A 55,569-nucleotide genomic window follows, 5' to 3' on the forward strand; every position below is an offset into this window, starting at 1 on the left:
TTCACCGCAGGAATCAACGACGCCGACGCATCAACCCGCGCGACCTCCTCAATCACAATGCACGCCGACACCGCATCCGCACCCTGCCCCGAAAACTCCTCCGGAACATGCACCGCATTGAAACCGGAGGCGTTGAGCGCGGTCAGGGCTTCCTCTGGGAAGCGGGAGTTCTCGTCGACCTCCGCCGCGTACGGCGCGATCTCCTTCTCCGCGAGCGAACGCACGGCAGCCCGCAGCTCCTCGTGCTCCTCAGCAAGCTGGTACAGCGGAAAACCTTCGCTCACGTCCTCGTGACCCTTCGTCTGCGGCTGCCGCACGGATCCGTGCGGGGTGACGCGCGCGAGTTTAGTTGGTGTTCCTACTGTTGGACGACCTATGGAGTGCGATTCCGGTCTCAGCGAGCTACGCGAGCCCGCGAACCACTCGTGCCGGTGGCCGTTGCCCCTGTATCGAAGCCACCATCTCCACGACCTGGCGCGTTCTGCGCACCTCGTGCACCCGGAAGACCCGCACCCCGTCGGCCGCGGCCAGTGCGGTCGCCGCGAGGGTGCCATCCACCCGTTCGTGCAGGTCGACGTCGAGCGTCTCACCGACGAAGTCCTTGTTCGACAGCGCCATGAGCACCGGCCAGCCGGTGGCGACCAGGCGATCGGTATGGCGCAGCAGTGCCAGCCCGTGCCAGGTGTTCTTGCCGAAGTCGTGGGTCGGGTCGAGCAGTACACCGTCGCGCGGGACGCCACGGGCCACCACCGACTCCGCCAGTTCGGTCGTCTCCCGCAGCACGGACTCGACAACGTCGGAATAGTGCACGCGGAACGGTCTGGTTCGCGGGACCGCACTACCGGTGTGCGAGCACACATAGCCAGCGCCGAACTCCGCCGCGGCGTCCGCCAGCCGGGGGTCGGCACCGGCCCAGGTGTCGTTGAGCAGGTCCGCACCCGCTCTGCAGGCCAGCCGCCCCACCTCGTACCGCCAGGTGTCGACACTGATGACCAGGCCGGGATGGCGGTCACGAATGGCGGCGACGAACGGAACGACCCTGCGCGTCTCCTCCTCTACGTCGACTTCCGCCCCTGGACCTGCCTTCACACCGCCGACATCCACGATGTCCGCACCATCGGCGACCGCCTGGTCGACGGCCACCATGGCCTTGTCGTCACTGAACGTCGCACCCCGGTCGTAGAAGGAGTCCGGCGTGCGGTTGATGATCGCCATCACCAGCGCGCGGTCCCTGCGCACGGTCTTGTCGCGGAACACCAGCTCGTTCGACACTGCCCACTCCCCTGGATCGCCCATCGGCCGCCGGGCTCGACCACCCGCACTCCACACTAGGACGGCCACGGGGAGGGGCTACTCGCGGAGGCCGACTCCGACCAGGGTGCCGAAGTCCACCGACTCGATCTCACGCTGCCCCAGCAGGTCGAGAAGCTCGGTGCGGACAGCCTCGACCTCGGCCTCCGTCAAACCCGACAGCGCACCTCGGAACCCACTGCCCAGGACCAGGTCCCACGCGAAACCGGAATCCAGCCGTACCCGTCGCTCGACCTCGGCGACCCGCACCTCGCCCGCACCTAGGTCACGCAGCCAGGCCTCGAGCCCGGGTTCGGTGTTTATCCGCTCGATCGGCCCCGGCGGCCCCTTCCGATCGGCGTGCTCGGGCCGGAACCGGCTGATCACCTCGTAGTAGGACCTGGCGAACTCCTCGATCGCCCCCTTCCGCCACACGGAAACGGCGAATCGGCCACCCTCGCGCAACATCGCGAACAGCCGCGCGCACTGCTCGTCCATCTCCGGCAGGAAGAACACCCCGAACGCGCTCTGCACCAGGTCGTACCCGGCTTCCGGCGCCTGCCACTGCGTCACGTCCGCCCGCACGAACCGGACGTTGTCGAGTCCCTGCCGAACCGCGGTCTCCCGCCCCTCCGCCAGCAAGCCCTCCGACAGGTCGACCGCGTCCACCCGGCCTTCCGCTCCTACCCGCGCACCGGTGGCGATCGCCGAAGCCCCCGCCCCGCAGCAGACGTCCAGCACTCGCTCGCCACGCTTCGGCCCGGCCTCGTCGACCATCGCCTCACTCAGCGGATTCCACACCAGCGGCGAGATTCTCGCGAACTCCGCACGGGCGGCGGTGAACACCGCGCCCAGCTCCTCTGCCCCCATAAGTCCTCCCTTTAGCCTAGGCCGCCACCCTAGATGAAAACCGTATTCACGTCGATGCGCTGGCACCCGAGTTTGCAGTTTCAGGGCGTGAGTTTGCAGATTCGGGGCCGGAGTTTGCAGATTCGGGGGCCGAGTTTGCAGATTCGGGCTCGCCTGCGGCACGCCAGGGAACGGGACCGCCGTGCCCAGGTTTTGTCGGACCCCGGCGATATCCTCGAGGGGTGACTGGTTCAGGGGGAAACGTGGCGGTGCCGGGCCTGTCCCGGCGAAGATCGATACTCGTCGCGCGGCTACAGTCGATCGAGCGGACACGGTCCAAAATGGAGGCCCGGCAACTGTCCGACATCGCCGAACTGGCCTCGACATCTCCGGGGGCAACTCGGGATGTCGCTCAAGAAGTCGCGCTGGCATTGTCGATCACGCCGCATGCGGCGGAGCGGATGGTGTCGCTCGCGGTGGCGTTGACGACCCGACTGCCGCACACCCTGGCGGCGATGCGGGCCGGGATGCTGGACGGGTACAAGGCGTCGAAGATCGCCGACGTCACCGGATCCCTGTCCGATGATCTGGCGCGGATCGCCGATGAGCGACTCTCGCAACGGTTGGCGGGCAAGGATCCGACGCAGTTACGTCGGGCGGCGCACCATGTTGTCGCCACCGTCGACCCCGACGGCTACGCCAAACGCGTCGCGCGGCGCCGGGAGGAACGCTCGCTGCAACTAGTGCAACAGGGTGAGGGCATGGCCACCCTGATCGCCGACCTGCCCGCCGAAATAGCCACCTCGATCTACACCCGTATCGACCGCGACGCCCGCAGGCTCCGCCACGCCGGAGCCACCGACACCCTCGACCAACTCCGCGCCGACCTCTTCGCCAAGCTGTGCCTGCGCGACGGCACCGGCACCGGGGCACCGCGGGCGGAGGTGTTCATCTACGTCGCCGCCACCACCCTCCTCGAACTGGACGACGAACCCGCCGACATGACCGGACACGGATTCATCCCGGCATGGCTCGCCCGCCAGATCGCCACCGGACCCAACACCACCTGGCGGCGCATCCTCACCGACCCCATCACCGGCCACCCCATCGACCTCGGCCGCACCCGCTACCGCCCCACCGCAGCCCTCGACGAATACGTGCGCATCCGCGACCGCGAATGCCGCGCACCCGGCTGCTACCGACCCTCACAGTCCTGCGAACTCGACCACAGCCTCGACTGGCACAAACACGGCACCACCACCGAACAACGCCTCATCAGCCTCTGCAAAACCCACCACCGCCTCAAAGACCGGCCCGGCTGGAACTACACCGTCAACCCCACCGACAACACCCTCACCATCACCACCCCCACCGGCCAACACCACACCACCCGACCACCCCGCCTCCACAAACCCCGCCGGCCGAGGCCCGACGTCAGCTGAACGGCAGTCCCACATAGTTCTCGGCCAGACTCGTCGCCGCAGCGGTGCTGCTTGCCGTGTACCGCAGTTGCGACAGTTGCAGCTGCCGCTGGAACTCGTCGGCGGCCGGGTCAAGGTGCAACATCGACGTCATGAACCAGGAAAAGTGCTCCGCGCGCCAGACCCTGCGCAGCGCGGTGTCCGAATAGGACTCCACCAGCTCGCTCCGCTTGTCCTTCAACAGCGCGGTGAACGCCTCGGCGAGCAACTTCACGTCGGCGATCGCCAGGTTCATCCCCTTCGCCCCGGTCGGCGGCACGATATGGGCGGCGTCGCCCGCCAGGAACAGCCGGCCGTGCCGCATCGGCGATGCGACGAAGCTGCGCATCGGAGTGACGCTCTTCTCCAGCAACGGTCCCTCGTTGACCCGTTCACCGCCGTCGATCGCCATGCGTGCGTGCAACTCCGCCCAGATCCGGTCGTCCGGCCACTCCGCGAGGTCGGTGTCCGGGTCGACCTGCAGATAGAGCCTGGTGATCTCCGGCGATCGCATGCTGTACAGCGTGAAACCCCGCTCGCTGCGGGTGTACACCAGCTCGTCGCGCACCGGCGCGGCCTTCGCCAGGATCCCGAGCCAGGCGAACGGGTACACGTGCTCGTGCCCGGTCAGCACAGTGCCCGGGATCGAGGGCCTGCTGATCCCGTGGAATCCGTCGCATCCGGCGATCACATCGCAGGTCAGCTCCCGCGCCACTCCGTCGGCATCGGTGTAGGTCACCCTCGGACGATCCGATTCCACGTCGTGCACCGCGGTGTCGCTGACGTCGAACCGCAGCTCGCCGCCGTCGCGCATCCTCGCCGCGATCAGGTCCTTCACCACCTCCTGCTGGCCGTACACCGTGATCGACCTGCCCAGCAGGTCGTCGAATCCGATGCGATGGTCGGCGCCGTCGAACCGAAGCGAGATGCCGTGGTGCACCAGGCCTTCGCGGTCCATCCGCTCCCCGAGGCCGGCCTCGCGCAGCAGCTCGGTGGTCGGATACTCCAGCACGCCGGCACGCACCCGCTTCTCCACGTACTCCCGGCTGCGCGTTTCCAGCACCACGGACTCGATTCCCCGCAGGTGCAGCAGGTGGGACAACAACAGCCCGGCAGGTCCGGCACCGATAATCGCGACCTGGGTACGCACGAGTGAACCTCCACGAAGACGTCTGCGGCTTGCTGCGCCTCATCCTGGAAGGCACACTCCCTACCGCGACACCCGACTTCCGCTCACCGGAAGACCCGTTGAGCCGACCACCCGGAGGTGGGCGAGCTGTCCCGCCCCGTACGAACTCCCCCGACCAGTGTCGGCGCCAGGCTGCTGGGCATCCTGGACGTCTTTTCCGCGGACACCCCGTTGCTCACCCTGTCCGACATCAGCAGGCGCACCGGCCTCGCGCTGACCACCACCCACCGGCTCGTCGGCGAGCTCACCGGCTGGGGCGCGCTCGAACGTGACGCCGAAGGCCGCTACCGGATCGGGCTGCGGCTCTGGGAGATCGGCTCGCTGGCCCCGCGCAGCGTGAACATCCGTGACAGTGCGCTGCCGTTCGTCGAGGACCTCTACTCCGCCACCCATCAGCACGCCCAGCTCGCGGTGCTCGACGGACACGAGGTGGTCTACCTCGAACGGATCTCCGGACGGGACGCGGTCAAGGTCAGCTCCCGCATCGGCGGCCGCCTGCCGCTGCACGCCACCGGCGTCGGGCTAGTGCTGCTGGCCCACGCCGACCCACTGTTGCAGGAGGAGGTGCTGCACGGGCCGCTCACCCGTTACAGCCCGAAGACCATCGCCGAGCCCGAACAACTACGCGTGACGCTGGCCGCCGTTCGCCGGGACGGCTTCGCGGTCAGTGACGGGCAGATCGAGCCGCACGTCCTGTCCGTCGCCGCCCCCGTGCACGGCGCGCACGACGAGGTGGTCGCCGCCGTTTCCGTCGTGGTTCCCGCCGATGGCGCCGAACCTCGGCTGCTCATTCCCGTCGTCCGCGCCGCGGCCAGAGGCATTTCACGGGGCCTCGGCGCACCGAGCGCGCGGCACCTGCCCCGGTCCGTGCGCCGTGAGCGGCACGCACCGGGCCAGGCGGCCGGCTAGATCAGGGCGTGTTCACCCCCAGCGTGTAAGCACCGGAACCGCTGTAGGCGTGCACCTGGTAGCGGTAGTAACCGGAGGTGCCGTTGTGGTTCACGGTCTCGTCCGGTCCCGGGCTGGTCGCGGTCCCGCTCGAACAACGCGCCGCCCAGCGCCCGTTCGATCCGGTGCAACTGCGCCGAGAGAGCGGGCTGGGCCAGACCGAGCCGACCGGCCGCCTTGGTGACGCTGCCGGTATCCGCGACCGCGCAGATCACCCTGAGGTGCCGCAGCTCGAGGTCCATGTGCCGAAGCTATGCCCGGACGGGCCTCAGTGGTACCTCCGAGTAGCCCGCTACTTCGGTTCCTTCCGGCCGGACCACCGCTGTTCGTATCCCGCCGCGACCGCGGGGACCACGGCTTGCAGGTACCGGATCAGGTGGTCCTGGGCGGTGACGATCCACGCCAGATCCTGGGTGCCCATATCCGCGACCGCGGCTTCCCAGGCCACCCTCGCACCGAGGTGGTACGCGGCGATCACCGCTTCGAGCGGGATGCCTTTCTCCTCCCGCAGGGCCGCCGACCCGCGGATCTCGGCAATCTCGGCCGCGTCCGGCAACCTGCCCTCGCGGAAGCCGCGCACGAAGAAGCGCAGGTTCTGCTCAGCCACCCTGCGGATGTCCGCTGCGGCGCCACCAGCCGTATCCGCTGAAAGCCTGCTGTAGAGCGGCAGTTCCGCCACCAGGCGGTCGGCGACCTCGCCTGCCATATCCGGCAGGCGTTCCAGCAGCGCCTCGTACAGGGCGGCATCGATCACCGCCGCAGTATGGCACCGGCCTGTTCAGGCCTGGGGCTGCAGCACCACCTTGATCGCGCCGTCCCGCTTTTGCTGGAACATCTCGTACCCGCGCGGGGCCTCTTCCAGCGGGAGCCGGTGGGTGGCCAGGTCCTCGACACCCAGCGGATCCTCCGAGCCGGTGAGCAGGGGCAGCACGTCATCGACCCAGTTTCGGACGTTCGCCTGGCCCATGCGCAACTGGATCTGCTTGTCAAACAGATCCATCATCGGCATCGGATCGAGCTTGCCGCCGTACACGCCACTCAACGAGATCGTCCCGCCCCTGCGGACCGAGTCGATCGCGTGGTACAGCACGCTCATCCGGTCGATGGCCGCGTGCTTGGTGACGGTTTCGGCGATCACGCCGGGCAGCAGGTTCACGAGCTGGTGCGCCAGCTTGCCAACCGGCGCTCCATGCGCCTCCATCCCGACGGCGTCGATCACCGAATCCGCGCCACGTCCCCCGGTCAGCTCCCGGATGGAACCGGCGATGTCCTTGTGTTCCCGGATGTCGAGGGTGACCGCGCCGTAGCGCTCGGCGAGGATGAGTCGTTCCGCGACGAGATCGACACCGATCACCGTGTCAACGCCCCGGTGCCGCGCCACCCGGCAGCACATCTGCCCGATCGGGCCGAGCCCGAACACCACGACACTGCCGCCCTTCGGAATGCCCGCGTACTCGACCGCCTGCCAGGCGGTCGGCACAACGTCCGAGAGATAGAGGAAACGCTCGTCCGGCGGCCCTTCTGGAACCTTGATCGGCCCGTACTGCGCCTGCGGCACCCGCAGGTACTCGGCCTGTCCGCCGGGCACCTGGCCGTAGAGCTTGGTGTAGCCGAACAAGGCCGCGCCCTTGCCCTGGTCGCGGACCTGGGTGGTCTCACACTGTGATTGAAGGCCGGAGTTGCACATGTAGCAGTGGCCGCAGGAGATGTTGAACGGCACCACCACGCGGTCGCCCGGTTTCAGGTCGCCCGCGTCCTTGCCGACCTCCTCCACGACACCCATCGGCTCGTGACCGAGGATGTCGCCCGTTTCGAGGAACGGGCCGAGCACGTCGTAGAGGTGCAGGTCGGATCCGCAGATCGCGGTGGACGTCACCTTGATGATCGCGTCGGTGGACTCCGAAATCCGCGGATCGTCGACGGTGTCGACCCGGACGTCTCGTTTGCCGTGCCAGGTGACGGCCCTCATCAGCTGCTCCCTTCGATGTGGTTCTCCCGTGCCCGGATACCCCGGCCGCGGCGGCCCAACCGGGTTTCCACCGGCGCCTACCGGGTATGCCGCCCGGCACGAGGCACAGGAGGTGACGATGCACCGCGAGAGTGATCAGCACAGTCCGCGCGAGGACGACGAGCTCAAGGCAGAGATGCAGGGGATGCTCCAGGGCAACCGGCCGAGCAGGGCGCAGGAGTGGCGGGATCCGGAACCGCCCGCGGACGACGACGCGGCGGTACCGCCGTTCGACGAGGCGCCGGAACGCGACACCCCGCAGTGAGGCAGCGGCCCGGCGACGACCGGCCGTGTCCGGCGCGGCGATTCGTGCCGCGTCACTTCGGTGTGTCCTGGGTACCAAGGGTGCATGTGCTACACATCGAGGTTGCGATGACCGGTGCCGAACTCGACGCCGCGGGAATCACCGAACCGCGACTGCGTCACTCCTACCTGCGGTGCCGGAGTCTGCACGCCAAGCACGGCCGCACCTACTTCCTCGCGACGCGGCTGCTCTACCCGGCGCAGCGGCCCGCGATACACGCGCTCTACGGTTTCGCCAGATGGGCCGACGACATCGTCGACGAACCGGATTCCGCCGGAGACCCCGAGCAGATCGCGGCCCGCCTCGATGAGGTGGGCCGCGCATTGTTCGACGGGCTCCGTCGCGGGGACAGCGACGATCCGGTACTCGCAGCGGTCGTGCACACCGCGCGCCGATACGACATCCCCGATCGGCTGTTCACCGCGTTCCTGCGATCGATGCGGATGGACCTCACCACCACCGGCTACCGCGATCGAGCCGCGTTGAACGAGTACGTGCACGGCTCGGCGGAGGTCATCGGCCTGCAGGTACTGCCCGTGCTCGGTACGGTGACGTCTCATGATGAGGCGAGAGGTCCAGCCGCCGCACTCGGTATGGCGTTCCAATTGACCAACTTCCTGCGCGATGTCGCCGAGGACCTCGACCGCGGCCGGGTATATCTGCCTGAGGACGAACTGGCCGCCTTCGGCGTCGACCGGGAGTTGCTGCGGTGGTGCAAACAGCGCGGGCGCACCGACCCGCGAGTGCGCAGGGCGCTGGCCGACCAGATCGCCACGACCCGCGCCGTCTATCGCAGGGCGCGCCCAGGTGTCGCGATGTTGCATCCGGTTTCCCGGCCGTGTGTGGCCACCGCGATGACGCTGTACTCGGAGATCCTGGACCTGATCGAGCAGAACCAGCACGATGTGTTCACCAGGCGCGCCAAGGTGGGCACGGCCAGGCGGCTGACCGTGGCGAGTGGCGCGCTCGCGCGAGCGGCGCTGGCCAGAGCCACCCGGCGCGCTCCCGTCGCAGGAATCGGAGGCCATGCGTGAACCAGGGGCAGATCGAGGAACAGGTGGTGCTGCTGGACGAGTCCGGTCAGCCGGCCGGCACGGCCCCCAAACGCACCGTGCACCACACCGACACCCCACTGCACCTGGCCTTCTCGTGTTACCTGTTCGACCAGGCAGGCCGCCTGCTCGTCACGCGGAGGGCGCTGACGAAACGGACCTGGCCCGGCGTCTGGACCAACTCCTGCTGCGGCCACCCCGGTCCCGGTGAGGCCGTCACGGACGCGGTGCGGCGCAGGGTGCACCAGGAACTCGGCGTCGAGGTGAGCGATGTCCGGTGTGTGCTGCCGGAGTTCCGCTACCGCGCGACGGCGGCCGACGGCACGGTGGAGAACGAGGTGTGCCCGGTGTACGTCGCGCGGGTGGCGGGCCCTCCCGCTCCCGCCGCCGAGGAGGTCGCTGAGTGGCGCTGGGTGTCCTGGCCCGCGTTCGCGGGGCTGGCCAGGGAGGCGCCATGGGTGATCAGCCCGTGGGCGGCCGAGCAGGCGGCCCAGTTGGACTCGCTCGACCTGACCGGCTCCGAGACATCCCCGCGGGGACCTGGACGCGGTTGAGATGGACCGGCTGCAGTACCTGCTCGTCATGGCCGCGTGTGTGCTGGTGACATTGCCACTGGAGATCGCGGGAGCCAGGGTCTACCGCAGGCCGATATGGCTGGCGAAGGCCATACTCCCGGCCGCCGCGGTGTTCCTGGTCTGGGACGCAATCGCGATCGCCGCCGAGGTGTGGGACTTCAACGCCAGGTACGTCACCGGGATCGTCCTGCCGTTCGGCATTCCGCTCGAGGAGCTGGTGTTCTTCCTCGTCGTCCCCCTCTGCGCACTACTGACCTACGAGACGGTGGACCGGATTCTCACCGAATCGCGCAAGCGTGGGCGGGAGCGTGAGCGGACATGATCGGCTACACGTTGCCCGCACTGGTCTCGGTGCCGGTCGTCGTCGCGATCGAGTTGGCGGTGCTGCGCACCGGACTGTTCCGCAGGCCCGCCTACTGGATCAGCTTGGCCATCGTGCTGGGTTTCCAGATACCGGTGGACGGCTGGCTCACCAAGCTCAGCGCCCCCATCGTCGTCTACGACCCCGCTCACAACAGCGGGCTGCGCTGGCCGTGGGACATCCCCGTCGAGGACTTCCTCTTCGGCTTCTCCCTGGTGACCCTGGTGCTCCTGCTGTGGGAGCGCCAACGGCAACGAGCACGAGAGGACGCGCAGGCGTGAAATCGACCGGACTCCCCCGCACCGCGGTACCCGGCGCCTTCGACGCGGCGGCGGCGGCCTACGACCGGTTGGTCGGCGCCAATCCTGGCTATCACGCGCACCTGCGCCTCTCCGCGCGCAGACTCCGCCTGCCGGACCAGGGCGCGGGTCTGCACCTGCTCGACGCAGGCTGTGGCACGGGCGCCTCCACGGCGGCCCTGCTCGCCGTGGCACCCCGGGCCAGGATCACCGCGATCGACGCGTCCGCCGAGATGCTCGCCGTGGCGCGGAGCAAGCCGTGGCCAGCCTCGGTCCGGTTCGTGCACACCAGGGTGGAGGACCTCGGCGACGCAGGCGTGTCCGGTCCGTTCGACGCGATCCTGGCCGCGTACCTGATCCGTAACCTGGCCGATCCGGACGCCCAGTTGCGGGAACTACGCGCCCTGCTTCGCCCGGGAGCCACCCTCGCCGTGCACGAGTACTCGGTGCGGGACTCCCTGGTCGCCATGGCGGTCTGGCACGCCGTCTGCTGGGGCGTGATCATTCCGGCCGGCCGGATGAGCACGGGCGACGCCACCCTCTACCGGCACCTGTGGCGCAGCGTCCTGGCGTTCGACGGGGTCCGCGACTTCGACCGAAGGCTGCACACGGCGGGATACACCGCCGTGCACACGGAGACGATGACCGGCTGGCAACGCGGGGTCGTCCACACGTTCCTGGCCACCGCGCCGTCGCCGGGGTGGTCGGCGTGACCGACCGCAAGCGGGTTCGGCACCTGGCTCCGGCAGGTCACGCCGACGCGGGCGCGCTCGACCGGCGGCCGGTCGTCGCCGTCGTCGGGGGCGGCATCGCCGGCCTCAGTGCCGCCACGGCGCTGGCCGAACGCGGGGTGCGGGTACGGCTGAGCGAACGGGAGCCCTATCTCGGGGGCCGGGTCGGCGGCTGGCGGGCAGAGCTGCCCGGTGGCGAGCCGGTCACCATGAGCCGCGGCTTCCACGCGTTCTTCCGGCAGTACTACAACCTGCGGTCACTGCTGCGTCGCACGGACCCAGATCTCCGGCGAATGGTGGCACTGGACGACTATCCGCTGCTGGACGCCGAGGGCAGGCGCGACACCTTCCGCGGGCTTCCGCGCAGACCGCCCTGGAACGCGTTGGCGTTCGCCCTGCGCAGTCCCACCTTCGATATGCGGGACCTGACCGGACTGGACGCGGGCGCGGCCCTGCCGCTCGCGTCGGTGCGCGTTCCCGAGACCTACCGTCTGCTCGACGGTATCGACGCCGAGTCCTTCCTGCGTCGCATCAACTTTCCCGAAGCGGCGCGGCATCTGGCGTTCGAGGTGTTCTCCCGCAGCTTCTTCGCGCCACCGGTCGAGATGTCCGCGGCAGAACTGGCCACGATGTTCCACATCTACTTCCTCGGCTCCAGTGAGGGCCTGATCTTCGATGTCCCAGCGGACACGTTCCCGGCGAGCCTGTGGTCGCCGCTGGGCGACCACCTCGGGGCACGCGGCGTGGACATCCGAACAGGGACAGCGGTGCGCATGGTCGAACCGCTTTCCGACGGCCGGTTCCGCGTACACGACGACCGCGCAGGGTCCGAAATGGACATTGTGGACGGCGTGGTGCTCGCGGCCGATGTGCCGGGCCTGCGCGACATCGTCGCGGCGTCCCCCCGGCTGGGCACGGCCGGATGGCGTGCCGCGGTTGCCGGACTCCGGTCGGCGCCGCCGTTCCTGGTACGCAGACTGTGGCTGGACAAGCCGGTGGCACGGGACCGGCCCGCGTTTCTCGGCACCGGTGGGCATCCGCCTCTGGACAACATCAGCGTGCTCGACCGATACGAGGCGGAGGCCGCGCGCTGGGCGGCCCGCACCGGTGGTTCCGTGGTCGAACTGCACGCCTACGCGGTCACCGGCGACCGCGAGGACGTGTCGGCGGGCCTGCTCCGCAGGCTGCACGAGATCTACCCGGAGACCGCGGGCGCGCGGATTCTCGGTGACCTCGGCGAGTGGCGGGCGGACTGCCCGATGTTCGGTGTCGGCGACTTCGCGACACGGCCGAAGGTGCGCACCCCACAGGACGGGTTGGTGCTGGCCGGCGACGGCATCCGCATCGACCTGCCGGTCGCGCTGATGGAACGGGCGGCGACCACCGGCTGGCATGCCGCGAACTGCCTGCTCGCCCGTTGGGGCCTCGCGGGCCACGAGCTGTACACGGTCCCGACCTCCGGCAGGCTGGCTCCACTGCGGCGGCTGGCGAACCGGCGGGGCTATCGTCCGCTGCTGCGCAGCAGGTAGCGGCGCTCGGCGTAGGCGAGGTCGTCCCGCCAGAGCCGGGTGGCGGTCCACCGCATCGCCGGTCGCAGCGCGGGTGCCACCGCGCGTGCGACGGCGAAGCCGGGCCGCTCGGATCCGGCCACGGTCGCTTCGATCACCGCGGTCCTCGGGCGGCCGTCTCCGCCTTGCCCGAGCGGGGTCGCATGGGTCTCCACGACGCTGCCCGCACCCTCGCCCTCGAGGATCCGCATCACCACGGTCCTCGGGCCGGGGCAGGTGAACTCCGCCCGCACGGGAACGCCGAGGCCCCTGCCCACCCGGAACGTCACGTCGACGAGGAACCGGTCCCCGTCCTCGGTGACGTGGATGTCCCTCGGCGCCTCGACGACCCGGAGCCGGGTGAAGGAGTAGGGGTGGAACCAGGCACCGTGCCAGGGATCGAGCCGGTTTGCGACGACATCCTCGGGCTCGCACACACCCACCACGGTGGCCACCGCGTCGAGCGCTCGTTCCGCGGCAGGCCGCCGGGACACCACCGGCGCGTCCGACGGCTCCTCCTTGCCGAGACCGTCGAGCCGAACCCAGGCCAGCACGCCGTCGTCGTGACTGGGCAGCGGTTTCCACCCGTAACCACCCTCGGGGCCCAGGGTGAGCCCGTGCCAGCGGCAGACCAGAGCGCCGCACTCGACCTTCGCCTGCGCCATCGGGGCACCGAGGTGCGGGCAGGCGCCGGGGCCCACGAAGAGCGCGCCGTCCAGATCCCGCCATGCCACCAGTTCGATGCCACCGACATGCACGCCGAACGGCCGATCCGCGCGGATTTCCCTGCTCGCGGCGAACACGAACCAGTTTCCCGAAGGCCGTGCGAGCGCGCGTTTCGTGGCGGCCTCGATCACCGCTGGACTGGCGTCCCGGTAGGTCGGCTCCTGTTCTGTCCAGCGCTGCGCCCGTAGCGGCTGCAACGGCCATCTCCGTGGCCAGTGCCGAAGAAGGGAGTCACGCGCGGTCACGACAATGGACCTTACCGAGCCCGGCCCGCGCACGCCCGGCGAGAAGCCGCGCCCGCGAGGAGAAGGCGCGGCGTGATGTTCCGGTTCACGCGGGCTTCAGTGGGTCGTGGCCGAGGGTCATCAGCCGGTGCCGCCAGTTGGTCTGCCCCGCGGTCGGCTCCAGGTCGTCGCGCCGCTGAGCGTGTATCCGGTCCACGACCTTGCGCATCACGCGAACGTCGTCGTCATCGAGGTCGACCCTGCGTTTACGCAGGATGGCGAGGACGTGCCTGCCCGTCGGTGTACCCGCCTGGTCGGGCAGGGTCTCCTCGTCCGGCTCGGCGGATCTGGTGCGCAACCAGTCCTCCAGCTCCCTCGAGGTCATGTTCACCACGCGGTGGAACTCGTCCCACAGTTCCTCGTCCACCGAGCTTTCGGCTGCCATGTGCTCACCTCCGAACGTGGCTCAGCCGTGAATCCACCGATCAGTGCCGCTTCCTGCGCGCACCCTTGACGGCGAGCAACGAGAGCCCGATCGCCGCACCCGCGACCGGCAGCGGGTACTGCCGGACCACCGCGGCCGCCTGCTGCGCCCTTGCCGCGACCGGTTGCGGGACCTTCTCCCGCAGCTGCTCGGCACTCCGGCCGGTCTGCTCCCGCACCCTGGCGGGTACGTCGGCCTTGTGGCTGAGCTGCTCGACGGTCTCACCGAGCTCCTGCCGGGTCAGGTCCCGATCGGCCCTGGCCTGCTCGGCACTCTCCGGAAACTGCGACGTCGACTTCTCGCTCATCGGCGCGTGCCCTCCTTCACGGTCTCGACGTCCCGCTCGAGTCCGCTCATCGCCTCACGAGGCACCGGCGGGGTCGCCCGCTTGAGCTGGGCGCGGCCCACCAGTGCCAGCATGCTCGCCGCCGCCAGCAGTGCCGCACCCACGATCAGCGCGGACGCCCACGCCGGGAGTACCAGCGCGAGTGCGAGCACGACACAGGCGACGAGCGTCGCGCCACCGAGGAACGCGATCACTCCGGCCGCACCGGCGAGGCCGGCTCCGAGTCCCGCGCGCTTGCCCTTGCTGCGCATCTCCTCGCTGGCAAGCCGCATTTCGTCCCGGATCAGCCTGCTCACCTGATCGGACATGTCGGTGACCAACTGGGCGACCGTGCGATCCGCTTCCTCGGAGACGCCCCGAACCTCGGTCGACCGATGATGACTGGCCAGGGCGTGCGCGGAACCGCCCCTCGGCTGCCGGCCGTCACCGTCGTGGCGCATGCCCTCGGTCGTGTGAGTCATCGTGACCTCCTTGCTTGTGGGTCCGCCTTCGGCCTACCCGCTACCTGGCGGGTCCAATCGCGCTGCGGGGCACGAGTGGCTCGTTCAGAGCCTGTCCTCCCTGCGCTCGATCCCCGGGCTCACCTGGGGGTCACGCCCCTCCTGGCCGGGGACCGGAGCCACCACGGGGTCGTGGACCAACGAGTCCCGTGTCTGGTCGTGGTACGGCGGCGCGGCAGCCGCGCTCCTGCGGGCGTTGACCGTCTCGATCTCCCGGTTCTCGCGGATACGGGTGAGAACGGCGATGGTGATGGCATGCGCGAGCGCCAGCACGAGCAGCATCACACCGAGTTTGGCGACGACCGTCTGCACCGAGTTGCCACCGAAGTCCACGACCGACAGCAGCGCCAGCACACCGAGCACCACGAGGTGGAACAGCACGGTGACCAGCCGGTTCATCGAGGAACTGGCTCCCTGATCGCCGTAGGCGTCGCCGAGGTACCTGCGACCACTGCGGTAGATGATGAAGCCGTCGACCGCCACCAGAATCACGCCCACCACCAGGAACGTCATGAGTGAGTCGGTGTCCACTGGAGTCTCCTTCCGCAAGATGCGTACCTGCCGGGAGTACCCGGCTGGTGACAGACGGAAACGGTGCATCCGGGTGCGGCATGAGTGCGCGGTGTGAGTGACGGAGCGCATCCTGTGGAACTACCGGGGCAGTGTGATTCGTTGGCCCAATGGGTAGTCCTGGCGAAGAACGGACCTCACCAGGACAAGAGACAACACACTGCTGTTGGGGAGATTCACATGCGAACACGTGACCAGCACGCCACCCCGATCGCGCCGGCCAGCGACGAGCCAGGCCCGGAACAGCGTCATCGCGCGGTGCGCGCGGTGGCGTCGGCCGCGATGGACGCGCAGGACTGCGCGGATCTGCTCGCCGCGCTCGGCCTTTCGCCCGAGGAGGGAACTCGCCAGGTTCCGGCCCAACGAGCGTCCACGGGCTGAGGCGGCCCCACTCGGTCGACGACCGTGGCCCCCCGGCTACGGCAGGGGCGCACCGACCGGATTGGGGAACGGAATCGCACCGGGAATCAGCCTGCGGGCTATCGGGTTCAGGAGATCGGCCAGCAGCGTCAGTGATGCGTCGCTGACGGCGGCGTACGGCGCGGCGGCCAACTCGTCGGTGCGCCGCTCGATGTGTTCACGAAGCGCCACCCCTTTCGCGGTCAGCTCACCTGGACTGCCGAGCAGATCCCGGGACGCCAGGCGCTCGGCCGCGGCCGCCCACTCGTGGTCGGTCCAGCCCCGGCTCGGCTCGATGATCGCCCTGCTGCCGTCCTCGGCGTCGCGCAGCACGTGCGCCTGGAGTCCGTCGAGCCCTTCGGCGGCGAGAATCGCCACATGACCGTCCCCTCGGTGCTCCCTCAGGACGGTCGCGCCGTGCCACAGCGCGGCCAGCGGGTCGCTCGGCCATGGCAACGCCGCGTTGGCGGCTCCCAGTGGCCGCCCCGCCCAGTCCAGCTCTTCGACGATCCTGCGCAACACCGCGACCGCGGCACCGAGCAGGGGCTCGTCCCGGACACCGGGAAGGTGCGCCTCGAGCGCGGCGACCGCTCCCGCTGATCGTGCGAGCAGTGCCTTGGCCGGACTCGCCATCCGCCAGACCCCGGGCAGTGAGCGGGCCAGGAACGTGGGCGCGAAGTTGTAGAAGATCGCGGTGACCGGCGCGAGTCCGACGGGGCCAAGGGGTGCGGCTCGCATCGCTACGTAACCGCGCCAGAAGCCGCGCAGTCCCACCTGTTCATGCGCGCTACGGGCCTGTGGGGTGAAGTAGGTGACGTCGTGCACCGTCTCCAGCAGAATCCACAAACGCCTGGCCGTCGCGGCGAGGCCGGGGGACGTGCGCCGATGACCGGGTGGGTGCTGGACGCGGTCACCGGTGTCTCCATCCGTATCCCGCGTGGCTCGTTCGATCGGCACGACACACCCGCTTCCCGACGGCCCGGCCAGGACGACCGTCCTAGCGGATAACTATCACTAGGACGGTCGTCCTAGTCAAGCGGTTAGAATCGCCTTCGTGACCGGGACCGCCACTCGCGACAAAATGATCATCACCGCCCTGCGGCTGTTTCGCACCGAGGGTTACCCGGCCACGTCCTGGCGGCGACTCGTCGAGGAGGCCGGTACGCCGTGGGGCTCGGCATACCACCATTTCCCTGGCGGTAAGGAGGAGCTGGGAGTGGCGGCGGTCGAGCTCGGTTCCGCCGTCGTACGCCGAACCGTGCGGCGGGCGTTCGAACGCGAGGAGTCCCCGGCCGAAGCCGTGCGCTGGTGGTTCGGCAAGGCAGGACAGGTACTGGTCAGGGACGAGTTCCGCAGTGGCTGTCCGCTCGCGACGATCACCCTGGAGATGACCGGGCGATCGGCTGAGCTCACCGCCGCCTGCGAACGGGCGTTCGCCGACTGGCACGCACTGCTGGCCTCCCTGCTCGGCGAAAGCGGATATGCGGACGACGTGGCGGCCGAGCTGGCATTGTCGATCATGAACAGCATCGAGGGCGCGCTGCTGTTGAGCCGCGTACGCCGCTCGACCCAGCCACTGGAACTCGCCGCCGAGCACGTGCGGCTCCTGCTCGATGCCTACGGAAAGGCGAACTGACCGGCGAACCTCAGTCGAGAGCTGCCAGGCCGAGAAAGGACGTGCACACGTCCTCGTCGCCGAGAATCTCGACCGCGGCCGGCCGCAACCGGCGCCAGAGCAGGAGCAGCAGGTCGGACGCGGTACCGCGAACCGCGACCGCCCCCTTCGCATGCGCCCTGTCGATCACCCACACACCCGCGTCGGCCCGGATCAGCCACTCCCCCGGACCGTCGGTGGCATGCAGGTGCACTCCACCGGACAGATCCTCGGGCGCCTGCGCGGGCAGGAAATGGTCGAGGAACTCGTCGATGCCGTCCACCGCGAGTTCCCGGTCGAGCGGCCGGGACCCACCGGTGGCGGACAGAATGTCCCAGCAGTGCACGGCCGTCTCCTGCGCCATGCGGCGCTGGACGAAACCAGCGTCCTGACGGGACGGCGCCCACGTCCACACCGGCTGTTCCGGGCTCAGCCGTTCCAGCGTCGCGGCCGTGTTCGCGACCCCGTAGTTGAACCAGTCGAGCAGCTCCTCGTCGGCGGGACGGTCGGGCTCGGTGTACTTCTCCGGCCCGGCAAGCGCGCCGGAGGCGATCTGCCGCCAGAAGAAATGCACCTCCCCGGTGTGCCAGACGAGGTCACCCACCGTCCACCCCGGGCAGGCCGGTACGTCCCGGTCGAGGGCTCCTCCTGCCGCGCCGGCCATCATCGCGCCGTCGCGCCGCAGTGCCGACGTGTATTCGCTGGCATACATGGGCGGAGCTTACCGGCCGCCGCGGGCCCGATCCGGGGTGGTGCGCACGGCGGCGTACCGCGCGCATGGCGCGGGAAGGGGTAGCCCACTAGCGTGACGAGACATGATCGGCTTGCCAGGAAACATCACGGCGTGTCTCTTCGATCTCGACGGGGTACTGACCTCCACGGCAGCCCTGCACCGTGAGGCGTGGAAACAAACGTTCGACGCGTTCCTCACCGATCGCGACGGCGCCGATTTCCGCGAGTTCACCGTGCAGGACTACGCCTCGTATGTGGACGGCAGGCCGCGCGCCGACGGCGTACGTGAATTCCTCGCCTCCCGTGGTATCGAACTCGAAGAGGGCACGCCGGAGGATTCGCCAGAGGCCAATACCGTGAACGGTGTCGGCAATCGCAAGAACACCCTGCTGATGCGGGTGATCTCCGAACGCGGGGTGGACGCCTTCCCCGGCTCCGTGCGCTACCTGCGCGCGGTCAGGACGGCGGGACTCGCCATCGGCGTGGTCACCTCTTCGGCCAACGGCGAGACGGTGCTGGAGCACGCGGGGCTGGCCGAGTTCGTCGACGCCCGCGTCGACGGGCTGACGATCCGCGAGGATGGCCTGCGCGGCAAACCCGCCCCTGACTCGTTTCTGGCAGGCGCGCGAGCGCTCGGGGTCGAGCCCGGGAACGCCGCCGTGTTCGAGGACGCGCTCGCCGGGGTACGAGCCGGAAAGGACGGTGCGTTCGGTTACGTCGTCGGGGTCAACCGGGCCGGCCAGGCCGATGCCCTGCGGGACGAGGGAGCCGACATCGTCGTGGACGACCTCGCCGAACTGCTGGAGGAGTGAGGATGAGCGACCGAAGGCGCAACTACGAGACCGCACCGTGGGAACTGCGCTGGCGCGGGCTCGACCTCAGCCAGTTGCACCGGACCGAATCGACCTTCGCGCTGTCCAACGGCCACATCGGACTGCGCGGCAGCCTCGATGAGGGGGAGCCGAGCGGCCTGCCGGGCAGCTATCTCAACGGATTCCACGAAAAGCACGAACTCCCGTACGCCGAGGCCGGGTACGGCTATCCCGAGGCGGGCGAGACGGTCGTCAACGTCACCGACGGAAAGATCATCCGGCTGCTCGTGCAGGATGAGCCACTGGACATGCGCTACGGCAGCGCCGAAGCGCACGAACGGGTGCTGGACTTCCGGTCGGGAACATTGCGCCGCACCACGGAATGGACCTCCCCGACCGGACGCCGTGTCCGGGTACACACCGAACGCCTGGTGTCGTTCACCCAGCGCGCGGTGGCGGCGATCCGCTACGAGGTCGAGCCACTCGACGACGATGTGCAACTCGTGGTGCAGTCGGATCTGCTGGCCAACGAACCGATCGAGTCCGAGGCAGGCGATCCCAGGGTCGCCGCCGCACTGGAGTCCCCGCTGGTGTCCGAGTTCTCCGCCGCGGAGGACCTGCGGGCGGTACTGGTCCACCACACCCGGTCGTCCGGGCTGAAAATGGCGGCCGCCATGGACCACGAGATCGAGGCGCCGGATGGCATGCGTACACAGATCTCCGTCGAGGCCGATCTCGCCAGGCTGACCGTCGCCGTGGACGTGCCGCTCGGCGAACGGCTGCGCCTGACGAAGTTCCTCGGCTACGGCTGGTCGGCGCAGCGTTCCGCGCCCGCGGTGCGCGCCCAGGTGGACGCCGCACTCGCCGGGGCCATGCAAACCGGCTGGGATGGACTACTCGAGGAGCAGCGTTCGTTCCTCGACCGGTTCTGGGCATCCGCCGACGTGGAGATCGACGGCGATCCGGAACTACAGCAGGCCGTCAGGTTCGCGCTGTTCCACATCCTGCAAGCCTCGGCACGGGGTGAGAGCCGGGCCATCCCGGGCAAGGGACTGACCGGTCCCGGCTATGACGGTCACGCGTTCTGGGACAGCGAGATGTTCGTCCTGCCTGTCCTGACCTACACCATGCCCGAGGCAGCGAGGGATGCGTTGCGCTGGCGGCATTCCACAATAGACGAAGCGCGGGACAGGGCTCGGCAACTGGGACTGCGCGGCACAGCGTTCCCGTGGCGCTCAATCAGCGGATCCGAGTGTTCGGCGTACTGGCCAGCGGGAACCGCTGCCTTTCACGTGAACGCCGCGGTCGCGGACGCCGTCGTGCGCTACGTGAACGCTACGGGCGACACGGACTTCGAACGGGAGATCGGCGCCGAGTTGCTGCTGGAAACCGCGCGGCTGTGGGAGTCCCTCGGCCACCATGACGCGCACGGCGGATTTCGCATCGACGGTGTCACCGGTCCCGACGAGTACTCGGCCATCTCCGACAACAATGTCTACACCAACCTGATGGCTCAGCGGAATCTACGCACGGCGAGCGCGACCTGCGAGCGATATCCGGAGGTCGCGGCCCAGTTCGACGTGACGGCCGAGGAAATCGGCCGCTGGCGGGCGGCCGCCGACGCGATGTGCATGCCGTATGACGACCTGCTCGGGGTGCATCCGCAGTCGGAATCCTTCACCAGTCACGCCGAATGGGACTTCGCCGGCACTCCGGCCGACCACTACCCGCTGATGCTGAACTATCCCTATTTCGACCTCTATCGCAAGCAGGTGATCAAGCAGGCCGACCTCGTTCTCGCCATGCACACCTGCGGAAACTCGTTCGACGCCGAGCAGAAGCGGCGAAACTTCGCCTACTACGAGGCACGGACTGTCCGTGACTCCTCCCTGTCCGCCGGTACGCAGGCGGTGCTGGCAGCCGAGGTCGGACATTCGGACCTGGCTTACGACTATCTAGCCGAAGCCGCGCTGACCGATCTGCACGATCTGCACGACAACGTGCGCAACGGCCTGCATATGGCGTCGCTCGCCGGCGCCTGGCTCGCGGCCGTCGCCGGATTCGGCGGTATGCGTGACCACGGGGGCGAACTCACGTTCGCCCCCCGGTTACCGAACGAACTGACCGGCATAACCTTCCGGATGTGTGTGCGGGACAGCCGGTTCTCCGTCCAGATCGGACGCTCCGAGGCCGTGTACCGGCTACTGTCCGGTCCACCGCTGAAACTGAGTCACTACGGGGCCCCGCTGATCCTCGACGGTGAGGACGCGGTGGCCACGATTCCCCCGCAGGATCAGCTTCCCAGGCCCGCGCAACCGCCGGGACTGGAACCGACGCGAAGGCAGGCAGGCGGTGTTCCGCACGACTGAGCCACCAGGAGCGGTCAGTCGGGCGGTTCCGGCACCGGTTCCTCGCCATCGTCGGTGTTCGTCACCCCACGAGTGCGCCCGCGCTTACCTGGCGGACCGATCTCGCCGGTGTTCGGCGGTCCGCCGGTGTTCGGCGGTCCGCCGACATCCTCGGTACCGCCGATGCCGGTGTCCCGCCCCGGAGCAGGAGGTATGTCCGAGCTGGGCACGGTGGGCACGACGTCCTCGCTGTCCTCGCGGCCATCGGCGTCCTGGCCGTCACGACGGCCTCGCTCGCTATGCGGGTACATGGCTCTCGCATACCCTCCTCAGCGCGAACTCACGCCGCCCAGCCACTCGTGGACGAGCTGAAATCCGCCTGCTCCATCAACGCCAGCAACAATCCGTGCGTTGTCGACCACGGGCAGATCGCGGCAGGACCGCCGAAAACGGTCAGCAGTGCCTCCGCCACTACGGCTCCCGCGACGGCCTGCTGCGCTCGGCTACGCGAGATTCCCGGCAGCTCGGCCCTGCGGTCGGGAGGCAACATCGCGAGCCGCGGAATCTGCCTGCGCAGCTCGTCCAGATGCAGGTCCCGCGCACTCATCGGAGCCTCGCGTTGCGGCCGCGCCCCCGCCAGCCGTGCCAGTTGCCGCAACACCTTTGAGCAGCCGACGGTGCGGTATCCCCGCAACAGTTTCTCGTCCTCACCGAGGGCGTCCCGCACTCGTTCGAGGGCGTACTCCCGCAGGGCAGCCAGCCGCTTCTCCGAAGGCCGCTCGGTGTCGAGCCAGGTCCTGGTCATCTCCCGTGCGCCGAGCTTCAGCGATCTGGCGAACGCGGCCCGTTCCCCGGTACCCGCGGCGAGTTCGACCGTCCCACCGCCGATGTCGAGCACCAACAGCGGGCCGGCCGCCGCGCCGTACCAACGGCGAGCGGCGAGATAGGACAGTTCCGCCTCGCGCGTCCCCGAGAAGGTGCGCAGTTGTGTCCCGGTCGCGGCGCGCACGGTGGCCAGCACCTCACGCGAGTTGCGGGCGTCGCGAATGGACGAAGTGGCGAACGAGAACACGTCACGCACATCGTGTGCTTCGGCGACCTTGTTCGCGTTCCGGACGCCGTCGACAACAGCACGGACACCCTCCGGGCCCAGCCTGCCCGAGGAGTCCAACGCCCGGTCGAGGCGCAGGCGCGTCTTGTGCGTCAGCGCGGGCTCCAAGGGAGTCCCGCCTCGTGGAACCACGACCAACCGAGCACTGAAGGCCCCCACGTCGAGGACACCCACCATCGACTCAGCCGCCTGATCCACACGCAGCACCGTGTCGCACCTCCATACCTAGTCATCCGGGAGATCAGGGTTCCCCGGGGCCGGGGCACCGAAACGCGAGCGCGCCGCCAGGGGCGGCGGCAAGAGGTAACATTCCGATAACCCAAATGGGTGAATATACCAAGTACCTTCGGATCGTCGTAACACTATGTCCCTTTTGCGGCGATCTGTAGGTATCGGCCATTCGTGGTTCCGAGTGCGAGCCGCAGGCCTGACCAGCACTGTTAGTAGGACGAGGGGGCTCAGGATGTCTGTTCCAGGTTCCGTTCCGCCAACCATCGACGACAGGTGGTGAATCGAGTGGGTGATAACCGACGCAGAGAGTTCCTCCGCCTCACAGCCGCTGCCGGTGCGGTGGTGGTGACGCTGGCCGGTGTCCTGGCGGGAGTCGGCCTCATCCTCGCCAACTCCGCGACCAAGGGCAACGCCTCGAGCGTCGCCGCCGGAGCGGCCCAGGCAACGGCGAAGCAGGCCGGCCAGCGATCCACAACGGTCACGGCAGGCCAGACGCCGGACGCCGTGGACGCACTGGACCCCTCGGCGCCGCGCTCGCTCTCGATCCCGGCCATCGGACTCGGCCTGGACAGCGTCATCGAACTCGGACAGACCTCCTACGGCGCGATGGAGGTGCCCGGTAACGCCGGAACCGTCGGCTGGTTCACCCAGAGCAAAACGCCCGGCGAGCGTGGGGTCTGCGTACTCGCCGGACACATCCGATTCGCCCATGAACGAGGCGCGTTCTACCAACTGGCCGAACTCTCGCCGGGCGACATCGTGAACGTGACACGACAGGACGGCAGCTCGGCCGAGTTCACGGTGTACCGGGTCGAGAGCCATCCCGATGCCACCGGTGGACAGGCACGAGCGGCAGGCACCGCGGCGACCGGCGACACTCCGGAACTACGGCTCGTGACCGGCGGCGCGAGATTCGACTCGCTGCCCGGCGAACACGTCAACGAGCTGATCGTGTTCGCCAGGCTGACCGGCACCACCTGACCTTCGGCCAATCCCGCACCCACTCGTTATCAGCCCTGTCCGGCCACCCAGCTGGTCACTACACCGTCCAATACGGACAACGGCAGATTTCCCCCGCCGAGGACGACGTCGTGGAACCCGCGGATGTCGAACCGATCGCCGAGCGCCACCTCCGCTTCCGCGCGCATCCGCTGGATCTCCAGCCTGCCCACCATGTACGACAGCGCCTGCCCCGGGTTCGCCGCGTATCTGTCCACTTCGGCCTCGATCTCCACAGCCGCCATCGGTGCGTTGGCGGTGAGGTAGTCGACCGCCTGCTGCCTGCTCCAGCCGAGTGCGTGCAGTCCCGTGTCCACCACCAGGCGCGCCGCCCGCATCGAATCCTGGGTCAGCATGCCGAACCTGGCGATGTCGTCGCTGTACAGGCCCATCTCGTCGGCGAGCCGTTCCGAGTAGAGCCCCCAGCCCTCGATGTAGGAGTTGACGTCGGCGATTCTGCGTAGCAACGGCAGTTCCGTCAGTTCCAGCGCCGTACTGAGCTGGAAGTGGTGCCCTGGCACGGCTTCATGGAAGGCGATGGCCTCACTGGTGTGCCGGAAGCGCTCGTGCGCCTGATAGGTGTTGGCGAAGTACGTACCGGGCCGGGAACCGTCGAGCGCGGGCGGGAAGTAGTAGGCGATGGTGCCATCGTCGGCCTCGGTCTCCGGTACCGGGCGAACCTCGCAGGACTGGGCCGGGATCGTCGAAAACCACTCTGGCGCCAGAACTTCGGCCCTGGTGATCGCCGCCCGGGCCGCATCCAGCAGTTCGTCGCCGTCCCGCCACCGCAGGGCGGGGTCCGTGCGAAGGCGCGCGAAGATCTCGTTCAGATCCGTTGTGCCGAACTCCCGGCCACCGATCTCCCGGTACTCCCTGCCGAGTCGCTCGATCAGCTCCAGCCCAGTGTCGTGCAGGTCCTGGGCAGAGCGCTCGGTGGTGGTGTGGGCGCGGATCAGGGCCGCGTACTTGGCTTCGCCATCCGGAAGCCAGCACAGCCCCGGCCGTTCGGCGGATTGCGCGTTCGGCCTGAGTTCGCCGGCCAGGAAGTCGCGGTACCGCCGGAACGCGGGCCGGACCACCTCGTCGAGCAGCCGATCCCGCTCGGCGGCGAAGCCGGGGACCTCGATTTCGGGTTCCAGCCGGAGCGGATCACCCTCGGGGTCGCCGAGGTACCGATCCATGTAAGCGATCCCGGCATCGACGAGGAAGTCCGCGGGCAACAAGCCCTTCCCCGCGGCCGACCGCTGGCGTTCGATCACCGCGTCGGTGTACTCGCCGACGGCGGACAGCCTGGCGAGGAAACCTTTCACCCGCTCCTCATCGCTGAGCGTCACCACCGGAAGCTCGATCAGCAGCTGTTGCACAGGAGCGGACAGACCGTCACTCACCGCGAACTCCACCAGGCCCGCGTCGATCAGGTCGACCGCGGCGCGGGCCTGCTGAATCACGACGTCACGCGTCACCGACCGCTCATGGTCACCAGTCGTCATGTCGATGTTCGCGGCCCGGGAGGCGAGGTCGAGATACGCCGCCCGGTACCGGGCGGCGCCGACGGCGGTATGGTCCGCGAGCCGTCCGTGATCACCCGGAAGCCCGAGTAACGAAGGAATCAGCGGATTCGCGGCGAACTGTACGTCCAGGAACTCGTCCGCCAGCCGGTCGACCTCGTTCACTCGCTCACACCTTTCGTTCGGTCATTCGCTTGCTCTCGGACCACCGTCCGACCACGCGGGACAACACCGGCAGGGGCAGTTTCCCCTGAGCCGAGTACGACGTCGTGAAAACCCCTGATGTCGAAACCTCTGCCCATGACGAGTTCGTCGACCAGCGCGACCAGCAGGCGGGCGTCGGACATCGGATCCCCCAGTAGTCGATGGTCCCGGCTATCCGAGACTAGATCCACAACCCCGCCGGGGTCACCTACCTCCGGCCGCACTTTCCCGGGAAAGTGCGACTACGCCGGCGGCGCACCCGCGGCGCACCGCACCTCGCCCGCGGCGCGCCCGCACCGCACCTCGCCCGCGGCGACCCACCTTTCTGGTGCGGCTACGCTCGGGCTGTGCCTGTGACTGATCCTGCCGACGCCCGCCTGCTGGCCGCGCTGGCCGACGTCGGCAAGGTCGCCGTGCACGAGCTGGCGGCAAGGGTCGGGATGGATCCGCGCGAGGTCGCGTACCGGCTCGTCAATCTGTCGGCGAGCGGGCTGCCGCTACTGGTCGGTGTCGAGAGCGATCCCCAGGGGCTGCGTGCGGCGCTGGCCGGCGCGCCCGTGCCCGGCCCGCAGGGCGGTCAGCAACCACCCCACGCGCATCAGCCGCAGCCACCCCATGGCGGCGGGTCAGGACCATACCCGGCACAAGGTACTCCCAGCGGTCAGTACCAGATCGCCCCTGCGTACGGCGCGCCGAGCGGCGGATACCGGCCGCCTGCCCCGCCGCAGCCTCCCGCCGCGCATCCACCGGCCGTGGCTCCCCCGAGCCGTCCCATCGCCACCGCGCCTGCCCCACCGCCACCGCCGGACCCCGTGCTGAACACCTGGGGCCCGCCGCAGACCGCGTCCTGGGCCCGCGGGGACCAGCCGCCCGCACCGGCCGCGCCTCCCACTCCCGCCACCGGCAGGCCGGGCGATGTGCTGGAGACCCAGGGCCTCGATGGCGAACGGCTCGCGGTCCAGTTGCTCGAGGTGCAGGATCCAGCGGACTACCTCTTCGAAGCCGCGGGCTACCGGCTTCGACAGGGTGAACGTGCCATCGTCGTGCACACCGAGATCACCAACCGTGGCGACGTCGCGTTCGCCTCGTTGCCGGACAACTACCTGGAACTGCTCAGCGCCGAGGGCGGGACGATCACCAAGGCGCCGGTGTCGTTGTCGTCGCGCCCGCCACATCGCATCGGTGTACGCCCCGGCGAGACGACCGGCGGCCACACGGTCTACGTGCTGCCCGAAGCGACCCGTGTGACAGCGGTGCGCTGGAGCCCGCGTCCGGAGCCCGACGAGCGCAGCCGCCTGTGGTCGGTCGAGGGCTGACTCCGAGTACCGCCGGACCCGCGACGGTCAGTTCTCGGAGCGCAACGTCTCCAGCGCCTCCGCGAGATCGGCCGGATACTCACTGGTGAACTCCACCCGCCGCCCGTCGGCCGGGTGGGCGAACGCCAGCGAGCGCGCGTGCAGCCACTGCCTGGCCAGCCGGAGCTTGCTGGCCAGCGCCGGGTCGGCGCCGTAGGTCAGGTCACCGACACACGGATGCCGCAACGCGGAGAAATGCACCCTGATCTGGTGAGTCCGGCCCGTCTCCAGTTTGACCTGCACGAGCGAAGCCGCCCGGAATGCCTCCATCACCTCGTAGTGGGTGATGCTCGCCCTGCCTCCCGCGACCACCGCGAACTTGTAGTCGTGCCGCGGATGCCGGTCGATGGGTGCGTCGATGGTGCCCCTCGTGGGATCAGGGTGACCCTGCACCAGAGCGTGGTAGCCCTTGTCCACGGTGCGTTCCTTGAACGCCCGCTTCAGCACCGTGTAGGCGTGCTCGCTTTTGGCCACGACCATGACACCGGTGGTACCGGCGTCCAGCCGGTGCACGACTCCCTGCCGCTCGGCCGCACCCGAGGTGGAGATACGCAGTCCGCTGGCCGCGAGGCCACCGATCACCGTCGGCCCGGTCCAGCCTGGGCTGGGATGAACGGCCACCCCCACCGGCTTGTCGACCACCACGATGTCGTCATCGGTGTGCAGAATTCGCAGACCGTCCACCGGCTCGGCGACGACCTCGATCTCCCGCTGCGGCTCGGGCAGAGTGACCTCCAGCAGCCCGCCCGCGGAGAGCCGGTCCGACTTGCCGGCCGCCTGCCCGTCCAGCAGTACCGCTCCGGATTCGGCGAGGTCGGCGACCGCGGTACGGGAGAGGCCGAGCAGTTTCGCCAGCCCGGCGTCGACGCGCATCCCGTCCAGCCCGTCGGGCACCGGCAACATCCGCGAGCTCATGAGTCGTCCTCTGTGGCGTCGCGTTCGGCCGTTGTTTTCCCCTGCCGGGCCGGCTTCCGCGTCGACGTGCCGTCGTAGTCCTTGCCGAACAAGGACAACAGCACGATCAGTACGGCGCCCACGCAGATCGCCGAGTCCGCGACGTTGAAGATCGGCCAGACGTCGCCGTTCGGGGCGAACACGGAGACGAAGTCCACGACATGGCCCTGCAATGGCCCGGGAGCGCGGAAGATCCGATCGGCGAGGTTACCCAGCGCACCCGCCAGCACCAACCCGAGGCCGATGGCCCAGCCCACCGAACGCAGCCTCCTGGCGAGCCAGATGATCGCGATGACGACGGCTATCGCGGCGAGCGCCAGCAGCCAGGTCATGCCGGTCGCCATCGAGAACGCGGCGCCCGGGTTGCGGATCAGCTGGAAGTACACCAGGCCGCCGAGCACCTCCACCGGCTCCCGCCCTTCGAGCGTGGCGGTCGCGATGATCTTGGTGACGAGGTCGAACGCGAAGGCGATGGCCGCGACGACCGCGACCACCGCGAGGCGGCGCTTGGGCAGCGGTTCGCCCGCTGAGGGTTCGTGCCCGGACTGCTCCGGATCGGTCTCGGCTCTCGGCTCGGGCTCGGTGCTCACCTGCCCATTGTCCACTCCCGTGGTCAAGAGGCCGCAGCGGCGGGCCGCGCAGGCCGCTGCGGGGCCGCGAGCAAGCCGCGGAACACCATCGCTGGATCCCGAATTCAGACCCCGCTCACGCGGGGCGTGGCTCTAGCCGCGGGGGATGTCCTCGCCCCAGCCCTCCAGGAAATCGGGTAGAGCGCGGGGATCGGGAGTCGGCGCCCAGCGCCCGTCCTGGCGTGCGTAGTCCCATCGCGCACCACGGGCGACGACCTGGCGCAGTGCGAGCACCAACCGGTCCACGTGTTCGGCGGTGGTACCGAGGCCGATACTCACGCGCACCGCCTGAGCCGCGTCGGCCCCGGTGCGATCGATCAGCCTGCGGGTGGCGACGTGTGCGCAGAACGCGCCGTCCCGGACCCCGATTCCGTACTCGGCGGACAGTACGGCCGCCAGCCAGCCGGAGTCGATCCCCGCCAGCACGAAACTGACGGTGCCGACCGCCTGCGGGTCGGCGTCACCGTCGAACAGCCGCAGCTCGGCGAGGCCGGGTACGGCGGCCAGCCCGCCGCGGAGCCGGTCCAGCAGAGCGGATTCGTGAGCGAACACCTCGTCCCGGTGCCGCCGCAACTCGGCGCAGGCCACGCCGAGGGCGTACACCCCGACCGTGTTGGGAGATCCGCCCTCGTGGCGCTCGGGCCCGGTGTTCCACACGGCGTTCGCCCTGGTCCCGTCGCTGGTCACGAGTTTGCTGGCGCCGCCGCCCGCGAGGTAGGGCGGAGCGGCGCGCAGCCAGTCCGTCCTGCCGACGAGGGCGCCCGCACCGAAGGGCGCGTAGAGCTTGTGCCCGGACAGCGCGACGTAGTCCACGTCCAGTTCCCGGATCGAGACCTTGCGATGTGGGGCCAGCTGGGCCGCGTCGACAGCGATCCGGGCCCCGTGGCGGCGTGCGACCGCGGCGAGTTCGGCGACGGGGAACAGCTCGCCGGTGACGTTGGAGGCACCGGTGACGACCAGCAGCCGGGGCCCTGTCGGGCAGCCCGCGAGCGCGGCGTCCACTGCGGCCACCGCCGCTGCCCGGCTGCGCGGGGTCTCGATGTGCTTGACGTACGGGCCGCGCCACGGCAGCAGTGCGGCATGGTGCTCGGTGTCGAACTGGACCACGGCGGTATCGCGGGGCAGGCAACGAGCCAGGAGGTTCAGCGCGTCGGTGGTGTTCCGGGTGAAGATCACCGTGTCGCCGGAACGGGCGTCGACGAACTGGCGAAGCACGTTCCTCGTGCGTTCGTAGATCTTCGTGGACACCTGGGACGCGAAGCCCGCACCCCGGTGGACACTTGCATACCAGGGCAGGAACTCCTCCACGGCATCGCGGACCCGCTCGAGGCAGGGTGCGCTGGCCGCGTGGTCGAGGTTGGCGTAGGTCGTGGACTCGCCGCTCACCAACGGGACTCGCAGGGCAGAGCCGGTCACGGCGGGCGCGGCGGCCGGCGCGGTCGTGCGGGTGCTGGGACGATCGAGTGCCAGGGTCATGGCGTCTCCTCGGGTCAACCGGACCCGGCGAGGGCCCGCGCTTGCCCGCCACACCTCGTGACAGGCCAGGTCCTCACCCGGGGCACCCCACCGCGGAAGGAGGGTTGCCGGCCAGCAAGCCGGGGCTTGACGCTGGCACTCGTGACCTGCCGAAGACGTTAGCCGAGGTGGCACTGCCGCCGCTGACACTTCCACGTACTGAGACGACTCCCTCGCGACCTGCCGCTTCCCGCGTCAGCCGTCGTAGCGGATCCATCCCCGCACGCGTCGACCCCTCGCACTTTCCCGGGAAAGTGCGAGGGGGTGCTACTTGCCGGACTCGCCCCGCCAGCGGGCGAGCCTGCCCGCCCGGTCCACGGCTCGCAGCCGCCGTTCGGCCACGGACCTCGCCTCCTCCGTGGTCACCACCAGCAACTGGTCAAGACGTTGCAGTCGGCTGTCGGGCCCGGGGGTGAAGCTCTTCCCGTCCCGCACGATCAGGCTGACCGTGGCGCCCACCGGCAGTCGCAGTTCACGCAGGTAAACGCCATGCAGCTGGGAACCGTTCTGGATGCGTACCTGCAGGAGCACGGCGGACAGCTCGTCCAACGGCGCCGAGTCCACCTGGATCTCGCGTGGTTCACTCTCCCCGGAGAGGCCGAGCAGCCGCGCGACCGGACTCAGCGTGGCACCCTGCAGCAAGGTCAGCACGACCACCACGACGAACACCGCGTCCACCAGGCGCTGCGCCCCCGGCAGGCCCTCGGCCAGCGGAATCGTGGCGAGCACGATCGGCACCGCACCCCGAAGCCCCGCCCAGGACAGGAACAACTGCTCCCGCCAGGGCACTTTGAACGGCAGGGTGGACAGCAGCACCGCGATCGGCCTGGCGAGCAGCAACACCACCGCACCGGCCACAAGCCCGGGCACGATGGCCTGCAACAGGCGCTCGGGGGAGGCGAAAAGGCCGAGAAGTACGAACAGCCCGATCTGCGCCAGCCAACCGACCCCCTCGGCGAAGGACAGCGTGTCCGACCGGTGCGGCAGCCGCGAGTTGCCGAGGACCACCCCGGCCACGTAGGTGGCGAGCAGCCCGGACGCGCCGATGAGCTGGCCCGAGGAATACGCGACCACACACATGGCCACCGTCGCCAGCGGATAGAGCCCGGTCGCGGGCAAGGCCGCCTGCCGTAGCGCGCGGGCGCCGACCCAGCCGAACACAAGTCCCGTCAGCGCGCCTGCGACGAGCTGGTACACGACCAGAAGTGGCAGCGTCCAATCGACGGTGACGCCGGTCGCGATGACCACAACGGCGATATAGGCCGGAGCGTCGTTGAGTCCCGACTCGAGTTCCACCGCTCCGGCGAGGCGTTTGCTGACGCCCACCCCACGCAGGACCGAGAACACAGCGGCGGCATCGGTGGAGGCCAGCACCCCACCCCAGAGCAGCGCCGTCCGCCAGTCCAGACCGAGCAGATAGTGCAATGCGACACCGGTGATGGCGATGCTCAACCCGACGGCCACTGTGGACAAAGCGATTCCCGGCCCCAGCGCGGGTCTCACCATGGACCAACGGGTCGTCAGTCCACCTTCGATCAGGATCATCACCAGGGCCGCGAGGCCGAGTGCCTGGGTGAGGGTCGCGTCCTCGAACTCGATACCGAGGCCGCTCTCCCCCAGCAATACCCCGATCCCGAGGTAGAGCAGCAGTGACGGAAGTCCTAATCGGATCGACACCCGGACGGCGAGGACCGCGAGCAGGATCACGCCTGCGCCCGCGCCCAGAATTACCGGGAGATCGTCCATCGTGCCTCCCGTCCCCGCTGCCCTTGAGCTACCAGGATAGAGACTCGATCTTCCGCGCCGTGCCCGGCGGTGCGTCCACCACCTCGATGAGCTTGTCCCGGCCGCGTTCTCCTTGCACCACAACGAGATCCCGCACACGAACCGACAACGCCTTCGCGAGTGTCTTGCGCAACGCCTCGTTCGCCCTGCCGCCGACCGCGGGTGCCTGCACACTCACGACGAGGGCGGGCCCGAACACCCCGTCCCACCGGCCGCCGACGACATCCCGCTTCGCGCCCGGTTTGACGCGCACGGCGAATCGGAAGGTGTGATCCACGCTACTCACGCTATCCGGTGTGCACGGAAACGCATTGGCCGCATGCGGAAGCACTGCGCTAACGTCGCCACATGGGTCGCGTACTGTCGGTCAATCTTGGCAAAGCCGAGCCGGCTAAGGACGCGCGTACCGGCGTGACCGGTATCGGCAAGCGTCCGGTAACCGGGCCTGTCGAAGTTCGCTCCCCCGGTCCGAGGGGCACCGGTGGCAGTGGACTGAGCGGTGACGACGTATGCGATCTCCGCCATCACGGCGGTGACGATCAGGCTGTCTACGCGTACGCCGAGGAAGACCTGGCGGACTGGTCGGCGGAGCTCGGCAGGCGATTGGGATATGGATCGTTCGGCGAGAACCTCACCACGTCGGGACTCGACCTCACGGCCGCGCCCGTTGGGCAGCGCTGGCAGGTCGGGGAGCGACTGCTGCTGGAGGTCTCGAGTCCGCGTGTGCCGTGCCGGACCTTCGCGGGCGTGCTCGATGTACCCGGTTGGGTCAGGAAGTTCACCGCACGTGCCCGCCCTGGCGCCTACCTGCGAGTCCTCACTCCCGGCCCGGTCGGCGCCGGCGACCCGATCACGGTGGTGCACACCCCCGGACACGACATCACCATCGGGCTGACGTTCCGGGCCATCACCACCGAAAGGGAACTGTTGCCCCGGCTCCTCCCCGCGGATGCGCTGCCCGCGGACATCCTCCGCAGGGCGAGGAGAGCTGCTACAGCCCGTCCAGAAACCGCCCACTGACCGCGACCGCGGGATCGGATGTGCCGGCCCCCGGGGTAAGGACGGCGAACGCCACGTCCTCGCGGTAGCCGGCGAACCAGCCGTGGGCCTGACTACCGTCGCTGAACTGAGCGGTGCCGGTCTTGCCGAGCACGGTCCCGCGCCCGCTCAGCGCGGTGGCGGTGCCGTCGGTGACGACCTCCCGCATCATGCCCCGCACCGGAGCTAGAACGGTCTCGGACGGGGCTTCGTACCCGCTGTTGACCGTCGTTTCCAGGTCCCGCCACAGCTCGGGCGTCACGGCCTCGCCACCTGCCACCGTCGCCACCATCACCGCGAGCCCGAACGGGCTGGCCTGCAGCTCGCCCTGGCCGATGCCCTCCTCCAGCCGGAGTACCGGGTCCTCGGCCGGATCGGCACGCCCCAGTTCGGTGCTGATCCCCGGGATGTCGAAGTCGGCGTTGAGCCCGAGCTGCCCGGCCGCGCGGGAGAGCCCGTCCGCGGGCAGTTTCGCGGCCAGCGCGCCGAAGGTGGTGTTGCAGGACTTCGCGAACGCGGTGTGCAGGGGTACGCGGCCGAGTGCGAACTCGCCGTCATTCGGGATCGTCCTCGTACCGATGGTCGCGGTGCCGGGGCAGTCCAGCACGGTGTCTGCGGAGACGTCCCCCTCGTTCAGCGCCGCGACAGCGGTGGCGATCTTGAACGTCGATCCCGGCGGGTAGAGGCCGGTGAGAGCGTTGGGCTGTGCACCCGCCTCGGCGTTCTGCGCGACCGCGAGGATGTCGCCGCTGCCTGGTTCGAGCGCGACCAGCATGGTGGGCAGCTCCACGCTGTCGACCGCGCGCTGTGCCGCCGTGCGCGCGGCCAGGCTCACCGTGGCGGTCAGCGGCTTCGCGTCCTGCTCCGATCCGCCGCCTGCCAGCCGCTCGAGCTCGGTGTCGTCGGCACCGACCTTGGTGACCGACCACTGCCCACTACCGGACTGCTCCTCGGCCGTCCTCGCCATCGCTGGAGTGAGCACATCCGCGGTCACCCCCTCCGCGGGGACGACCGCGTCGTCGCGCCAGGTCAGCAGGGTCTCACCGGTGCGGTCCAGCACGGCGGGAGTGCCGTCGCGGGTACGCAGCCGCAGGCTCTCCCCTTCGCCGAGGCTCGGGTGGATCAACGACGGATCCCAGTGGACCCGCCAGCCGTCGTCGGTCCGCACCAGCCCGATCGGCGTCTCGTACGTCCACTCCCGATCCGTTCCGAGCGTCCATTTCACCGAAACGTTGCCGGTTGCCTCCTGCCCGTCGGGTTCCGTGGTCACCGACCCCAGATAGGTGACAACATCGTCCGCCTCGAGGTCGCCATGGACGGCCAGGATCGTGGCTTTGGCGGCCGTGGGGTCGTCGGTCAGGGCCGCGGCGCTCCCGGGCCGCGCGCCGCTGAACGCCAGCAGGTAGTCGCGGGCCACCGCGGCTGCCTCCGGGCCGTCCGACGCCTGACCGTCGTTCTCGCGGTCCGCGGATCCTGATCCACTCCACAGCACCACGACACCGGTGGCGACGACGGCAACCATCGCCGTCGCCGCCCCGATCAGTACCCCTCGTTTGGTGCGGTCGCGCAAGAACACTCCCCCGGATCGCATAGCCAGCGACCTCAGAGTGTCAACCTGTCACCGTTTCGAGTGACAACATGCGAAAAGGCGACCGTGCCGGAACGGTTTCGTGACCTCAGCGCCTGGCGACGGCCACCGTGACCTTCACGCCCTCGCCGACCGTGCCGGCCGAACCGTCGGGGGCCGGGGCGTATCCGACCTCCTGCGCCAGGGTCTCCCCCGCGATGAACTCCTCGTGCGTCCGCGCCGCCACGACGACCTCCTCGGGTGCGTCGACGGTCAGGGTGATGCGATCGGCGACGTCGAGGCCCGCGTCCCGCCGGGCCTGCTGCACGACCCGGACCAGGTCACGCGCCATACCTTCGGCGGCGAGTTCGGGGGTCACCTCGGTGTCCAGCAGCACCAGGCCGGACCCACCCGGCAGTTCCGCCGCCGCCCCGGAGTCCTTGGCGACCAGCTTGCGCTCGTACTCGCCCTCGGCAAGCTCGATCCCGGCCGCCACCACGGCACCGGTGGACGTGGTGCTCCAGTCTCCCGCCTTGACCGCCTTGATCACCTTCTGCACGTCCTTGCCGAGGCGCGGGCCCGCCGCGCGGGCGTTCACCGCCACCTCGAACCCACCGTGCGCGGCGACGTCGGTGGTGAGCTCGACCGACTTCACGTTGACCTCGTCGCGGATGATGTCGGTGAACTCCCGCAGTGACTCCATGCCGTCGGCAGCGACCAGCAGCCGCGACAGCGGCAGGCGGACCCGCAGTTTGTTCGCCTTGCGCAGCGAGAGTGCCGAAGAGCAGACCTGACGAACCCGGTCCATGGCCGTCACCAGTGCGGCGTCGGCGAGCAGTTCGCCCGTGCCGGGCCAGTCGCACAGGTGCACCGAACGACCACCGGTGAGACCACGCCAGACCGCCTCCGTGGTCAACGGCAGCAGCGGGGCCAGCACACGGCAGGTCACCTCGAGCACCGTGTGCAGGGTGTCGATCGCGTCCCGATCACCAGCCCAGAACCGGTCACGGGAGCGCCGTACGTACCAGTTGGTGAGGACCTCCAGGAAATCCCGCGCCATTGCGCAGGCACCCGCGACGTCATAGGTGTCCAGCGCATACTCGACGTCGGTGACCAGCTGGTGGGTCTTGGCCAGGATGTAGCGGTCGAGCACGTGCGGTGAATCGGTTCGCGACCTGCCCTCCGTGCCTTCGGCGTTGGCGTAGAGCGCGAGGAAGTAGTACGAGTTCCACAGCGGCAGCACCGCCTGGCGGACGGCGTCCCTGATGCCCTTCTCGGTGACGACCAGATTCCCGCCGCGCAGGATCGGGCTCGCCATCAGATACCAGCGCATGGCGTCCGAGCCGTCGCGGTCGAACACCTCGTTGACGTCCGGATAGTTGCGCAGTGATTTGGACATCTTCTGCCCGTCGGAGCCGAGCACGATGCCGTGGGACACGCAGTTGCGGAACGCGGGACGATCGAACAGCGCCGTGGCGAGCACGTGCAGGGTGTAGAACCACCCTCGGGTCTGCCCGATGTACTCGACGATGAAATCGCCGGGGTAGTGGTGCTCGAACCAGTCGGCGTTCTCGAACGGGTAGTGCACCTGGGCGTAGGGCATCGAACCGGAGTCGAACCAGACGTCGAGCACCTCCGGCACCCGCCGCATGGTCGACTCCCCGGTCGGATCGTCCGGGTTCGGCCTGGTCAGCTCGTCGATGAACGGCCGGTGCAGATCGTCCGGCCGGACACCGAAGTCCCGCTCCAGCTCGTCCAGGGAACCGTAGACGTCAGTGCGGGGGTAGGCCGGATCGTCGGAGATCCACACCGGGATCGGGGTGCCCCAGTAGCGGTTGCGCGAGATCGACCAATCACGGGCGTTCTCCAGCCACTTGCCGAACTGCCCGTCCTTGACGTGTTCCGGGTACCAGGTGATCTGCTGGTTCAGCTCGACCATCCGGTCCTTGAACTCCGTGACGGCGACGAACCACGACGAGACCGCCCGGTAGATCAGCGGGTTGCGGCAGCGCCAGCAGTGCGGGTACGGGTGCTCGTAGGTCTCGTGCCGCAACAGCACCGCACCCTGTTGCCCGGCGGATCCGGTGCCGTTCTTCAGATCCTTGATGATGTTCGGATTCGCGTCGAACACCTGCTGCCCGGCGTAGTCCGGAACCTCCGCGGTGAACCGGCCCTGCGCGTCCACCGGAGTGACCGGCTCGATGCCCGCGGCATCGGTGACGACCTTGTCCTCCTCACCGTAGGCGGGGGCGATGTGCACGATCCCCGTGCCGTCCTCGGTGGTGACGTAGTCCGCGGCCAGTACCCGGTGTGCGTTCTCCCGGCCGACGAAGTACGGGAACGGTGGCTCGTACCTGGTGCCGAGCAGATCATTACCGGTGTAGCGGGCCACGACCGGAGGTTCCTCCCCCAGTTCCTTGGCATAGGCGCCCACCCGGGCCTCCGCGAGCAGGAAACGCTTGCCATCGGACTCGACCACCACGTAGTCGACCTCGGGATGAACCGCCGTCGCGAGGTTGGACGGGACGGTCCATGGGGTGGTCGTCCAGATCAGCAGATAGGCCCCGTCCAGCTCCGAGTCGTTGCCCGCTACGCGATAGCCGATGGTGACCGCGGGATCCTGCCTGCTCTGGTAGACGTCGTCGTCCATCCGCAGCTCATGGTTGGACAGCGGTGTCTCGTCGCGCCAGCAGTAGGGCAGCACCCGGTAGCCCTCGTAGACGAGTCCGGAGTCCCACAGCTGCTTGAACGCCCAGATGACCGACTCCATGTAGCTGGCGTCGAGCGTCTTGTAGTCGTTGTCGAAGTCAACCCAGCGCGCCTGCCGGGTCACGTACTCCTGCCATTCGTTCGTGTAGCGCAGCACCGAATCGCGGCAGGCGTCGTTGAAGACCGCGACACCCATCTCGTCGATCTCGGACTTCTCGGTGATCCCCAGCTGCCGCATGGCCTCCAGCTCGGCGGGCAGGCCGTGGGTGTCCCAGCCGAAGCGACGCTCGACGCGCTTGCCCTTCATGGTCTGGTAGCGCGGCACGATGTCCTTGACGTACCCGGTGAGCAGGTGGCCGTAGTGCGGCAGGCCGTTGGCGAAAGGCGGGCCGTCATAGAACACATATTCGCCCTCCCGTCGCCCACCACCCCCCTCAACCGAGCTTCGCGCCGACTCATTCGAGCCGTTCTCGCCTGCCGAACGGGCTTCGACGCTGGCGGTGAAGGTCCGGTCGGACTCCCAGTAGGCCAGCACATCCCGCTCCAGAGCCGGGAACGACGGCTGGGCGGGGACCTGGCCTGCGGGCTGATCGCCGACGTGGGCCTTGGGGTACATCGGGCGCTCCTCGCGGTTCGTCTCGTACGGACTCACCGGCTCACACCGGCGATCCACACGGGGACGACAACGTCGCCATCGGGCGATCGTTCCGCGGTACCACCCCGTTTGCCCCGCATAAGCCGGTCGATGACCGGCGCCGTAGGGCCACTCGTTCGGCGGCTGTCACGGGCCACTCCCGTCCGGTTCTACTGAGGCGAACGTGCCGCCCGTTCTTCCGGAGGCTCCCCGGTGATGGCCGGATCAAAGCCCTGCGTGACCAGGGTAACCCAGGGTGGCATAGGCGTCCGGATTGGCCCCGGACGCCGCCTCAGCGATCCGCGCGGGACTTGCCCCTGCGACGGTGTGCCGCGGCGAGACTGGCGTCCGGACCGCATCGCGCGCAGGGGGTGAAACCGAGCTCGCGTGCCTCGGCGACCTCGATCGGGATCGTGTCCCGGTCGGCGAGCCAGCCGCAGTCGGCGAGATGGTAGCGCGGGTACTCGTCGACCACTACGACCTCGGCGTCGAGTTCGGAGACGATCAGCAGGTCCGCCGCGTCGGTCTCCTCCTCGCCAGGAGTGGCCTCGGTCCGCGCCCTCGGCTCGGCCGCGGCGGTCTCCTCGACGGCATCGTCGACGACGACCGGGCGGTCGTCGTCCAACTCACCGGCCGCCGGCAGCATCGCGGTCGACGTGGCGTCTTTGGTGCCCGCCTCAACCGGCTCGGTGCCCGGAGTCACCTCGGCGTCGTCCGCGACGGTATCGGCTGTATCGGCGGCATCGACGTCCGATTCCGCACGGCCGGCGTCCTCGGCAGCGTCGGCCTTGGCAGCGTCGGTCTTGGCATCGTCGGCCTTGGCGGTCTTCTCGTCCTTGTCCTGCTCCGCGACGGCCTGCTCCGCGGTCGAGGGCTCCTCAGTCGCGGAGTGCGCGGCGGAACGCCTGCGCATCCAGTCGACGAACAGAACGATGCCCGCGAACACGGAAAGACCGATGGAGATCCAGGCCCACAGCGAATTGGCGGTGATGAGCGCGGTGACCACACCGGCTAGGGCGGCCAGCACCAGGATCAGGACGATGTAGAGCACGCTGAATTACATCACGCGGCCGGGGGCGACGCAGAGGTGGGCAAGCCGCACCAACAGTGCGCCAGTAGCCGGATCTTGCCGGGCCGGAAACCCGGGCACAGCGACGGTTCCGTCCGCTCCGGAGAGCGAACGGAACCGTCGAGCTGGCAACCATCGCCGGGCGAGAGCGTGTCTGACGTCCGATGGGGATGGGAGAGACACGCGCAGGCTGGCTGGACTGACCGGACGGGGGCGGTGTTCTAGCCTGCCTCGGCCCGTGGACCGAAGGAGTAACCCTGACCGCTGTTGCCGCCACTACCGCCGTTACCGGACTGACCGGATCCCGCGGAAGCGGAGGAAGGAGCAGCCGACCCCCGGTCGTCGAGTTCCCTGAGCTGTGACTCGAGGAACCCGCGCAGACGAGTGCGGTACTCCCGCTCGATCGTGCGCAGCTCCTCGATCTTCTTGCCCAGCGCGCTCTTCTCGCTGTTCATGTTGTTCATGGTTTCGGTGTACTTGCGCTGTGCCTCACGCTCGAGCGTGGTGGCCTTGTCGCGCGCCTGACGCTCCAGGGTCTCTGCCCTGGTCCGTGCGTCGTTCAGCATGGTCTCCGCCCGTGTACGGGCCTCGTTGACCATGGAGTCCGACTTCGACCGCGCGTCGGAGAGCAACTGCTCCGACTTCGTGCGTGCCTCGGCAAGCATGCCGTCGGACTCGGTCTTGGCCTCGGCCGTCAGCCGGTCGGCCATCTCCTGTGCGAGCCCCAGCACCTTCGCGGCCTGAACGTTGGGCTCACCATTGTCGCCCATCAGACCGGTGTGGGACTGGGTCTGCTCCATCGCCGACGTGGGCGGTGGCACAGGTGCAAGCCTGCGGGGCGGCTCCTCACGCACAGGCGCGGCCTGTGGTGGAGCCGAGCCTGCTCCTGCCTTCGCGGTCTCCAGCTCGCCACGGGTTGATTCCAACTCCGCATCTAGCTGTTCGACCTGCTGGCGCAGCTCGTTATTGTCCTCAATCAACCGCGCAAGCTCGGTCTCCACCAAGTCGAGGAACGCATCCACCTCGTCCTCGTTGTAGCCCCGCTTGCCGATTGGAGGCTTGCTGAACGCGACATTATGCACGTCAGCAGGGGTCAACGACATCAGATCACCTCACGCACTCCATGGCCTGCCGGACATCCCGGGTCCCCGTTACCCGGGATACGCCAGTTGCATCAGTATGAACACAACCAACAGCAGCACCATAATCGATAAGTCCAGCCCGACGCCGCCAATCCGCACCATCGGAATGATCCGCCGGACCAGACGGACCGGTGGGTCCGTCATTGTGTAGATGCTCTCCAGTGTTACCGCAACCCCTCCAGCGGGTCGCCACTCGCGTGCGAACGCCCGCACCAGCTCGACGACGATTCGCGCCGTGAGCAGGAGCCAGAAGACGAACAGCACGTAGTAGAAGACAATCCGGACCGCATCCACGCCGTTCACTCTGCCACATGCCCCCGTCAGAAGGGGCGGTCGGAGTGGCGAAGGAAGAGACCGCCCTCGGCGATCCGCCTGCGGTCCTCGGCCGTGACGTCCACATCCGGCGGTGAGAGCAAGAACACCTTGTTGGTGACCTTGTCCATGGAGCCGCGCAGCGCGAAGGCGAGTCCCGCCGCGAAATCGACGAGCCGCTTCGCGTCGGCGTTCTCCATCTCGGTCAGGTTCATGATCACCGGGATGCCGTCCCTGTAGGCCTCCCCGATGCCTCTGGCCTCGGCATAGCTCGTCGGGTGCAGGGTCGTGATCCGGCTGAGTGGGTCACGGGCGGGCGCTCTGGTCTGCTCCGGCACCGGGCGCAGCCGGGCCACCGGTTCGGGCCTGCGGTCCACCGCCAGCGCGCCCTGCACCGCGGGCTCGGCGGGTGCGACACCACGGGTTCGCCCGTACGGTGCGGGCGGCATGTCGTCGAACTCGTCCATCGTGTGATAACGCCCACGGGAACGGGGGCGTGTGGCCGGCTCCTCGAAGGCGTCGAACTCGTCGTCATCGGCGTAGCCACGGCGGTAGTCGTCGTCGGTGTGATAGCCGTCGTAGCCGTCATCGTCGGCCGGCACCATGCCGAAGTAAGCCTTCAGCTTCTGCAGTGCGCTCATGCCTCTCCCTCGTTCTCGCCTCACTCGCCGACGGGGCTGCAGAGCGCCAGGTGCCGACGCTCGGTGCCGTCCCGGCAAACCGACGGCGCACCTCGCGCCGCGGTCCCCGTCAAACCCTTCGACGAAGCAACACGGCACTTGGTGCCCTGCAAGAACGCCCACCCTGACGCTAAGTCACACGAACACACGCCGCCGGGTGAACGACTCAAGGCGAGGCTAAACCGCGACCGCCGAGCAATGCGGTTCCGACACGCACACACGTCGACCCTCGCGCGATGGCGGCCTCTAGGTCCCCACTCATGCCCGCGGACAGCTCAGTGGCCTCCTGGTGGTCCCGCCGCAGCCGCTCAGCGGCGACGGCGAGGCGGTCGAAGGCCGCTCTCGGATCGACCCCCAGCGGTGCGACGGCCATCAGTCCGCGAAGCCGCAGCTCACCCGTTCGGGCGACACCCTCGGCGAGCTCGTCCAGTCCCTCGATCGGACATCCGCCGCGTTCCGGGTCCTCGTCCAGACTCGCCTGCAGCAACACGTCCAGCGGCTGCTGGCGCTCGCCCGCCTCCCGCGCGTTCGCAGCCGCCCTGCCGAGTGCCTCGGCGAGCCGGATCGAGTCGACCGACTGGACCTCCGCCGCCCACCGCACCACCGACCGGGCCTTGTTCCGTTGCAGCCTGCCGACCATGTGCCAGCGGACGTCCGCCGCAGGCCGGAGCCCGGTCACCGCATGCGCCTTGCCCGCGGCTTCCTGGTCGCGATTCTCCGCGAGTTCGGTCACACCGAGGTCGGTGAGCAGGGCCGCGTCGTCGGCGGGGAAGGTCTTGGTGACCGCCAGCAGCCGCACGTCCTCGCTCGCCCTGCCTGCCGCCACGCACGCGCGGCCGATGCGATCCCTGACTTCCGCGAGCGACTCCGCGAGTTCGGTTCTGCGTTCCGCGAGATCCATACCCAACGCCTACTCGACCCAGGTGACGGCGGCGATCCGGCCGGTCCGGTTCTGCCTGCGGTAGCTGAACAGCGTCCGGTCCTCCGCCGTGCAGCGCGGGTCGATCCCGATCTTGCCGACACCGGCGTCCGCGAGCTGGCGCCACAGTCCGGCGCGCAGGTCGACAGCGGAGGAGCCCGATCGGCTGCGGCAGGCGCTGCCGGGCAGATGCGCCTCGACGTCGTCGGCCATCGCCTTCGGCACCTCGTAGCAGTCGCCACAGATCGCCGGACCGAGCAGCGCTTCCACTCGATACAACTCGGCGCCCACGGTCCGCATCGCCTCGAGCGCGGCGGGAACGACACCGATTCGCGCACCGACCCGTCCGGCGTGCACCGCGGCGACGACCCCTGCCTCCGGGTCCCCGAGCAGGAGTGGCACGCAGTCGGCGACCAGTACCGCGACGGCGAGGCCGGGATCGGCGGAGACCAGTGCGTCAGTCGCCTCGGCCACGGTGCCCGGCGCCCATCCCTCGCCACCGGCGATCGTGACGGTACGACCGTGTACCTGCTCCATCCACGCCACCCGGTCCTCGGTGAGCCCGAGTTCGGTGGCGAGCCTGCGGCGGTTGGCGGCGACGTCGCCGGGGTCATCGCCGACGTGGTCGCCGAGATTGAAGCTGTCGAAGGGCGGGCGCGACACGCCACCCTCCCTGGTCGTGATCACACGACGAATCCGCAACGCTCGCCTCCCAGCGGGCTAACTACGTCTGCAAGTACCACCAAGCTTGATCAACCCGGCGCGCAACTACTACCAAGCACCTGCACCGTACCGAGTACGCCGTCGACTACCGGCACCAGCTCGGTAGCAGTTAGCGACAGAGTTGATCTTGCTTGGGGGTACTTGCAGACGCTCCTACCGGCGCATGAAGGGAGGGACGTCGACGTCGTCGTCGGAGGGGTCCTCGGTGACCGGGACCGCGCGCCCGGGCAAGCTGCCCTGGCCGCCGACCGGACCGCCCGAGCGCGGAGCCGGGTAGCCACGGTTGCCCGCGCCTGGCTGCGGCAACGAACCGGAGTGCGAGCCGGTGCCCGACTGCCCCATCGAAGGCTGGGGACGCTGTGTCCCGCCCGCCGACTGGTAACCGTTTCCGCCGCTGACCGGCTGCTGGCTGCCGTTGCCCTGCTGCTGACCGCCCTGTCCCATGGGCCCCGCTCCCGCGGGCCCCGTCGCTCCCGATGAGCCGTTGGATCCACCCGGCTGTCCCGAATCGGCGGAGACCGTGGAACCACCGCCGGACCCGAACGCCGCCGGATCGAGCTTCTTGTGCGTGGGCGCGCCCGCGTCGAAACCAGCCGCGATGACCGTTACCCGCACCTCGTCGCCGAGGGAGTCGTCGATGATCGTGCCGAAGATGATGTTGGCCTCAGGGTGGGCCGACTCCTGCACCAGCGAGGCCGCCTCGTTTATCTCGAACAGCCCGAGATCGGACCCGCCCGCGATGGACAGCAGCGCGCCGTGCGCCCCGTCCATCGACGCCTCGAGCAGCGGTGAGTTGATCGCCTTCTCGGCGGCCTGCACTGCCCGGCCCTCGCCTCTGGCCGAGCCGATGCCCATGAGGGCGCTGCCCGCGCCGGACATCACGCTCTTCACATCGGCGAAGTCCAGGTTGATCAGACCGGGGGTCGTGATCAGATCGGTGATTCCCTGCACACCGGAGAGCAGGACCTCGTCTGCCGAGCGGAAGGCGTCCATCAGGCTCACCCCGATGTCACCGAGCTGCAGCAGCCGGTCGTTCGGAATCACGATCAGCGTGTCGCACTCGTTGCGCAGCTGCTGGATCCCGTCCTCGGCCTGCTTGCCGCGGCGCTTGCCCTCGAAGGAGAACGGCCTGGTGACCACGCCGATGGTCAGCGCGCCCAGCTTGCGGGCGATCTGTGCGACCACGGGGGCACCACCGGTTCCGGTACCGCCACCCTCGCCGGCGGTCACGAAGACCATGTCGGCGCCCTTGATGACCTCTTCGATCTCCTCGCGGTGGTCCTCAGCCGCGCGCTGCCCCACCTCGGGAGCGGCGCCGGCGCCGAGGCCACGGGTCAGTTCCCGGCCGATGTCCAGCTTCACATCGGCATCGGACATCAGCAGGGCCTGGGCATCGGTGTTCACCGCGATGAACTCGACACCCTTCAGGCCGACCTCGATCATCCGGTTCACGGCGTTCACGCCGCCGCCGCCGATACCGACGACCTTGATCACCGCGAGGTAGTTGTGCGGGGGCGTCATCGGATTCGCCTTCCTGATCGTGGTTGTTCGTACTGCCCGTTGGACCGTGACCCGATCAGCGATCTATGCCCTCGGCAAAACTCTCAACCTCTACTCAAGGCTTAGAGTTATGTCAACTACCAACGTTGATGCAGGACGGTAGGCATCCGCGAGGCCCGAATCCAGCAGCCACGCCGCGTGTCACTGAACATGTTTTGCCACAAGGTGTTTCACAGGTCCGTCCTCAGCGGACCCGATCAGGCGGACAGCGGAACCATGATGATCGGCGAGGAGGAGGGGCTTCCGTTCGGCGAGCCACCCTCCGGCTCCACCGTCACCGCGATCATCGAGGTGTTCCGCAGATCCGTGTCCAGCACGACGGGAGCGGCGGTTCCCTCACTGAGCAACCCCGCGGAATGCGGTGTGCCCGAGCGATCCATCCGCCACAGTTCGTAGTCGCCGGCGTCCCCCTGATCGGGGAGATCAGAGGCCATGAACATCACCCGGTCCTGCGACTGCGAGGCCAGCACGAGCCCGCTCCCGCCGATCGAAGAACTGTCCTGGGCGAAGCGCAGATCGGGCGCGGCCATGAGGTCGGCGACCGGCCCGTACCGCTCCCGTGCCTGTTCCAGCTGCTGCTGAGCGGCCGTGAGCTCGTTCTGCTTGCTCATCGTGATCCCCGCGAACACCCCGGCGAGCGCGAGCCCGACCACGGCTGCCGCGGCCGCGGCGGCCATCATCCAGCGTGGCGCTCCCGCGCTGCGGCGGGAACGTTCACCCGGGTCCTCCCCGGACCGGGGCGGCTGCTGCCGAGTGGCCCGCACCTGCGCGAGCACGCGTTCCTTCAGTTCCGGCGGCGGGTCCTCGGCCACCGCGAGCCCCAGCTTGGCCGCGGTCGCCCGCAGTTCACGGACCTCCTGGCTGCAGGACTCGCATTCCTGCAGGTGCCGCTGGAACCGGGCCCGCTCGTGTTCGCTGAGCGCGTTCACGGCGAAAGCACCCGCAAGCGTGTGCATGTCGGGCGAGGTCATGCGGTCACCCCCAAACAGTCTCGAAGCCGGATCAGGCCATCACGTAGACGGGTTTTGATCGTTCCTTGCGGGGTCGACAGCACCTCGGCGACCTCGCGATAGGTATATCCCTGGTAGTAGGCGAGCATGACGGACTCGCGCTGGAGTTCGGTCAGGTTCGACAGACATCGGCGCACCTGCTGGCGCTCCAGCCGCCCGCTCACCGCCTCGGCCACCTCGTCGAACGGTCTGCCCCGGCCAGCCTCGAAGGTGGCTTTCTGTTCCCGGTCGGTACTCGCCCTTGCCGAGCGCACCCGGTCAACGGCCCGCCGGTGCGCGAGGGTCATGGCCCAGTTCATCGCGCTGCCACGTTCCGGGGAGTAGCGAGTCGCCGTGCGCCAGAGTTCGACCAGGACCTCCTGGGTGACCTCCTCGGACTGCGCGACGTCGCGCACCACCCTGCGCACGAGGCCCATGATCGGTCCGGCCAGCAGGTCGTAGAGCTGCTCGAAGGCGCGTTCGTCGCCCTTGCCCACGGCGACGAGCAGCTCGTCCGCCGTCGGCGGCGTTGGCGAACCGTCCGGCACGGCCGAGATGGGCGTGGGACCGGTCGCCTTCGGCTGCTTCGCCGAGTCATCCATGAAGTTCTCCTGCCTTCGAGATGCTCTGCGGCCTCGGCGCCCCACGAAGCCAGAGGCCGATCCCGTACCGGCGGATCAGCACGGCGACGCGCTGCGGAACAAACGGCCTGGCCAGCAGCATACGGACCACCCACCGAGTGCTGGCGGGGCGGCGGATACCACGCACGGTGGCCGCCAGCGCGGTATCCGCCGCCCCTGTTCGCAGCACCACCGTGGCAGTGAGCCGCGAGTCCGGTTCCGGCAGGTGCATCCGATAGCTCCCGTCCATGCTCTGGAACGGGGAGACGTAGAACTCCTTGTCCACGCTCGCCCTCCCCTCGGCATCGGGGTAGAGCAGGTAGGCATGCCTGCCGCGATAGGTGTTGTGCACCTCGGCGACCACACACTCCAGTTCACCGTCCGGCCGATGGCACCAGAAGACCGTGATCGGGTTGAACACGTAGCCGAGTACCCGCGCGCTGGCGAGCATCAGGACCCGGCCGCCGCGCAGGTCCACCCCACGGGTGGCCAGCCAGGCATCCAGCTTGGCCCGGATGCCGCCCGGTTCGTCCGGGTCGAAGTGGTCCCTGCCGTCGAACCGTGCGAACGGACGCAGCCAGGACGGCAGCGCGGACGGCACATCCAGGTCCACCAGCCAGAGGTACATGCGGTTCGCGAAGGACATCGGCGGATCGATCCGGCGCACGTGCGCGACGGTCGAGTCGTACAGACAGGCGGCCGCGGTCACCAGCGCACCCCAAGCGAACTCGCCGCGCGGACACCGGCCGCGCAGCCGTCCTCGTGGAATCCCCAGCCGTGGTACGCACCCGCGTAGGCCAGAACCCCGTCGTTGAGTCCGGGCAGCCCGCTCTGCGCCGCGACCGACTCCGGGGTGTACACGGGGTGCTCGTACACGGCGTGGGCCAGCACCGAAGCCGCGGGAGGTGGCTTCGGCGGGTTCAGCGTGACCACGTGATCGCGGGGTTCGGTCAGGCCCATCAGCCGGTTCATGTCGTAGCTGACCTGCACGGCACCGTCGTCGCCACCGCATCCGGAGGCGGTGTAGTTCCACGCCGCCCTGGCACCAGCCGTGCCGGGCAGCAGGCTGGAGTCGGTGTGCAGGTAGGCCTCGTTGCGGGAGTACCGGAAAGCGCCGAGCAGTTCGGATTCGGCACGGGTTGGGGCCTCGAGCAGTCGTAGCGCCTGGTCCGGATGTGTGGCGATGACAGCGTGGTCGACCTCGTGCACGGTGTCGGCGTCGTCGCGGATCCGCACACCGCGCCCCTGGCGCTCCAGCGACCGGACCGGAGTCGACAGGTGTACGGCCGTGAGCTGCTTGGCGGCCCGCTCGACGTACTCCCGCGAACCTCCGGCGACGGTCCGCCACTGTGGCGAGCCGGAGACGGCGAGCATGCCGTGGTTGTTCAGGAACTCGAAGAGGTACCGGGCGGGGTAGCGGCCCGTGTCGGCGCGGTCGGCAGACCACACGGTGGAGACCACGGGCAGCATGAAGTGGTCGGTGAAGTACCGGGAGTACCTGCCCGCGGTCAGGAAGTCCGCGATGGTGAGATCGTCACCGCCACTGCCCGCGAGCACCCTGCGCGCGTGGCTGTGAAACCGCTTGATCTCACCGAGCATCCGGAGATATCGGGGATTGCGCAGGTTGCGGCGCTGCGCGAACAGCCCGCCGAACCCCCTCGCCCCGGCGAACTCGAGTCCGCAGCCCGCGCAACTGATGCTCATCGACATCTCGGTGTTGTTCGTACGCACGCCCAGTTCCCCGAACAGCCGCAGCAGATTCGGGTAGGTCCGCTCGTTGTGCACGATGAAACCCGAGTCCACGCCGATCGTGCCGCCGGTGGCACTGGGTACGTCATGGGTGTGCGCGTGGCCGCCGAGGCGGTCGTCGGCCTCGAACAGGATGACGTCATACTTGCGCTGCAGGAGGTAGGCAGCGGTCAGCCCGGCGACGCCGCTTCCGACGACACCGACACGGTCTCGAGTGGTCTGCACGAAGGTGATTCGACGCAGAGGCGACCGCGGATTGGATCGGACAGCAGGAGTACCGCCGGTGACCGCCAATCCGCGCGCGCTCACGCGTCGAATCACGACCATGCGGATGACTCACGCACACAGGATCAGCGGTTTTGTCGAGGAACTGCTGGGCACCGCTCTGCCGATCGGGATACGGACGTGGGACGGGGCGCGGGTGGGCCCCGACGACGGGCCGACCGTGGTGCTGCGCTCCCGGCGCGCGCTGCGCTGGCTGCTCTACTCCCCCGGTGAGCTGGGGCTGGCCAGGGCCTACGTATCCGGGGACCTCGATGTGGAGGGCGATCTCACCGAGGGATTCCGGCGAATGTGGGCGCTGGGCCGCGCACGAGGCGGTGGTGTCCGGATCGGTGCGGGTGAACTCGGCAGGGCTGTCGCGCTCGCGACGCGATTGGGCGCGGTCGGACCGCCGCCACGGCCACCCGTAGAGGAGGCGCGGCTGCGGGGCAGACTGCACAGCGTTCGCAGGGATTCCTCCGCCATCGCACACCACTACGACCTCGGCAACGCGTTCTACCAGCTGTTGCTGGACGAGTCGATGGCTTACTCGAGCGGGTACTGGACGTCCGACGAACCGGATTACCGCCTGGAACACGCTCAGTGGGACAAGCTGGAACTGATCTGCCGCAAGCTGGACCTGCGGCCCGGCATGCGCCTGCTCGACGTCGGCTGCGGCTGGGGGTCACTGCTCGTGCACGCCGCGAAACATCACGGGGTGCGGGCCGTCGGTGTCACCCTCTCGGCGGAGCAGGCCCAGCACGTCCGTGCCCGGGTGAGCGCACTGGACCTGGACGATCGCGTCGAGGTGCGCAGACAGGACTACCGGGAACTGCGTGACGAGCCGTTCGACGCCGTCGCCTCGGTGGAGATGGGTGAACACGTCGGGGAAGAGAACTATCCGACCTACGCCGCCACCCTGCTGCGCATGCTGCGCCCGGGCGGGCGGTTGCTGCTGCAGCAGATGTCCCGTGGTGCCGTCGCTCCTGGCGGCGGTGCGTTCATCGAGCGCTACATCGCGCCGGACATGACGATGCGGCCGCTGTCGCGCACCGTGCAGCACTTGGAACGGGCGGGATTCGAGGTCCGCGACGTGCACGCCCTGCGGGAGCACTATGTGCACACCGTGCGGGCCTGGGCCGACACGCTGGAACGGCACTGGGACGACGCGGTGGCACTGATCGGTGAGCGGGCCGCGCGCGTCTGGCGGCTCTACCTCGTCGGGGGCGCGCTCGCGTTCGAGGAGAACAGGATGGGTGTCGATCAGTTCCTCGCGGTGCGCCCCGACGCCGACGGGCGCAGCGGCTTTCCCTTGGCGAGGCAGTGGTGATGAGCGACCGGCGCCGAGACCGAGCCGGGTACGGCACCGAGCGAAGTGCAGCCCGCCGGCGAATGAGGCAAAAGTGCTGAGCGACCCGCACCAAGACCAAACCGGGTACGGCACCGAGCGAAGTGCAGCCCGCCGGCGAATGAGGCAAAAGTGCTGAGCGACCCGCACCAAGACCAAACCGGGTACGGCACCGAGCGAAGTGCAGCCCGCCGGCGAATGAGGCAGGAGTAATGAACTGGTCCGGTTTCGCGGTGCTGGCCGCCGTCGCGGCGGCGGTCGCGCTCACCGCCGTGGTGTTCACCTTTGCCGTCGCCAGGTCGCGGCAGCGCTACGACACGATCGACACGTTGTGGGGTTTGGGTTTCGCCCTGATCGCGGTGGTCGGCTTCGCGCTCACCTCCGGTGGCGGCGCGGCCCGCTACCTGGTGACGGTTCTGACGGTCGTCTGGGGCCTGCGTCTCGCCATCCACCTGCATCGGCGCAACAGGGGCAAGCCGGAGGACCCGAGGTATGCCGCGATGGTGCGGCGCGGCGGGGCGAATCCCGCGCTGCGGATCTTCCTGCGGGTGTACCTGACGCAGGCAGTGGTGCTCTGGTTCGTATCCCTGCCCGTTCTCGCGGCACAACTCGGCGGCGCGGGGTCCGGGCTCGCACCGCTGGTGTGGCTGGGGGTGGCGGTGTGGACCGTCGGGTTCGCCTTCGAGGTGATCGGGGACGAGCAACTACGCCGGTTCACGGCGGATCCCGCCAATGCCGGGAAGGTGCTCGACTCCGGCCTGTGGCGGTACACGCGGCATCCCAACTACTTCGGCGATGCCTGTGTGTGGTGGGGGTTGTACCTGCTCGCCTGCACCAGCTGGCTGGGCGCGGCCACCGTGCTCTCCCCTGTCGTCATGACACTCCTGCTCGCTCGCGGTACGGGAAAACCGCTGCTGGAGAAGGGAATGCGACTGACCCGGCCCGGCTATGCCTACTACGTGGAACGCACCAGCGGGTTCTTCCCGCTGCCGCCGCGTAAACCGCCCACTCGCTCGGCGGGACACCGGTAGGCGGGGACAACGGATCCGGGCCCCGGAGTCGGCAGTTCAGCGCCCTTGCAGCGCGCTGACGTTGTCGCCGAAGGTCCAGTTCCTCGAACCGTCCCAGTTGATGGACCAGGTCATCAGACCTTTCAGCGCGTTACCGTAGGTGTTCCACGACTGCGCGACCAGGTCTGTCGACATGTAGCCACCGCCAGCCCCCTGCTGGGCTGGCAGACCGGGAACCTGCTTGTCGTAGGGAACCCTGATCGTGGTGCCCTGAATGACCAGTCCGGAGTTCAGGCAGTCCGTCTGTGCGGTGAACCCCCTGACCGTTCCCGCCTGGTACGAATCGCCGGAACAGCCGTACATGCTGCCGTTGTAGTACTGCATATTGAGCCACCACAGCCGTCCGTTGTCGGCGTACTTCTTGATGATCGGCAGGTAGGCGCCCCAGATCGAACCGTAGGTCACGCTGCCGCCGGTGACGTACGCCGTTTCCGGTGCCATGGTAAGGCCGAAGCCCGCAGGCATCCGGGCCAGCACACCGTCGATGATGTGCACCAGGTTCGCCTGGGAGGTCGACAACTGATTGATGTTTCCGGTGCCCGTAAGGCCGGTTTCGATATCGATGTCGATACCGTCGAAGTTGTATTTCCGCAGAATCGGCACAACCGTTTCGATGAACCGGTCGGCGACGACCCGCGAACCGAGGTCGATACCGGCCGTCGCCCCACCGATCGACATCAGGATGGTGAGGCCGGACGCCTTGGCCGCGCACATCTCGGCAGGCGTTGGCACCTTGACGGTCCGGTCCAACCCGTCCTCCCACAGCACCGTGCCGTCCGAACGAATGACCGGGAACGCCGCGTTGATCACGTTGTACCCGTGCTCGCGGATCCGTTCGTCGGTGATCGGAATCCAGCCGAGCGGCGGATGCACACCGTTTGCCGCACCGTCCCAATTCTCCCAGTACCCGTGCAGGACTTTCCCTGCGGGTTTCGGCTTTCCCGGGCAGGCATCGGTAGCCGCGGGCGCGGCACCATACTCATCAGCGGCACCGTTCTGAGCCACCAAAAGGGATGCGGCGAGCGCGATCGTGAGGCCGGCACCGAGCAGACGAAACTTCCTGACTGTCACTGCGACCTCCTTGTCAACGACACGTATGTGCTTTATGGCAAAGTTTCCTATTCAGGGCAAGACACTGGCCGCGAATGACGACTAAAGTAGCGGCGACGGAGCCGGAGGCGGCGGTTCAGCCGAGAAGTTGCCACATGGCATACAAATGAATCCGTTTGGCAAATTACGACAGTTGGACCACGACCTGCGATGGTTGTGATCTTTCCCTCGCTTCTGCTTTTCTGTTCTCTGCACTCCTCTCACGCACGATCTCCACGAGCATTCCGCAGGTTCACCTCCGGAATGTTCGTCACCCGCTCAATCTGCGGGCGAACGGAGTTTTTCGCGGCCGATGAGTAATGTCCTCCGCAGCTCATTTCGGCCGTACAACTGGCCGGCCATAAGACTGAAGTATTGGAAGGTGCTCCATGCTGCCCATTATTGCTGCCGCGGGAATAGCCGTCGCCGCGACCGTTTCGCCGGCATCTGCTCCTGCCCTCGACCCACCTCCTGACGACAAAATCGTCATCGACGTGCAAACGGTCAATGGTTCCGGTTGTCCCCGTGGTTCGGCTGCCGTCGCCGTCGCACCGGACAACACCGCCTTCACCGTGACTTACAGCGAATACCTCGCTCAGGTGGGTCCGGAGGCAGCCCCGACGGATTTCCGCAAGAACTGTCAGCTCAACCTGCTTGTCCATGTGCCACATGGCTTCACCTACGCCATCGCACAGGCCGACTACCGCGGTTTCGCGCACCTGGCTCGGGGCGCGAACGGCTTGCAGCAAGCCAGTTACTACATCCAGGGCACGTCCCCGACGAGCCGTATCGGCCATTCGTTCGACGGGCCGTACAGCGACAACTGGCAGACCACGGACAGGAAGGAGATCTCGGAACTCGTGTTCGCACCGTGCGGTGAGGACCGCAGTCTCAACGTCAACACGGAGCTCCGGGTCAGTGCCGGATCCTCTGACTCGCGCTCGACCAGTTTCATGACCATGGACTCGACCGACGGGGGCGTGAACACCAAGTACCACTTCGCCTGGAAGAAGTGCACGTCCTGAGGCCACCCGGCCCAGCACCGCACAACGGCCACTCGCCGTACGGAAAGACCGGCCGCCCCGTGAACACCTATCGAGTCAGGAGATTCTGATGCTCGCACTGTTAGCGGCTACCGCTTTGGCCCTGTCGTCAGCTACCTCACCCGCGGCAGGCACGGCACAAGGTCACTTCGACAACCCGCCGCTCGACGAGATCGTGATCGACGTGGTCACCGTCAACGGATCCGGCTGTCCACTCGGGACCGCGGCCACCGCGGTTTCACCGGACAACAAGGCTTTCACGGTGACCTACAGCGAGTACCTGGCCCAGGTCGGGCCCGACGCGAAACCGACCGACTTCCGGAAGAATTGCCAGCTCGCGCTGGTTGTGCACGTTCCACAGGGGTTCACCTACGCCATCGCGCAGGCCGACTACCGCGGCTTCGCGCACCTGGAACAAGGCGCTACCGGTATGGAGAAGGCCAGCTACTACTTCCAGGGAATGTCGCAGACAACGCCGATAACCCATTCCTACAGTGGCCCGATAAGCGACAACTGGCAGGCCACCGACACGGTGGATGTCGCCCAACTGGTCTACAAGCCCTGCGGGGAGGAGCGCAACTTCAACATCAACACGGAACTCCGGGTCAGTGCCGGGTCCTCGGACACGACGAAGACAACGAGTTTCATGACGATGGACTCGACCGACGGCAGCATCAACACGACCTACCACTTCGCCTGGAAGAAGTGCCCCCAGGACTGATTCCCGTTCCCGGAGCCCGGCGGCACACCGCCGGGCTCCGCCCGCGCGCACGAAAGCCGCTCAGGACACCGTCGGCAGCTCGGGGCTGGAAACGTCGAAGGTGGTCCCCTCCCTGGTCAGCAGTACCGCGAGCACCTTCGCCTTACGATCGGTCTGGTCGGCGTCGCCCCAGCGGACGGTCTTTCCGTCGGCCAGCGTCAGCTCGACACTGCCGCGAGTCTCAGCGGTCGCCGAAACCACCCGGTCCCGCAGGTCCTCGGGAATCGAGACGAGAACCGCCGTCACCGCCGTCGTCACCGGGTCCTCCGGAGCGACGCGCGGAAGTTTCAGCTCCGGCAGCCCGGACGGCTTCTCCGGGATCTCCTTGTACACCACACCGCTGCCGTCGACGAGATGCAATGTCTCGCCGGTGTCGTAGTACCCGACCGGGGTGCGTTCGCTGACCTCGATCTTCACCGTGCTCGGCCACGAACGGGACACATCCACTGTGGCGATCACCGGCAGTGTCTCCACCCGCTCCCGGATGCGGTCGGTGTCCAAGACGAACATCGACTCTCGATCCGGCACATCAGCCGTTTCGAGCACCTTCTCGGTGGACACCGCGGCGTTGCCGAGCACCTCGACCGAGCGCACACCGAGCATCGACGTGAAGAACAGCAGGTACACCAGGGCCGCGACCGTGATCACGGTGAGCAGCGCTACCCAGCGCCTGCGCAGCGCCTTGCGCCGACTCGGCCGGGTGCCGGTCCTGGCCCGCGCACTCTGTGGCCTGCGACCTCGCGCCGTTCTGTTGGCTCGCTCCTGCGGGGTGCCACGCGGCCGGTCGGCCGAGGTTCGCCGGCGAGCGGACCGCTCACCGACCGATACACCGGCAGCGCGTTCGGAGCCACGTGACCGAGAGCGGCGATCACGCGGCACGTGTGCCTCATTCGCCGGCGGGGCCGCGGAGCGCTCGGAGCCGTGCCCCGATGACCGGCGGCGCCGGTCGCGCTGTGACTTTGCCTCATTCGCCGGCAGGGCTGCAGAGCGCTCGGAGCCGTGCCCCGGTGACCGGCGGCGCCGGTCGCGCTCGCCCCTACTCACCCCGTGAGTCTCCTTCACCCCGCCGGTCCAGCTCGGTGATGATCTCCGGGCCGAGCTGGGTTACGTCGCCCGCACCCATCGTCACCAGCAGATCGCCCGGTCGTACCAGCTCCGCCGCCAGTTGCACGGCACGATCGAAGGCCGGCTCGTAGTGCACGGTGGCACCGGAGATCTGGTCGGCGACGAGCGCTCCGGACACCCCCGGCTCCGGTTCCTCCCGCGCACCGTAGACGTCGAGCACGATCACCTCGTCGGCCAGCCCGAGCGCGTCGGCGAACTCCCGGGAGAAAGTCTTGGTCCGCGAGTAGAGGTGCGGCTGGAACACCACCACCACACGGCCCTTGCCGGCCGAGTGCCGCACGGCGCGCAGCTGCGCCGCGACCTCCGTGGGGTGATGTGCGTAGTCGTCGTACACCCGGACGTCGCTGGCCCGCCCCTTGAACTCGAAGCGCCGCCGGACCCCGCCGAACGCCGCAAGCCCCTCGGCGAGGCACACCGCGGGCGCACCCAGTTCCAGTCCCGCCAGCAGTGCGGCCACCGCGTTGAGAGCCATATGCTCGCCGGGTACCGCCACCCCCACCTCGAGCTTCTCGCCCCGCAGCAGGACCTGTACGGTGCCGCCGTCCTCGGTCGGTGAGTACTCCAGCACCTTGGCGTCGTCGTCACCCGACGCGGTGCGGCCGTAACGGAGTACGCGGACCCCTTCGGCCTCCGCTCGCGCGGCCAGCTCCGCGGCGGGAGCGTCGTCGGCACACACGATCAGGACGCCACCCGGCGCGATCCGGCGCGCGAACTCGGTGAAGACGGCGACGTAGGCCTCGATCGTGCCGTGATGGTCCAGATGATCGGGCTCGACGTTGGTCACCACGGCCACCGAAGGCGAGTAGGCCAGGAAGGAGCCATCGCTCTCGTCGGCTTCCGCCACGAAGAGCCCGCCCTCACCGTGGTGGGCGTTGGCGCCGGACTCGTTCAGGTCCCCGCCGATCGCGAACGAAGGGTCGAGCCTGCAGTGCTGCAACGCCACCGTGAGCATCGAAGTCGTGGAAGTCTTGCCGTGGGTACCCGCGATACAGGCGACCCGGTGGCCCTCCATCAGTCCGGCGAGCGCCTCGGCCCGGTGCAGCACCGGTATCCCGCGCTTGCGGGCAGCGGCCAGCTCCGGATTTGTCTCCTTGATCGCGGTGGAGACCACGACCGAGGAAGGGGGGTCTTCGAGCAGGTCGAGGTTGTCCGCATGCTGACCGATGGCGATCTCGGCGCCCTGCGCGCGCAGGGTGAGAAACGCCCTGGTGTCCTTCGCGTCGGAGCCGGACACCCGCGCACCCCTGGCCAGCAGGATCCGCGCGATTCCGCTCATCCCGGCCCCGCCGATCCCGATCAGATGCGCACGATGCAGCACCTCGGGCAGTTCGGCGACACCCGATGTCACGCCACCGTCTTCGTCACGCACCAGCTGCCTCCAGCACCATCCTGGCCAAGACCTCGTCGGCCTCGCGATGTCCCATTCCCACCGCCGCCGCGCTCATCTGCTTCAGTCGATCGGC

59 protein-coding genes, 1 pseudogene and 1 riboswitch (1 of these 61 only partly in view) are annotated in these 55,569 nt (G+C 68.6%); of the genes and pseudogenes, 20 read left to right on the top strand and 40 right to left on the bottom strand.

What is annotated here, in order from left to right:
- From D0C15_RS07060 to D0C15_RS07070, 3 genes are all read right to left on the bottom strand, one after another.
- On the bottom strand, window positions 1–266 hold a 266-nt coding region (locus D0C15_RS07060), incomplete at its 3' end, for an acyl-CoA dehydrogenase family protein (protein ID WP_211323115.1).
- A gap of 136 nt (window positions 267–402) precedes the next feature.
- Window positions 403–1,215: a dihydropteroate synthase gene (folP, locus tag D0C15_RS07065; RefSeq protein WP_245975630.1), complete on the bottom strand. Its 813-nt coding sequence runs from the start codon at window positions 1,213–1,215 to the stop codon at window positions 403–405.
- A gap of 135 nt (window positions 1,216–1,350) precedes the next feature.
- Window positions 1,351–2,160, bottom strand: a complete 810-nt coding sequence (locus D0C15_RS07070; protein WP_162829931.1) for a class I SAM-dependent methyltransferase — start codon at window positions 2,158–2,160, stop codon at window positions 1,351–1,353.
- 221 nt (window positions 2,161–2,381) lie between these two features.
- Between D0C15_RS07070 and D0C15_RS07075 the strand changes: the two genes are divergently transcribed.
- Entirely contained in the window at window positions 2,382–3,581 is a 1,200-nt protein-coding gene (locus D0C15_RS07075; RefSeq protein ID WP_245975616.1) for an HNH endonuclease signature motif containing protein, read from the top strand.
- Here D0C15_RS07075 and D0C15_RS07080 read toward each other — a convergent pair.
- Window positions 3,574–4,749, bottom strand: a complete 1,176-nt coding sequence (locus D0C15_RS07080) for a 4-hydroxybenzoate 3-monooxygenase (protein WP_116041862.1) — start codon at window positions 4,747–4,749, stop codon at window positions 3,574–3,576. The two genes, D0C15_RS07075 and D0C15_RS07080, sit on opposite strands and share 8 nt — an antisense overlap.
- Window positions 4,750–4,875: 126 nt before the next feature.
- On the opposite strand from D0C15_RS07080, the gene D0C15_RS07085 reads away from it, so the two are divergent.
- The gene (locus tag D0C15_RS07085) at window positions 4,876–5,697 is read left to right on the top strand and encodes an IclR family transcriptional regulator (RefSeq protein WP_116042314.1); all 822 of its coding nucleotides are present in this window, start codon (window positions 4,876–4,878) and stop codon (window positions 5,695–5,697) included.
- A 122-nt stretch (window positions 5,698–5,819) separates the two neighbouring features.
- Here the strand turns inward: D0C15_RS07085 and D0C15_RS07090 are convergent.
- The 3 genes and pseudogenes from D0C15_RS07090 to D0C15_RS07100 form a co-directional block, all read right to left on the bottom strand.
- Window positions 5,820–5,978 (bottom strand): annotated as a pseudogene (locus tag D0C15_RS07090) (helix-turn-helix domain-containing protein); the annotation flags it as partial.
- Between the two features lie 50 nt (window positions 5,979–6,028).
- Window positions 6,029–6,490: an RsbRD N-terminal domain-containing protein gene (locus D0C15_RS07095; protein ID WP_116041863.1), complete on the bottom strand. Its 462-nt coding sequence runs from the start codon at window positions 6,488–6,490 to the stop codon at window positions 6,029–6,031.
- A gap of 24 nt (window positions 6,491–6,514) precedes the next feature.
- Window positions 6,515–7,705, bottom strand: coding sequence for a zinc-dependent alcohol dehydrogenase (locus tag D0C15_RS07100; protein WP_116041864.1), 1,191 nt, complete (start codon window positions 7,703–7,705; stop codon window positions 6,515–6,517).
- A gap of 118 nt (window positions 7,706–7,823) precedes the next feature.
- Here D0C15_RS07100 and D0C15_RS07105 point away from each other — a divergent pair, with 118 nt between their 5' ends.
- The 7 genes from D0C15_RS07105 to D0C15_RS07135 all read left to right on the top strand — a co-directional run bounded on the left by D0C15_RS07105 (window position 7,824) and on the right by D0C15_RS07135 (window position 12,595).
- On the top strand, window positions 7,824–8,009 hold the full coding sequence (locus D0C15_RS07105; RefSeq protein ID WP_116041865.1) for a hypothetical protein: 186 nt from the start codon (window positions 7,824–7,826) through the stop codon (window positions 8,007–8,009).
- Between the two features lie 107 nt (window positions 8,010–8,116).
- Window positions 8,117–9,082 carry a phytoene/squalene synthase family protein gene (locus D0C15_RS07110; RefSeq protein WP_116042318.1) on the top strand — a complete coding sequence of 322 codons (966 nt, stop codon included), beginning with the start codon at window positions 8,117–8,119 and terminating at the stop codon, window positions 9,080–9,082.
- Window positions 9,079–9,654: an isopentenyl-diphosphate Delta-isomerase gene (gene idi / locus D0C15_RS07115; RefSeq protein ID WP_245975617.1), complete on the top strand. Its 576-nt coding sequence runs from the start codon at window positions 9,079–9,081 to the stop codon at window positions 9,652–9,654. The genes D0C15_RS07110 and idi overlap by 4 nt, the downstream gene beginning before the upstream one ends.
- Before the next feature lies 1 nt (window position 9,655).
- A complete protein-coding gene (locus D0C15_RS07120) occupies window positions 9,656–9,997 on the top strand; it encodes a lycopene cyclase domain-containing protein (RefSeq protein ID WP_116041866.1) in 342 nt (113 codons plus the stop codon).
- The gene (locus D0C15_RS07125; protein WP_116041867.1) at window positions 9,994–10,317 is read left to right on the top strand and encodes a lycopene cyclase domain-containing protein; all 324 of its coding nucleotides are present in this window, start codon (window positions 9,994–9,996) and stop codon (window positions 10,315–10,317) included. The genes D0C15_RS07120 and D0C15_RS07125 overlap by 4 nt, the downstream gene beginning before the upstream one ends.
- The gene (locus D0C15_RS07130) at window positions 10,314–11,048 is read left to right on the top strand and encodes a class I SAM-dependent methyltransferase (protein ID WP_116041868.1); all 735 of its coding nucleotides are present in this window, start codon (window positions 10,314–10,316) and stop codon (window positions 11,046–11,048) included. Before D0C15_RS07125 ends, D0C15_RS07130 begins: the two co-directional genes overlap by 4 nt.
- The gene (locus tag D0C15_RS07135; protein ID WP_116042323.1) at window positions 11,045–12,595 is read left to right on the top strand and encodes an FAD-dependent oxidoreductase; all 1,551 of its coding nucleotides are present in this window, start codon (window positions 11,045–11,047) and stop codon (window positions 12,593–12,595) included. The genes D0C15_RS07130 and D0C15_RS07135 overlap by 4 nt, the downstream gene beginning before the upstream one ends.
- Here D0C15_RS07135 and D0C15_RS07140 read toward each other — a convergent pair.
- The 5 genes from D0C15_RS07140 to D0C15_RS07160 form a co-directional block, all read right to left on the bottom strand.
- The gene (locus D0C15_RS07140; protein ID WP_116041869.1) at window positions 12,568–13,584 is read right to left on the bottom strand and encodes a Rieske (2Fe-2S) protein; all 1,017 of its coding nucleotides are present in this window, start codon (window positions 13,582–13,584) and stop codon (window positions 12,568–12,570) included. The genes D0C15_RS07135 and D0C15_RS07140 overlap by 28 nt on opposite strands.
- A gap of 85 nt (window positions 13,585–13,669) precedes the next feature.
- Window positions 13,670–14,008, bottom strand: a complete 339-nt coding sequence (locus D0C15_RS07145; protein WP_116041870.1) for a DUF3140 domain-containing protein — start codon at window positions 14,006–14,008, stop codon at window positions 13,670–13,672.
- A 40-nt stretch (window positions 14,009–14,048) separates the two neighbouring features.
- Entirely contained in the window at window positions 14,049–14,354 is a 306-nt protein-coding gene (locus D0C15_RS07150; protein ID WP_116041871.1) for a DUF3618 domain-containing protein, read from the bottom strand.
- Entirely contained in the window at window positions 14,351–14,854 is a 504-nt protein-coding gene (locus D0C15_RS07155) for a phage holin family protein (RefSeq protein ID WP_281270667.1), read from the bottom strand. Before D0C15_RS07155 ends, D0C15_RS07150 begins: the two co-directional genes overlap by 4 nt.
- An 84-nt stretch (window positions 14,855–14,938) precedes the next feature.
- Window positions 14,939–15,424 carry a hypothetical protein gene (locus D0C15_RS07160; RefSeq protein WP_116041872.1) on the bottom strand — a complete coding sequence of 162 codons (486 nt, stop codon included), beginning with the start codon at window positions 15,422–15,424 and terminating at the stop codon, window positions 14,939–14,941.
- 219 nt (window positions 15,425–15,643) lie between these two features.
- Here D0C15_RS07160 and D0C15_RS07165 point away from each other — a divergent pair, with 219 nt between their 5' ends.
- Window positions 15,644–15,844: a hypothetical protein gene (locus D0C15_RS07165; RefSeq protein WP_116041875.1), complete on the top strand. Its 201-nt coding sequence runs from the start codon at window positions 15,644–15,646 to the stop codon at window positions 15,842–15,844.
- A 36-nt stretch (window positions 15,845–15,880) separates the two neighbouring features.
- On the opposite strand, the gene D0C15_RS07170 is transcribed toward D0C15_RS07165, so the two are convergent.
- Window positions 15,881–16,819 carry an SCO6745 family protein gene (locus D0C15_RS07170; RefSeq protein WP_211323109.1) on the bottom strand — a complete coding sequence of 313 codons (939 nt, stop codon included), beginning with the start codon at window positions 16,817–16,819 and terminating at the stop codon, window positions 15,881–15,883.
- Window positions 16,820–16,916: 97 nt separating this feature from the next.
- Between D0C15_RS07170 and D0C15_RS07175 the strand changes: the two genes are divergently transcribed.
- Window positions 16,917–17,498: a TetR/AcrR family transcriptional regulator gene (locus D0C15_RS07175; protein ID WP_245975619.1), complete on the top strand. Its 582-nt coding sequence runs from the start codon at window positions 16,917–16,919 to the stop codon at window positions 17,496–17,498.
- A gap of 10 nt (window positions 17,499–17,508) precedes the next feature.
- Here D0C15_RS07175 and D0C15_RS07180 read toward each other — a convergent pair whose 3' ends face one another.
- Window positions 17,509–18,228 (bottom strand): maleylpyruvate isomerase family mycothiol-dependent enzyme, encoded by a 720-nt coding sequence (locus D0C15_RS07180; protein WP_116041877.1) that lies wholly within the window; start codon window positions 18,226–18,228, stop codon window positions 17,509–17,511.
- 103 nt (window positions 18,229–18,331) lie between these two features.
- Here D0C15_RS07180 and D0C15_RS07185 point away from each other — a divergent pair, with 103 nt between their 5' ends.
- Both D0C15_RS07185 and D0C15_RS07190 read left to right on the top strand, forming a co-directional pair.
- On the top strand, window positions 18,332–19,060 hold the full coding sequence (locus D0C15_RS07185; protein WP_116041879.1) for an HAD family hydrolase: 729 nt from the start codon (window positions 18,332–18,334) through the stop codon (window positions 19,058–19,060).
- A gap of 2 nt (window positions 19,061–19,062) precedes the next feature.
- Window positions 19,063–21,429, top strand: coding sequence for a glycoside hydrolase family 65 protein (locus tag D0C15_RS07190; RefSeq protein WP_116041882.1), 2,367 nt, complete (start codon window positions 19,063–19,065; stop codon window positions 21,427–21,429).
- 14 nt (window positions 21,430–21,443) lie between these two features.
- On the opposite strand, the gene D0C15_RS07195 is transcribed toward D0C15_RS07190, so the two are convergent.
- Both D0C15_RS07195 and D0C15_RS07200 read right to left on the bottom strand, forming a co-directional pair.
- Complete coding sequence (locus D0C15_RS07195; protein ID WP_116041884.1) at window positions 21,444–21,719, bottom strand: hypothetical protein; 276 nt, start codon at window positions 21,717–21,719, stop codon at window positions 21,444–21,446.
- Between the two features lie 29 nt (window positions 21,720–21,748).
- Window positions 21,749–22,696 carry a Ppx/GppA phosphatase family protein gene (locus D0C15_RS07200; protein ID WP_116042334.1) on the bottom strand — a complete coding sequence of 316 codons (948 nt, stop codon included), beginning with the start codon at window positions 22,694–22,696 and terminating at the stop codon, window positions 21,749–21,751.
- A 339-nt stretch (window positions 22,697–23,035) separates the two neighbouring features.
- Between D0C15_RS07200 and D0C15_RS07205 the strand changes: the two genes are divergently transcribed.
- On the top strand, window positions 23,036–23,731 hold the full coding sequence (locus D0C15_RS07205; protein ID WP_162829932.1) for a sortase domain-containing protein: 696 nt from the start codon (window positions 23,036–23,038) through the stop codon (window positions 23,729–23,731).
- A gap of 29 nt (window positions 23,732–23,760) precedes the next feature.
- Here D0C15_RS07205 and D0C15_RS07210 read toward each other — a convergent pair whose 3' ends face one another.
- Window positions 23,761–25,422, bottom strand: coding sequence for a DUF885 domain-containing protein (locus D0C15_RS07210; protein WP_116041889.1), 1,662 nt, complete (start codon window positions 25,420–25,422; stop codon window positions 23,761–23,763).
- Entirely contained in the window at window positions 25,419–25,604 is a 186-nt protein-coding gene (locus D0C15_RS07215) for a hypothetical protein (RefSeq protein WP_116041892.1), read from the bottom strand. The genes D0C15_RS07210 and D0C15_RS07215 overlap by 4 nt, the downstream gene beginning before the upstream one ends.
- A gap of 204 nt (window positions 25,605–25,808) precedes the next feature.
- Here D0C15_RS07215 and D0C15_RS07220 point away from each other — a divergent pair, with 204 nt between their 5' ends.
- A complete protein-coding gene (locus D0C15_RS07220; protein WP_116041894.1) occupies window positions 25,809–26,777 on the top strand; it encodes an AsnC family protein in 969 nt (322 codons plus the stop codon).
- 27 nt (window positions 26,778–26,804) lie between these two features.
- On the opposite strand, the gene D0C15_RS07225 is transcribed toward D0C15_RS07220, so the two are convergent.
- The 5 genes from D0C15_RS07225 to D0C15_RS07245 all read right to left on the bottom strand — a co-directional run bounded on the left by D0C15_RS07225 (window position 26,805) and on the right by D0C15_RS07245 (window position 31,976).
- On the bottom strand, window positions 26,805–27,731 hold the full coding sequence (locus tag D0C15_RS07225) for an RluA family pseudouridine synthase (RefSeq protein ID WP_116041897.1): 927 nt from the start codon (window positions 27,729–27,731) through the stop codon (window positions 26,805–26,807).
- Window positions 27,728–28,360, bottom strand: coding sequence for a signal peptidase II (lspA, locus tag D0C15_RS07230; RefSeq protein ID WP_116041899.1), 633 nt, complete (start codon window positions 28,358–28,360; stop codon window positions 27,728–27,730). The genes D0C15_RS07225 and lspA overlap by 4 nt, the downstream gene beginning before the upstream one ends.
- Window positions 28,361–28,492: 132 nt before the next feature.
- Window positions 28,493–29,875 carry an aminotransferase class V-fold PLP-dependent enzyme gene (locus tag D0C15_RS07235; RefSeq protein ID WP_116041902.1) on the bottom strand — a complete coding sequence of 461 codons (1,383 nt, stop codon included), beginning with the start codon at window positions 29,873–29,875 and terminating at the stop codon, window positions 28,493–28,495.
- Window positions 29,876–29,907: 32 nt separating this feature from the next.
- Window positions 29,908–30,022, bottom strand: a riboswitch (SAM riboswitch).
- A 159-nt stretch (window positions 30,023–30,181) separates the two neighbouring features.
- Window positions 30,182–31,660 carry a potassium/proton antiporter gene (locus D0C15_RS07240; protein ID WP_116041904.1) on the bottom strand — a complete coding sequence of 493 codons (1,479 nt, stop codon included), beginning with the start codon at window positions 31,658–31,660 and terminating at the stop codon, window positions 30,182–30,184.
- A gap of 28 nt (window positions 31,661–31,688) precedes the next feature.
- Window positions 31,689–31,976, bottom strand: coding sequence for a DUF167 domain-containing protein (locus D0C15_RS07245; protein WP_245975620.1), 288 nt, complete (start codon window positions 31,974–31,976; stop codon window positions 31,689–31,691).
- A 71-nt stretch (window positions 31,977–32,047) separates the two neighbouring features.
- Between D0C15_RS07245 and D0C15_RS07250 the strand changes: the two genes are divergently transcribed.
- Window positions 32,048–32,719 carry an MOSC domain-containing protein gene (locus tag D0C15_RS07250; RefSeq protein ID WP_116041907.1) on the top strand — a complete coding sequence of 224 codons (672 nt, stop codon included), beginning with the start codon at window positions 32,048–32,050 and terminating at the stop codon, window positions 32,717–32,719.
- Here the strand turns inward: D0C15_RS07250 and D0C15_RS07255 are convergent.
- From D0C15_RS07255 to D0C15_RS07315, 13 genes are all read right to left on the bottom strand, one after another.
- Window positions 32,691–34,307, bottom strand: coding sequence for a penicillin-binding transpeptidase domain-containing protein (locus D0C15_RS07255; RefSeq protein ID WP_245975621.1), 1,617 nt, complete (start codon window positions 34,305–34,307; stop codon window positions 32,691–32,693). The two genes, D0C15_RS07250 and D0C15_RS07255, sit on opposite strands and share 29 nt — an antisense overlap.
- A gap of 106 nt (window positions 34,308–34,413) precedes the next feature.
- Window positions 34,414–37,629, bottom strand: a complete 3,216-nt coding sequence (gene ileS / locus D0C15_RS07260; RefSeq protein ID WP_116041912.1) for an isoleucine--tRNA ligase — start codon at window positions 37,627–37,629, stop codon at window positions 34,414–34,416.
- A gap of 310 nt (window positions 37,630–37,939) precedes the next feature.
- Window positions 37,940–38,698: a hypothetical protein gene (locus tag D0C15_RS07265; protein ID WP_116041914.1), complete on the bottom strand. Its 759-nt coding sequence runs from the start codon at window positions 38,696–38,698 to the stop codon at window positions 37,940–37,942.
- 239 nt (window positions 38,699–38,937) lie between these two features.
- Window positions 38,938–39,819 carry a DivIVA-like cell division protein Wag31 gene (gene wag31 / locus D0C15_RS07270; RefSeq protein ID WP_116041917.1) on the bottom strand — a complete coding sequence of 294 codons (882 nt, stop codon included), beginning with the start codon at window positions 39,817–39,819 and terminating at the stop codon, window positions 38,938–38,940.
- A 48-nt stretch (window positions 39,820–39,867) separates the two neighbouring features.
- Window positions 39,868–40,152: a YggT family protein gene (locus D0C15_RS07275; RefSeq protein WP_116042339.1), complete on the bottom strand. Its 285-nt coding sequence runs from the start codon at window positions 40,150–40,152 to the stop codon at window positions 39,868–39,870.
- Between the two features lie 26 nt (window positions 40,153–40,178).
- A complete protein-coding gene (locus tag D0C15_RS07280) occupies window positions 40,179–40,811 on the bottom strand; it encodes a cell division protein SepF (protein ID WP_116041919.1) in 633 nt (210 codons plus the stop codon).
- A 205-nt stretch (window positions 40,812–41,016) separates the two neighbouring features.
- A complete protein-coding gene (locus tag D0C15_RS07285; RefSeq protein ID WP_116041922.1) occupies window positions 41,017–41,751 on the bottom strand; it encodes a YggS family pyridoxal phosphate-dependent enzyme in 735 nt (244 codons plus the stop codon).
- 9 nt (window positions 41,752–41,760) lie between these two features.
- Window positions 41,761–42,471: a peptidoglycan editing factor PgeF gene (gene pgeF, locus D0C15_RS07290; RefSeq protein WP_116041925.1), complete on the bottom strand. Its 711-nt coding sequence runs from the start codon at window positions 42,469–42,471 to the stop codon at window positions 41,761–41,763.
- A 174-nt stretch (window positions 42,472–42,645) separates the two neighbouring features.
- Window positions 42,646–44,013, bottom strand: a complete 1,368-nt coding sequence (gene ftsZ / locus D0C15_RS07295; RefSeq protein ID WP_116041928.1) for a cell division protein FtsZ — start codon at window positions 44,011–44,013, stop codon at window positions 42,646–42,648.
- Between the two features lie 236 nt (window positions 44,014–44,249).
- Complete coding sequence (locus D0C15_RS07300; protein WP_211323110.1) at window positions 44,250–45,023, bottom strand: anti-sigma factor; 774 nt, start codon at window positions 45,021–45,023, stop codon at window positions 44,250–44,252.
- Window positions 45,020–45,643 carry an ECF RNA polymerase sigma factor SigK gene (sigK, locus tag D0C15_RS07305; protein ID WP_116041931.1) on the bottom strand — a complete coding sequence of 208 codons (624 nt, stop codon included), beginning with the start codon at window positions 45,641–45,643 and terminating at the stop codon, window positions 45,020–45,022. Before sigK ends, D0C15_RS07300 begins: the two co-directional genes overlap by 4 nt.
- Window positions 45,636–46,373 carry a DUF1365 domain-containing protein gene (locus D0C15_RS07310; protein WP_116042344.1) on the bottom strand — a complete coding sequence of 246 codons (738 nt, stop codon included), beginning with the start codon at window positions 46,371–46,373 and terminating at the stop codon, window positions 45,636–45,638. The genes sigK and D0C15_RS07310 overlap by 8 nt, the downstream gene beginning before the upstream one ends.
- Complete coding sequence (locus tag D0C15_RS07315) at window positions 46,367–47,635, bottom strand: NAD(P)/FAD-dependent oxidoreductase (protein WP_162829933.1); 1,269 nt, start codon at window positions 47,633–47,635, stop codon at window positions 46,367–46,369. The genes D0C15_RS07310 and D0C15_RS07315 overlap by 7 nt, the downstream gene beginning before the upstream one ends.
- 106 nt (window positions 47,636–47,741) lie before the next feature.
- Here D0C15_RS07315 and D0C15_RS07320 point away from each other — a divergent pair, with 106 nt between their 5' ends.
- Complete coding sequence (locus D0C15_RS07320; RefSeq protein WP_425455366.1) at window positions 47,742–49,001, top strand: class I SAM-dependent methyltransferase; 1,260 nt, start codon at window positions 47,742–47,744, stop codon at window positions 48,999–49,001.
- Window positions 49,002–49,231: 230 nt separating this feature from the next.
- Window positions 49,232–50,050 (top strand): DUF1295 domain-containing protein, encoded by an 819-nt coding sequence (locus D0C15_RS07325; RefSeq protein ID WP_116041937.1) that lies wholly within the window; start codon window positions 49,232–49,234, stop codon window positions 50,048–50,050.
- 36 nt (window positions 50,051–50,086) lie between these two features.
- On the opposite strand, the gene D0C15_RS07330 is transcribed toward D0C15_RS07325, so the two are convergent.
- A complete protein-coding gene (locus D0C15_RS07330) occupies window positions 50,087–51,160 on the bottom strand; it encodes a chitinase (RefSeq protein ID WP_116041940.1) in 1,074 nt (357 codons plus the stop codon).
- Window positions 51,161–51,567: 407 nt separating this feature from the next.
- Here D0C15_RS07330 and D0C15_RS07335 point away from each other — a divergent pair, with 407 nt between their 5' ends.
- The gene (locus D0C15_RS07335) at window positions 51,568–52,203 is read left to right on the top strand and encodes a DUF4360 domain-containing protein (protein WP_116041942.1); all 636 of its coding nucleotides are present in this window, start codon (window positions 51,568–51,570) and stop codon (window positions 52,201–52,203) included.
- Window positions 52,204–52,291: 88 nt separating this feature from the next.
- Window positions 52,292–52,942: a DUF4360 domain-containing protein gene (locus D0C15_RS07340; protein ID WP_116041944.1), complete on the top strand. Its 651-nt coding sequence runs from the start codon at window positions 52,292–52,294 to the stop codon at window positions 52,940–52,942.
- Window positions 52,943–53,002: 60 nt separating this feature from the next.
- On the opposite strand, the gene D0C15_RS07345 is transcribed toward D0C15_RS07340, so the two are convergent.
- The 3 genes from D0C15_RS07345 to murG all read right to left on the bottom strand — a co-directional run.
- A complete protein-coding gene (locus D0C15_RS07345; protein WP_116041947.1) occupies window positions 53,003–53,860 on the bottom strand; it encodes a cell division protein FtsQ/DivIB in 858 nt (285 codons plus the stop codon).
- 157 nt (window positions 53,861–54,017) lie between these two features.
- Entirely contained in the window at window positions 54,018–55,475 is a 1,458-nt protein-coding gene (gene murC, locus D0C15_RS07350; RefSeq protein ID WP_281270669.1) for a UDP-N-acetylmuramate--L-alanine ligase, read from the bottom strand.
- Window positions 55,468–55,569, bottom strand: the end of a protein-coding gene (gene murG, locus D0C15_RS07355; protein WP_116041949.1) for an undecaprenyldiphospho-muramoylpentapeptide beta-N-acetylglucosaminyltransferase. The gene runs 1,032 nt beyond the window's last position; 102 of the gene's 1,134 nt are visible here — the last part of the coding sequence; the start codon falls outside the window, past its right edge — the gene reads right to left on this strand; the stop codon is at window positions 55,468–55,470. The genes murC and murG overlap by 8 nt, the downstream gene beginning before the upstream one ends.

The sequence above is a fragment of the Amycolatopsis palatopharyngis genome (assembly GCF_003385185.1).
GTDB lineage: Bacteria > Actinomycetota > Actinomycetes > Mycobacteriales > Pseudonocardiaceae > Amycolatopsis > Amycolatopsis palatopharyngis.

Excerpts from the sequence above, each read along its gene's own strand:
- folP (WP_245975630.1), bottom strand. The coding sequence starts at position 1,215 with ATGGCGATCATCAACCGCACGCCGGACTCCTTCTACGACCGGGGTGCG.
- D0C15_RS07070 (WP_162829931.1), bottom strand. The coding sequence starts at position 2,160 with ATGGGGGCAGAGGAGCTGGGCGCGGTGTTCACCGCCGCCCGTGCGGAG.
- D0C15_RS07100 (WP_116041864.1), bottom strand. The coding sequence starts at position 7,705 with ATGAGGGCCGTCACCTGGCACGGCAAACGAGACGTCCGGGTCGACACC.
- D0C15_RS07105 (WP_116041865.1), top strand. The coding sequence starts at position 7,824 with ATGCACCGCGAGAGTGATCAGCACAGTCCGCGCGAGGACGACGAGCTC.
- D0C15_RS07110 (WP_116042318.1), top strand. The coding sequence starts at position 8,117 with ATGACCGGTGCCGAACTCGACGCCGCGGGAATCACCGAACCGCGACTG.
- D0C15_RS07120 (WP_116041866.1), top strand. The coding sequence starts at position 9,656 with ATGGACCGGCTGCAGTACCTGCTCGTCATGGCCGCGTGTGTGCTGGTG.
- D0C15_RS07125 (WP_116041867.1), top strand. The coding sequence starts at position 9,994 with ATGATCGGCTACACGTTGCCCGCACTGGTCTCGGTGCCGGTCGTCGTC.
- D0C15_RS07145 (WP_116041870.1), bottom strand. The coding sequence starts at position 14,008 with ATGGCAGCCGAAAGCTCGGTGGACGAGGAACTGTGGGACGAGTTCCAC.
- D0C15_RS07150 (WP_116041871.1), bottom strand. The coding sequence starts at position 14,354 with ATGAGCGAGAAGTCGACGTCGCAGTTTCCGGAGAGTGCCGAGCAGGCC.
- D0C15_RS07155 (WP_281270667.1), bottom strand. The coding sequence starts at position 14,854 with ATGACTCACACGACCGAGGGCATGCGCCACGACGGTGACGGCCGGCAG.
- D0C15_RS07165 (WP_116041875.1), top strand. The coding sequence starts at position 15,644 with ATGCGAACACGTGACCAGCACGCCACCCCGATCGCGCCGGCCAGCGAC.
- D0C15_RS07180 (WP_116041877.1), bottom strand. The coding sequence starts at position 18,228 with ATGTATGCCAGCGAATACACGTCGGCACTGCGGCGCGACGGCGCGATG.
- D0C15_RS07185 (WP_116041879.1), top strand. The coding sequence starts at position 18,332 with ATGATCGGCTTGCCAGGAAACATCACGGCGTGTCTCTTCGATCTCGAC.
- D0C15_RS07190 (WP_116041882.1), top strand. The coding sequence starts at position 19,063 with ATGAGCGACCGAAGGCGCAACTACGAGACCGCACCGTGGGAACTGCGC.
- D0C15_RS07195 (WP_116041884.1), bottom strand. The coding sequence starts at position 21,719 with ATGTACCCGCATAGCGAGCGAGGCCGTCGTGACGGCCAGGACGCCGAT.
- D0C15_RS07200 (WP_116042334.1), bottom strand. The coding sequence starts at position 22,696 with ATGGTGGGTGTCCTCGACGTGGGGGCCTTCAGTGCTCGGTTGGTCGTG.
- D0C15_RS07215 (WP_116041892.1), bottom strand. The coding sequence starts at position 25,604 with ATGTCCGACGCCCGCCTGCTGGTCGCGCTGGTCGACGAACTCGTCATG.
- D0C15_RS07225 (WP_116041897.1), bottom strand. The coding sequence starts at position 27,731 with ATGAGCTCGCGGATGTTGCCGGTGCCCGACGGGCTGGACGGGATGCGC.
- D0C15_RS07235 (WP_116041902.1), bottom strand. The coding sequence starts at position 29,875 with ATGACCCTGGCACTCGATCGTCCCAGCACCCGCACGACCGCGCCGGCC.
- D0C15_RS07240 (WP_116041904.1), bottom strand. The coding sequence starts at position 31,660 with ATGGACGATCTCCCGGTAATTCTGGGCGCGGGCGCAGGCGTGATCCTG.
- D0C15_RS07250 (WP_116041907.1), top strand. The coding sequence starts at position 32,048 with ATGGGTCGCGTACTGTCGGTCAATCTTGGCAAAGCCGAGCCGGCTAAG.
- ileS (WP_116041912.1), bottom strand. The coding sequence starts at position 37,629 with ATGTACCCCAAGGCCCACGTCGGCGATCAGCCCGCAGGCCAGGTCCCC.
- wag31 (WP_116041917.1), bottom strand. The coding sequence starts at position 39,819 with ATGTCGTTGACCCCTGCTGACGTGCATAATGTCGCGTTCAGCAAGCCT.
- D0C15_RS07280 (WP_116041919.1), bottom strand. The coding sequence starts at position 40,811 with ATGAGCGCACTGCAGAAGCTGAAGGCTTACTTCGGCATGGTGCCGGCC.
- D0C15_RS07285 (WP_116041922.1), bottom strand. The coding sequence starts at position 41,751 with ATGGATCTCGCGGAACGCAGAACCGAACTCGCGGAGTCGCTCGCGGAA.
- ftsZ (WP_116041928.1), bottom strand. The coding sequence starts at position 44,013 with ATGACGCCCCCGCACAACTACCTCGCGGTGATCAAGGTCGTCGGTATC.
- D0C15_RS07300 (WP_211323110.1), bottom strand. The coding sequence starts at position 45,023 with ATGACCTCGCCCGACATGCACACGCTTGCGGGTGCTTTCGCCGTGAAC.
- sigK (WP_116041931.1), bottom strand. The coding sequence starts at position 45,643 with ATGGATGACTCGGCGAAGCAGCCGAAGGCGACCGGTCCCACGCCCATC.
- D0C15_RS07320 (WP_425455366.1), top strand. The coding sequence starts at position 47,742 with ATGACTCACGCACACAGGATCAGCGGTTTTGTCGAGGAACTGCTGGGC.
- D0C15_RS07325 (WP_116041937.1), top strand. The coding sequence starts at position 49,232 with ATGAACTGGTCCGGTTTCGCGGTGCTGGCCGCCGTCGCGGCGGCGGTC.
- D0C15_RS07335 (WP_116041942.1), top strand. The coding sequence starts at position 51,568 with ATGCTGCCCATTATTGCTGCCGCGGGAATAGCCGTCGCCGCGACCGTT.
- D0C15_RS07340 (WP_116041944.1), top strand. The coding sequence starts at position 52,292 with ATGCTCGCACTGTTAGCGGCTACCGCTTTGGCCCTGTCGTCAGCTACC.